Origin of the sequence: Klebsiella planticola ATCC 33531 (assembly GCF_000735435.1) — a bacterium.
In the GTDB taxonomy this organism is placed as follows: Bacteria; Pseudomonadota; Gammaproteobacteria; order Enterobacterales; family Enterobacteriaceae; genus Klebsiella; species Klebsiella planticola.
In genome coordinates this window covers 1-47,285 of record NZ_JMPP01000044.1, presented here as the reverse complement: position 1 = coordinate 47,285, position 47,285 = coordinate 1, and the positions used below count along the sequence as shown (strand labels likewise).

The 47,285-nt window shown below is 57.0% G+C and carries 47 protein-coding genes and 1 pseudogene; 32 read left to right on the top strand and 16 right to left on the bottom strand.

What is annotated here, in order from left to right:
• Positions 1 to 92 precede the first annotated feature (92 nt).
• Genes GRPL_RS07850 through GRPL_RS07860 form a run of 3 tightly spaced genes read right to left on the bottom strand, consistent with a single transcriptional unit; the run spans position 93 to position 4,783 of the window.
• A complete protein-coding gene (locus GRPL_RS07850; RefSeq protein WP_050500323.1) occupies positions 93 to 1,727 on the bottom strand; it encodes a glycerol-3-phosphate dehydrogenase/oxidase in 1,635 nt (544 codons plus the stop codon).
• A 54-nt stretch (positions 1,728 to 1,781) separates the two neighbouring features.
• Positions 1,782 to 3,311, bottom strand: coding sequence for an FGGY family carbohydrate kinase (locus GRPL_RS07855; protein ID WP_032696287.1), 1,530 nt, complete (start codon positions 3,309 to 3,311; stop codon positions 1,782 to 1,784).
• Positions 3,308 to 4,783 (bottom strand): MFS transporter, encoded by a 1,476-nt coding sequence (locus GRPL_RS07860; protein ID WP_032699981.1) that lies wholly within the window; start codon positions 4,781 to 4,783, stop codon positions 3,308 to 3,310. Before GRPL_RS07860 ends, GRPL_RS07855 begins: the two co-directional genes overlap by 4 nt.
• 330 nt (positions 4,784 to 5,113) lie before the next feature.
• Between GRPL_RS07860 and GRPL_RS07865 the strand changes: the two genes are divergently transcribed.
• The 6 genes from GRPL_RS07865 to patD all read left to right on the top strand — a co-directional run bounded on the left by GRPL_RS07865 (position 5,114) and on the right by patD (position 12,181).
• Positions 5,114 to 6,526 carry an aminotransferase-like domain-containing protein gene (locus GRPL_RS07865; protein ID WP_032687886.1) on the top strand — a complete coding sequence of 471 codons (1,413 nt, stop codon included), beginning with the start codon at positions 5,114 to 5,116 and terminating at the stop codon, positions 6,524 to 6,526.
• A 304-nt stretch (positions 6,527 to 6,830) separates the two neighbouring features.
• Positions 6,831 to 7,976, top strand: coding sequence for a putative ABC transporter substrate-binding protein YdcS (gene ydcS, locus GRPL_RS07870; protein WP_032699980.1), 1,146 nt, complete (start codon positions 6,831 to 6,833; stop codon positions 7,974 to 7,976).
• Positions 7,977 to 7,993: 17 nt separating this feature from the next.
• A complete protein-coding gene (locus GRPL_RS07875; RefSeq protein ID WP_032687884.1) occupies positions 7,994 to 9,007 on the top strand; it encodes an ABC transporter ATP-binding protein in 1,014 nt (337 codons plus the stop codon).
• 1 nt (position 9,008) lies between these two features.
• The gene (locus GRPL_RS07880) at positions 9,009 to 9,938 is read left to right on the top strand and encodes an ABC transporter permease (RefSeq protein ID WP_032699979.1); all 930 of its coding nucleotides are present in this window, start codon (positions 9,009 to 9,011) and stop codon (positions 9,936 to 9,938) included.
• A complete protein-coding gene (locus GRPL_RS07885; RefSeq protein WP_032687882.1) occupies positions 9,928 to 10,734 on the top strand; it encodes an ABC transporter permease in 807 nt (268 codons plus the stop codon). Before GRPL_RS07880 ends, GRPL_RS07885 begins: the two co-directional genes overlap by 11 nt.
• Positions 10,735 to 10,756: 22 nt before the next feature.
• Positions 10,757 to 12,181, top strand: coding sequence for an aminobutyraldehyde dehydrogenase (patD, locus tag GRPL_RS07890; RefSeq protein WP_032687881.1), 1,425 nt, complete (start codon positions 10,757 to 10,759; stop codon positions 12,179 to 12,181).
• 1,030 nt (positions 12,182 to 13,211) lie between these two features.
• Here patD and GRPL_RS07895 read toward each other — a convergent pair.
• The gene (locus GRPL_RS07895) at positions 13,212 to 13,607 is read right to left on the bottom strand and encodes a hypothetical protein (protein WP_032699977.1); all 396 of its coding nucleotides are present in this window, start codon (positions 13,605 to 13,607) and stop codon (positions 13,212 to 13,214) included.
• A gap of 266 nt (positions 13,608 to 13,873) precedes the next feature.
• On the opposite strand from GRPL_RS07895, the gene GRPL_RS0125825 reads away from it, so the two are divergent.
• Positions 13,874 to 14,065, top strand: coding sequence for a hypothetical protein (locus GRPL_RS0125825; protein WP_155274639.1), 192 nt, complete (start codon positions 13,874 to 13,876; stop codon positions 14,063 to 14,065).
• A gap of 118 nt (positions 14,066 to 14,183) precedes the next feature.
• Entirely contained in the window at positions 14,184 to 14,357 is a 174-nt protein-coding gene (locus GRPL_RS27030; protein WP_032687879.1) for a GnsA/GnsB family addiction module toxin, read from the top strand.
• A gap of 529 nt (positions 14,358 to 14,886) precedes the next feature.
• Here GRPL_RS27030 and GRPL_RS27835 read toward each other — a convergent pair.
• A complete protein-coding gene (locus tag GRPL_RS27835) occupies positions 14,887 to 15,009 on the bottom strand; it encodes a small membrane protein (protein ID WP_086816685.1) in 123 nt (40 codons plus the stop codon).
• A gap of 614 nt (positions 15,010 to 15,623) precedes the next feature.
• On the opposite strand from GRPL_RS27835, the gene GRPL_RS07905 reads away from it, so the two are divergent.
• A complete protein-coding gene (locus GRPL_RS07905) occupies positions 15,624 to 15,911 on the top strand; it encodes a hypothetical protein (protein ID WP_050460915.1) in 288 nt (95 codons plus the stop codon).
• 49 nt (positions 15,912 to 15,960) lie between these two features.
• Here the strand turns inward: GRPL_RS07905 and yncL are convergent, their stop codons facing one another.
• Positions 15,961 to 16,056 (bottom strand): stress response membrane protein YncL, encoded by a 96-nt coding sequence (gene yncL, locus GRPL_RS27020; protein WP_064610873.1) that lies wholly within the window; start codon positions 16,054 to 16,056, stop codon positions 15,961 to 15,963.
• Between the two features lie 190 nt (positions 16,057 to 16,246).
• Between yncL and GRPL_RS27015 the strand changes: the two genes are divergently transcribed.
• Together GRPL_RS27015 and GRPL_RS07910 are read left to right on the top strand one after the other, a co-directional pair.
• Entirely contained in the window at positions 16,247 to 16,420 is a 174-nt protein-coding gene (locus tag GRPL_RS27015; RefSeq protein WP_004861568.1) for a GhoT/OrtT family toxin, read from the top strand.
• Positions 16,421 to 16,491: 71 nt separating this feature from the next.
• A complete protein-coding gene (locus tag GRPL_RS07910) occupies positions 16,492 to 17,277 on the top strand; it encodes an alpha/beta fold hydrolase (protein WP_032696283.1) in 786 nt (261 codons plus the stop codon).
• A 247-nt stretch (positions 17,278 to 17,524) separates the two neighbouring features.
• Here GRPL_RS07910 and GRPL_RS07915 read toward each other — a convergent pair whose 3' ends face one another.
• Positions 17,525 to 18,958, bottom strand: coding sequence for an aldehyde dehydrogenase (locus tag GRPL_RS07915; RefSeq protein ID WP_032699975.1), 1,434 nt, complete (start codon positions 18,956 to 18,958; stop codon positions 17,525 to 17,527).
• A gap of 262 nt (positions 18,959 to 19,220) precedes the next feature.
• Here GRPL_RS07915 and GRPL_RS07920 point away from each other — a divergent pair, with 262 nt between their 5' ends.
• Complete coding sequence (locus tag GRPL_RS07920) at positions 19,221 to 20,819, top strand: ABC transporter substrate-binding protein (RefSeq protein WP_032699974.1); 1,599 nt, start codon at positions 19,221 to 19,223, stop codon at positions 20,817 to 20,819.
• Positions 20,820 to 20,835: 16 nt separating this feature from the next.
• Positions 20,836 to 21,069: a YdcY family protein gene (locus GRPL_RS07925; RefSeq protein WP_004861582.1), complete on the top strand. Its 234-nt coding sequence runs from the start codon at positions 20,836 to 20,838 to the stop codon at positions 21,067 to 21,069.
• Positions 21,070 to 21,078: 9 nt separating this feature from the next.
• Here GRPL_RS07925 and GRPL_RS07930 read toward each other — a convergent pair whose 3' ends face one another.
• A complete protein-coding gene (locus tag GRPL_RS07930; protein ID WP_032699971.1) occupies positions 21,079 to 21,528 on the bottom strand; it encodes a DMT family transporter in 450 nt (149 codons plus the stop codon).
• The gene (locus tag GRPL_RS07935; protein ID WP_032687873.1) at positions 21,525 to 22,043 is read right to left on the bottom strand and encodes a GNAT family N-acetyltransferase; all 519 of its coding nucleotides are present in this window, start codon (positions 22,041 to 22,043) and stop codon (positions 21,525 to 21,527) included. The genes GRPL_RS07930 and GRPL_RS07935 overlap by 4 nt, the downstream gene beginning before the upstream one ends.
• A gap of 210 nt (positions 22,044 to 22,253) precedes the next feature.
• On the opposite strand from GRPL_RS07935, the gene GRPL_RS07940 reads away from it, so the two are divergent.
• From GRPL_RS07940 to GRPL_RS07950, 5 genes are all read left to right on the top strand, one after another.
• On the top strand, positions 22,254 to 22,829 hold the full coding sequence (locus GRPL_RS07940; protein WP_015584412.1) for a helix-turn-helix domain-containing protein: 576 nt from the start codon (positions 22,254 to 22,256) through the stop codon (positions 22,827 to 22,829).
• Between the two features lie 65 nt (positions 22,830 to 22,894).
• A complete protein-coding gene (gene curA, locus GRPL_RS07945; protein ID WP_032687871.1) occupies positions 22,895 to 23,932 on the top strand; it encodes an NADPH-dependent curcumin/dihydrocurcumin reductase in 1,038 nt (345 codons plus the stop codon).
• A gap of 206 nt (positions 23,933 to 24,138) precedes the next feature.
• Positions 24,139 to 24,282, top strand: a complete 144-nt coding sequence (locus GRPL_RS28510) for a hypothetical protein (RefSeq protein WP_174977721.1) — start codon at positions 24,139 to 24,141, stop codon at positions 24,280 to 24,282.
• Positions 24,283 to 24,288: 6 nt separating this feature from the next.
• Positions 24,289 to 25,128 (top strand): hypothetical protein, encoded by an 840-nt coding sequence (locus tag GRPL_RS28275; RefSeq protein ID WP_335199072.1) that lies wholly within the window; start codon positions 24,289 to 24,291, stop codon positions 25,126 to 25,128.
• A gap of 176 nt (positions 25,129 to 25,304) precedes the next feature.
• Positions 25,305 to 25,670 (top strand): DUF596 domain-containing protein, encoded by a 366-nt coding sequence (locus tag GRPL_RS07950; RefSeq protein WP_032699969.1) that lies wholly within the window; start codon positions 25,305 to 25,307, stop codon positions 25,668 to 25,670.
• 269 nt (positions 25,671 to 25,939) lie between these two features.
• Here GRPL_RS07950 and rihA read toward each other — a convergent pair whose 3' ends face one another.
• Entirely contained in the window at positions 25,940 to 26,875 is a 936-nt protein-coding gene (rihA, locus tag GRPL_RS07955; RefSeq protein WP_032687870.1) for a pyrimidine-specific ribonucleoside hydrolase RihA, read from the bottom strand.
• A gap of 223 nt (positions 26,876 to 27,098) precedes the next feature.
• Entirely contained in the window at positions 27,099 to 29,210 is a 2,112-nt protein-coding gene (pqqU, locus tag GRPL_RS07960; protein WP_032699983.1) for a TonB-dependent receptor PqqU, read from the bottom strand.
• Positions 29,211 to 29,469: 259 nt separating this feature from the next.
• Here pqqU and yncE point away from each other — a divergent pair, with 259 nt between their 5' ends.
• Together yncE and GRPL_RS07970 are read left to right on the top strand one after the other, a co-directional pair.
• Positions 29,470 to 30,531 (top strand): 7-bladed beta-propeller protein YncE, encoded by a 1,062-nt coding sequence (gene yncE / locus GRPL_RS07965; RefSeq protein ID WP_032687869.1) that lies wholly within the window; start codon positions 29,470 to 29,472, stop codon positions 30,529 to 30,531.
• Between the two features lie 144 nt (positions 30,532 to 30,675).
• The gene (locus tag GRPL_RS07970) at positions 30,676 to 30,897 is read left to right on the top strand and encodes a YgdI/YgdR family lipoprotein (RefSeq protein WP_032687868.1); all 222 of its coding nucleotides are present in this window, start codon (positions 30,676 to 30,678) and stop codon (positions 30,895 to 30,897) included.
• A 45-nt stretch (positions 30,898 to 30,942) separates the two neighbouring features.
• Here the strand turns inward: GRPL_RS07970 and ansP are convergent, their stop codons facing one another.
• Both ansP and GRPL_RS07980 read right to left on the bottom strand, forming a co-directional pair.
• Positions 30,943 to 32,406 (bottom strand): L-asparagine permease, encoded by a 1,464-nt coding sequence (gene ansP, locus GRPL_RS07975; protein WP_032687867.1) that lies wholly within the window; start codon positions 32,404 to 32,406, stop codon positions 30,943 to 30,945.
• 189 nt (positions 32,407 to 32,595) lie between these two features.
• Positions 32,596 to 33,483 carry a LysR family transcriptional regulator gene (locus tag GRPL_RS07980; protein WP_032687866.1) on the bottom strand — a complete coding sequence of 296 codons (888 nt, stop codon included), beginning with the start codon at positions 33,481 to 33,483 and terminating at the stop codon, positions 32,596 to 32,598.
• A gap of 113 nt (positions 33,484 to 33,596) precedes the next feature.
• Here GRPL_RS07980 and GRPL_RS07985 point away from each other — a divergent pair, with 113 nt between their 5' ends.
• The 9 genes and pseudogenes from GRPL_RS07985 (at position 33,597) to GRPL_RS08030 (ending at position 42,313) form a co-directional block, all read left to right on the top strand.
• Positions 33,597 to 33,995: a (R)-mandelonitrile lyase gene (locus GRPL_RS07985; protein ID WP_032696274.1), complete on the top strand. Its 399-nt coding sequence runs from the start codon at positions 33,597 to 33,599 to the stop codon at positions 33,993 to 33,995.
• Positions 33,996 to 34,112: 117 nt separating this feature from the next.
• A complete protein-coding gene (locus GRPL_RS07990) occupies positions 34,113 to 34,658 on the top strand; it encodes an AAA family ATPase (protein ID WP_032699967.1) in 546 nt (181 codons plus the stop codon).
• A 105-nt stretch (positions 34,659 to 34,763) separates the two neighbouring features.
• Positions 34,764 to 35,765 (top strand): LLM class flavin-dependent oxidoreductase, encoded by a 1,002-nt coding sequence (locus GRPL_RS07995; protein WP_032696272.1) that lies wholly within the window; start codon positions 34,764 to 34,766, stop codon positions 35,763 to 35,765.
• Positions 35,762 to 36,883 (top strand): M20 peptidase aminoacylase family protein, encoded by a 1,122-nt coding sequence (locus tag GRPL_RS08000; protein ID WP_032699965.1) that lies wholly within the window; start codon positions 35,762 to 35,764, stop codon positions 36,881 to 36,883. The genes GRPL_RS07995 and GRPL_RS08000 overlap by 4 nt, the downstream gene beginning before the upstream one ends.
• Before the next feature lie 52 nt (positions 36,884 to 36,935).
• Positions 36,936 to 39,203, top strand: a pseudogene (locus GRPL_RS28030) (NtaA/DmoA family FMN-dependent monooxygenase).
• A gap of 11 nt (positions 39,204 to 39,214) precedes the next feature.
• Complete coding sequence (locus GRPL_RS08015; protein WP_032687859.1) at positions 39,215 to 39,724, top strand: GNAT family N-acetyltransferase; 510 nt, start codon at positions 39,215 to 39,217, stop codon at positions 39,722 to 39,724.
• Positions 39,725 to 39,733: 9 nt separating this feature from the next.
• Positions 39,734 to 40,663, top strand: a complete 930-nt coding sequence (locus GRPL_RS08020) for an amino acid ABC transporter permease (protein WP_032699961.1) — start codon at positions 39,734 to 39,736, stop codon at positions 40,661 to 40,663.
• Positions 40,647 to 41,423, top strand: coding sequence for an amino acid ABC transporter ATP-binding protein (locus GRPL_RS08025; protein WP_032687857.1), 777 nt, complete (start codon positions 40,647 to 40,649; stop codon positions 41,421 to 41,423). Before GRPL_RS08020 ends, GRPL_RS08025 begins: the two co-directional genes overlap by 17 nt.
• A complete protein-coding gene (locus GRPL_RS08030) occupies positions 41,420 to 42,313 on the top strand; it encodes a transporter substrate-binding domain-containing protein (RefSeq protein ID WP_032699959.1) in 894 nt (297 codons plus the stop codon). Before GRPL_RS08025 ends, GRPL_RS08030 begins: the two co-directional genes overlap by 4 nt.
• Before the next feature lie 66 nt (positions 42,314 to 42,379).
• Here the strand turns inward: GRPL_RS08030 and GRPL_RS08035 are convergent, their stop codons facing one another.
• Genes GRPL_RS08035 through GRPL_RS08040 form a run of 3 tightly spaced genes read right to left on the bottom strand, consistent with a single transcriptional unit; the run spans position 42,380 to position 45,066 of the window.
• Positions 42,380 to 43,690: an MFS transporter gene (locus tag GRPL_RS08035; RefSeq protein WP_032699957.1), complete on the bottom strand. Its 1,311-nt coding sequence runs from the start codon at positions 43,688 to 43,690 to the stop codon at positions 42,380 to 42,382.
• A gap of 42 nt (positions 43,691 to 43,732) precedes the next feature.
• Positions 43,733 to 43,855, bottom strand: coding sequence for a hypothetical protein (locus tag GRPL_RS28460; RefSeq protein ID WP_264673275.1), 123 nt, complete (start codon positions 43,853 to 43,855; stop codon positions 43,733 to 43,735).
• A gap of 14 nt (positions 43,856 to 43,869) precedes the next feature.
• Positions 43,870 to 45,066 carry an L-talarate/galactarate dehydratase gene (locus tag GRPL_RS08040; RefSeq protein ID WP_032699956.1) on the bottom strand — a complete coding sequence of 399 codons (1,197 nt, stop codon included), beginning with the start codon at positions 45,064 to 45,066 and terminating at the stop codon, positions 43,870 to 43,872.
• A 303-nt stretch (positions 45,067 to 45,369) separates the two neighbouring features.
• On the opposite strand from GRPL_RS08040, the gene GRPL_RS08045 reads away from it, so the two are divergent.
• The 3 genes from GRPL_RS08045 to GRPL_RS08055 all read left to right on the top strand — a co-directional run.
• Positions 45,370 to 46,374, top strand: a complete 1,005-nt coding sequence (locus GRPL_RS08045) for a LacI family DNA-binding transcriptional regulator (protein ID WP_032699954.1) — start codon at positions 45,370 to 45,372, stop codon at positions 46,372 to 46,374.
• Positions 46,375 to 46,471: 97 nt separating this feature from the next.
• Positions 46,472 to 47,089 carry a glutathione S-transferase family protein gene (locus tag GRPL_RS08050; RefSeq protein WP_032699982.1) on the top strand — a complete coding sequence of 206 codons (618 nt, stop codon included), beginning with the start codon at positions 46,472 to 46,474 and terminating at the stop codon, positions 47,087 to 47,089.
• 67 nt (positions 47,090 to 47,156) lie between these two features.
• A partial coding sequence (locus GRPL_RS08055; RefSeq protein ID WP_032699953.1) for a tautomerase family protein occupies positions 47,157 to 47,285 on the top strand: 129 nt, incomplete at its 3' end.

Here is a 47,285-nt window from a genome sequence, read left to right as displayed (position 1 = left end):
GACCTGACTTTGTGCGGCCCAGCCCGGTGGCGTGTGGACGCCGGCAAGATAATTGCCGCGGTTATAACCACGCTTAATCGCTTCTTTACTGATCATTCTGCGCTCCCCATAAGGATGGATTTTTCATGTTTAACGGCGGCCCGGTAGGCGGCAATTTGCTGCGCAACGACTGCCGGGGCCAGGTTGAGTTCCTGCTGTAAGAGTTCGCCGACGCGGTCGGCGGCGGCGGCCGAGGCATCCCGCGCCATCAGCCGGGCGCGTAAGCGACGTGACAAAATGTCGTCGACGCTGCCGGCCAGCTCATGGCGAATGGCGTAAACCACTTCGGCTTCGGTGTAAGGCAGACCGGCAATAATCGGCGTGTCTAACCCCGGGTTGGCGTGGATGAGGTCGCTGACAAAATGGGCTTCGGCGCCATAACGCTCACCGAGATGGGCAGAGAGCCCGCCGGAAGCGAGAATTGCCTGCGGATCGTAGCCAGCGGCCCCAAGTAAAAAGGCGTTTTTGGTGGAGCAGGCGCGTTTGCGTCCCAGCAGTTTCGCGGCCGTATCGACGGTCTGCTCCGCCATATGCCGGGATGTTGTCAGTTTGCCGCCGACAATCGTAATCAGGCCGTCCGGCGCGACGTTAATTTCGTGATTGCGCTTCAGTTCCACGGTTTTTCCGCCGGGGCTGCCTATCAGCGGGCGGCAACCGGCAATACTGCCCACCACATCCTGCGCGGTGAGCTGGGTTTTGAGCGCGGAATTGGCACCATCCAGCAGAAAATCCAGCTCTTCCCGGGTGCAGCACACATCGTCCAGGTCACCGTCATAATCTTCATCGGTGGTACCCAGATAGGAGACATTGCCCCAGCGGGTAATGGTAGCGCGGCGTTTGCGCCCGGCGACGGGGATGGTGACCGTGCAGTCATTGCGAATTTTAAGCCACGGAATCGCGACATGGACGCCTTTTGCCGGACGGATTTGTAGTGCCGACGAGGCGCCTTTTTTCTGCCCGTCCCAGTCGCGCAGCCACACGCCGGTGGCCATAATCACCACCCGGGCTTTGACCGCGAGCTCATGCTCGTCGGCCAGGATCCGCACGCCGTTCACTTTGCCATGACCATCGCGGGTCGTGGCGATCACCTGAGCATGGTTCACCACCGTCGCCCCGTGAAATGCGGCGGTGCGTACCAGGGCCAGCGTCAGCCTGGCGTCATCGACTCTGGCGTCAAAGTACATAAATCCGCCGGAAAGCTGTTCTTCATTAAGCGTCGGGCAGTGGGAGAGCACCTCCGCCGGCGTGAGTTTCTGGTGCAGAATGCCTTCTCGCCAGCCGCCGGCCAGATCGTAAGTCCACAGCAGGCTCTCAAAGGCGGAGGCCATGCGTTTGTCGAAAATGCCGTTTTTATCCAGCACCGGAAACATAAACGGCAGGCGCTGAACCAGATGGCGGGCATTGCGGCGCAGACGCTGACGCTCAAGCAGCGAGTGGCGCACCAGCCCTAAATTCCCCTGTTCGATATAGCGCAGGCCGCCGTGGACCATTTTTGATGATTTGGACGAGGTGCCGGAGGCAAAGTCGTTCTTTTCCACCAGCGCCACGCGATAGCCACGCAGGCTGGCGTCCAGCGCGATGTAGGCGCCGGTGACGCCGCCGCCGACGATCAAAATATCAAAGGTATCGCTGGCCAGCCGGTCCAGCTGTTCTTCGCGCTGCAGGCGCAGCGGAGCGGTGTCGAACATCTCGCTGCGCGCTTTGTTGGCTTTACGGGACGGAAAAAAACTTCATCAACGCCTTTACTCCTGATTATGAGATGGGGTGGCGGCCGTGGCCAGCTCCTGGGCGATACGGCTCTCCCAGAGGGTTCGCTGCTGCCGGCGGCATTCACCATCTATGGATGGCATAAATCGACGGGCGACCTGCACGGTCTGACAGGCCGCGTGTAATGAGTCCCAGAGCAGACCGCCGGAACCGGCGAGAAACGCGGCTCCTCGCAGGCTGGCGCGCGCCGTTTCGGCCATTCTGAGAACCGGAATGCCGCTCAGATCGGCCTGAATTTGCATCAGGGTGTCGCTGTTGGACATTCCACCACCCACCACCAGTTCACTGACGCTGAGGCCGGTGGCCTGTTCGTTGGCGCGAATGCAGGCGGCCACCGAATGGGCGATGCCTTCGAGAATCGCCCGGGCTATCTGCGCGCGGGTGCTGGAGATGGAAATACCGTTGAGCGAGGCGCGGGCCTGCGGTTGCAGCACCGGAACCCGAAGCCCGGTTAGCGCCGGAATAAAGCTTACGCCGCCAGCGCTGGCGGTTTGCGCTGCCAGATCGCTGATCTGCTCCGGGGTGTCGAACCAGCCCAGATTTTCACATACCCAGTTAAGGGCGGATCCGCTGGTGGGGACGAAGGTTTCGACGGAATAGTGGGATTTCCCATGCTGGCGTCTGGCGGTCATCACCAGCGTGCTTTCACCGGCCTCGTGCAGTGCCGGGAGCTGGTCGCCAACCAGCAGATCGACAAAACTGCCGGTGCCGTGCATACACAAGGATTGACCGCGCGCGATGCAGCCCAGACCGACGGCGCCGGCAAACTGATCGCCCATGCAGGCCAGTACCGGCACGGCGATGCCGAGCAACGATTTTTGCGTGGTGCCGAGTATCTCCCCATCATCGACCAGAGTGGGTAACAGTCCGCTCGGGAAGGCCAGCTCTGCCAGCCACGGGGCGTAGTAACGGTGATCCCGTAGCTGATAGGCGCCGGCCGAGGTGGCATTGGTCGGCGTGGACAGACAGCGCCGCTCCTCGGTGAGATGCCAGAGCAGCCAGCTATCGATGGTCCCAAACATCAGGCGTCCGGCCCGGTGCGCCGCTGCGATCGCCGGGGTGTCGGCAATATGGCGGGCGGCCCACAGGTACGGCGAGCGAATCCCCACCGGACGGCCGGTGTGATTCAGCAACGGTTGGTCCCATTCGCCGGCTTTGTCCGCCAGTGTCCGGGCATAGCGAGCATCTTGCCAGACCATCGCCGGCACCAGCGCCTGGCCGCTCTCGCGATCCCAGAGTACGGCGGTGGAGCGCTGGGTGGCGATAGCAAGTGCCTGAATGCGCATGTTGCGGCTTTGCGCCTTGGCGATGGTCTTGCGACATACCGCCAGCGTCATAGTCAGGATCTCGTTGGCATCTTGTTCCACCACGCCGTGACGTGGGCTGATGACTCGAAGCGGGTGATATTCCAGACAGTGAACCTGTCCGTCCTGGCCGACGACCGCCGCGCGGGTGCCGGAAGTACCTTCATCAATCGACAGAATAACGTTTTGCGGTGCATTCATTTTGTGCCTCGGCCTGTTTCCTGCGCGACAGGCTGCAGGGGGGGATGGGATGGGGGTAAAAATTGCGGCGCGCCAGGTTCGTTATCCGGTTGGATCGTGGTGCGCGTCGGATCCCAGGAGATAACGAAGCAGACGATGCTGGCGCAAAGCGGGACGGCCGACATGATCAAAAAGGTCGACTGTAGCCCGTACATTTCACGAAAGATGGGGAAAACAAACAGACCGATGGCAGCGCCAATCGCCCCTAACGCGCCGACGATGCCGTTGGCTCCGGCGCGTAATTCGCTGCGAAAGGAGAGAGAAGACAGACTCTTACCGTTGGCGCCCGGACCGCCGGAATGAAACAGAATAAACAGAGCCGGTACCATCAGCGATACCCACAGCGGCATGCCGTCGCTGAACAAACCGAGAGTGAGCAGGACCAGAAAAGCGATGGCGAAGCCGATAGCGGAGGAGCGGCGCAGACCGAGACGACGACCGATCTCCGGTGACAGAAAACCGCCGACAATACCGAATATGTTAAAAAATAGTGAACCAAGCGTTGCGTAGACAAAGTTTTTACCGAACAGACTGGCGCTGATGACCGGGAGATACCAGCCCACGCCGAAATATTGAATCGACTGACAGATCTGTACCGTCGATGCCAGAATTGTACGAGGTAAATAGACACCGCGAAAAATAAGCAAAACGTTTTTAATTCCTTTTTGCGCCTGGCCAATTATCGGTTTTTGTTCGCTGGTGGGGGCGAGAATAAAACGATCGCCATATATTTTTTGCATCGCTGTGACCGCATCAGGCAAGCGCGATTTACGCGCTAACCACACCGGACTTTCAACCAGATAACGTATTTGCAGCAGCAAAATGATTATTCCGCAAAGCGCGGTTGCGGCCACCGAATAGCGCCAGATAGTATCGCCGACCTGCCATGAATAAAATAACAACGCCAGTACCAGATTTAAGCAGACGGCGACATACCAGACTCCTTGCCAGGTATTGAGCCGGCTTTTAAAGCGCGCCGGGGTAAACTCCGCGAGCAGCGCCATCGCCACCGCGAAATCCATGCCGTAGGCTATGCCCACAAAGAATCGGCCAGTAAGTATCAAATTGAAATCATGGGAGAAAGTGACGAGAATGGCACCGAGAACGGCACATATTTTTGCCGCAATCAGCGGCGTGACCCGCCCCCAGCGGTCGGCGATCCAGCCGCCGACGGGATTAAAAATAATGGCAATCCATGAAGAAAAAGAGGTCAGCATCGCCACGTCCGTAGCGCTTAGCTGTAAATCCCGGGTCATCGGATTGAGCCCGGCGCTTAATGCTGAATTAGAGAAGGCGTCTAAAAATAACCCGCCGAGTGCCAGCCACCAGATAATGCCGGCTTTACCTGTAATATTCGGCTGTGCATCGATAAACTGAATTATATCGTCAATGCCGCGAATATTTTTTTTGCTTGTATTTTTATGAACAGACATAGCGGTCCCCTTTGCAAATATTCGAAAGAAGGCCGCTACATACAGGAAAGGCAATGAGAGACCATCTTAATGAATGACAGATAGTCTCTAATCTAAAATCTGTAGGCTGAACTCTAGAGCGGTGAACGGCGGGTGTCAAAGCGCCGGGAAAGCTTTACGTGCAATTTGTGACATGTAACTCATTTGTTAAGCATAAGATCTAAAAAATAGCCAGTGTCGATAGCGTCGGGACCAGAAATCGGCGCGACCAGAGCTATAACAGTTTTTATAAACGGCTATTTTTTCATTGCTGATATACTATAGGCGCAAACCTGAACCGCGAGACTCCTCATGAAAAAGTATCAGCAGCTTGCGCAGCAGTTGACCGAACAGATTGCGCTCGGCGTCTGGCAACCCGGCGATCGGCTGCCTTCGCTACGCGAGCAGGTAGTTAGCAGCGGGATGAGTTTTATGACCGTCAGCCATGCCTACCAGCTGCTGGAAAGTCAGGGCCGGATTATTGCCCGTCCGCAGTCCGGCTACTACGTGGCGCCAAAACCAGTCAGACTCCGCCAGCCGCCACCGCCTGCGCAGGTGACCCGTGATGAAGCGGTGGATATCAACACCTACATTTTTGAGGTGCTGCAGGCCAGCCGCCGGGCTTCGATGCTGCCCTTCGCCTCGGCATTTCCCGACCCGCGACTGTTTCCGCTCCAGCAGCTTAATCGATCGCTGGCGCAGGTGAGCAAAACTGCGACCGCCATGAGCGTCATTGAGAATCTGCCGCCGGGCAATGATGAGCTGCGCCACGCGATTGCCCGGCGCTACGCGCTGCAGGGGATGAATATCTCGCCGGACGAAATCGTTATTACCGCGGGTGCCCTGGAAGCGCTGAATCTCAGCCTGCAGGCGGTGACGGAGCCAGGAGACTGGGTGGTGGTGGAAAACCCCTGTTTTTACGGCGCGCTGCAGGCGCTGGAAAGGCTGCGGTTGAAAGCGCTGTCGGTGGCGACGGATGTCAAAGAGGGGATTGATTTAGCCGCGCTGGAGCAGGCCTTGCAGAGTTACCCGGTTAAGGCCTGCTGGCTGATGACCAACGGACAGAATCCGCTCGGCTTTACGCTGAGTGCGGCGAAAAAGGCGCAGCTGGTGGATCTGCTGGCGCGCTATAACGTGGTGCTGATTGAAGATGATGTCTACAGCGAACTCTATTTTGGCCGCGAAAAACCGCTCCCCGCCAAATTCTGGGACCGGCAGGAGATGACGCTGCACTGCAGTTCGTTCTCAAAATGCCTGGTGCCCGGTTTTCGAATCGGCTGGGTGGCGGCCGGTAAACATGCCCGACGTATTCAGCAGCTGCAGTTAATGAGCACGCTCTCCACCAGTTCGCCGATGCAGATGGCGCTGGTCGATTACCTCTCTACCCGGCGCTATGACGCCCATCTCCGCCGCCTGCGTCGCCAGCTGGCTGAGCGTAAACAGCAGGCCTGGCAGGCGCTGCTGCGCCATCTGCCCGCCGAGGTGAAAATCCATCACAGCGACAGCGGCTACTTTTTGTGGCTCGAACTGCCGGAAGGGGCTGATGCCGGAGAGCTGAGCGCCAGGGCATTGCGCGATAACATCAGTATTGCCCCCGGGAAAATGTTTTCTACCACCGCCAGCTGGACCTCTTTTTTCCGCTTTAATACCGCGTGGGGCTGGGGAGAAAGAGAAGAACAAGGGGTTAAACGACTCGGCGAACTTATTCGTGAGCAGCTGAGCTGAAGATCTGAATTTTTATACGGCTAAACAGCCGCTGATGAAATAACTAAATATTATTATCAAGCCCGGCCGGTTAATATTTTACCGGCCGTGGTCATAGGAAATACGCATAGTCGTATCCTGCCTCTAACTCCTTGTCTATAATCCATATTGTTGCCAGGTATTCATCGATTTTTGTGGAATGCGCCCCTTGTCACAACCTGAATAAATTTCTCCGGGGGGCGTAAGTGCGCCGTCTATGGTTATTAAGGGAGATATTTTTACGGCACGGCTGCCGCTAATTTTATTGTGACAGGAGTAACACCCGATGAGCAAAAAAATTGCCCGTGGCAGCCTCTGTGCGCTGGGTATGGCGATCCTGACCGCGCAGGCCGCTGAACCGCCCGCTTCGCTGGATAAAGGAGAAGGCCGGCTCGATATTATCGCCTGGCCGGGCTATATCGAGCGTGGCCAGACGGATAAAAATTATGACTGGGTCACCCAGTTTGAAAAAGAGAGCGGATGTCAGGTGAATGTGAAAACGGCCGCCACTTCCGATGAGATGGTCAGCCTGATGGCGAAAGGAGGGTACGATCTGGTCACCGCCTCGGGTGACGCCTCCTTGCGCTTAATTATGGGCAAGCGGGTGCAGCCCATTAATACGGCCCTGATTAGCAACTGGTCTACCCTCGACCCCCGCGTTGAAAAAGGCGCCTGGTTTAACGTCGGCGGTAAAGTTTACGGCACCCCGTACCAGTGGGGACCAAACCTGCTGATGTACAACACCAAAATATTCCCGACGCCGCCAGATAGCTGGAACGTGGTCTTTGTCGAGCAAAAACTCTCCGATGGTAAAAGTAATCAAGGGCGCGTCCAGGCCTACGACGGGCCTATCTATATTGCCGATGCGGCGCTATTCGTGAAAGCCACCCAGCCGCAGCTGGGTATCACCGATCCCTACCAGTTGACCGAAGCACAGTATCAGGCGGTGCTGAAGGTGCTGCGCGCTCAGCATGGGTTAATCCACCGCTACTGGCATGACACCACCGTTCAGATGAGCGACTTCAAAAACGAAGGCGTGGTGGCCTCGAGCGCGTGGCCATACCAGGCCAACGGCTTAAAAGCCGACGGCCAGCCGGTTGCCACCGTCTTCCCGAAAGAGGGGGTGACCGGCTGGGCGGATACCACGATGTTACATAGCGACGCCAGACACCCGGTGTGCGCCTATAAATGGATGAACTGGTCGCTGACGCCGAAGGTACAGGGCGACGTGGCGGCGTGGTTCGGCTCGTTGCCGGTGGTACCGCAAGGCTGTAAGGCGAGCGCGCTACTGGGTGACAAAGGTTGCGAAACCAATGGCTACAACGAGTTCTCTAAAATTGCATTCTGGAAAACGCCGGTAGCCGAAGGGGGTAAATACGTACCTTACAGCCGCTGGACACAGGACTATATCGCGATTATGGGCGGCCGGTAATCGGCCGGAGGCAGAACATGACGTACGCGGTAGAGTTTCACAACGTCTCACGTTTCTATGGTGACGTTCGCGCAGTGGACGGCGTCAACATGGGGATCCGTGATGGCGAATTTTTCTCCATGCTGGGGCCGTCCGGCTCCGGCAAAACCACCTGCCTGCGGCTGATCGCCGGATTTGAGCAGCTCTCCGGCGGGGCGATTTCAATTTACGGGCACAAGGCCAGTGAGCTGCCGCCGTGGCAGCGCGACGTGAATACCGTCTTTCAGGACTATGCGCTGTTTCCGCATATGTCGATCCTCGATAACGTTGCCTATGGACTGATGGTCAAAGGCATCGGTAAAAAGGAGCGCCATTTTCGCGCGCAGGAGGCGCTGGAAAAGGTGGCCCTCGGCTTTGTGCACACCCGCAAACCGTCACAGCTCTCCGGCGGACAGCGGCAGCGGGTGGCGATTGCCCGTGCGCTGGTGAATGAACCGCGGGTGCTGCTGCTTGATGAGCCGCTCGGCGCGCTGGACCTAAAGCTGCGCGAGCAGATGCAGGTTGAACTAAAAAAGCTCCAGCAGACGCTGGGGATCACCTTTATCTTCGTCACCCACGACCAGGGCGAAGCGCTGTCGATGTCCGACCGGGTGGCGGTCTTTAATAACGGGCGTATCGAGCAGGTTGATGCCCCGCACGATCTCTATCTGCGTCCCAAAACCGCGTTTGTCGCCGGCTTCGTCGGCACCGCTAACGTATTTGATAGCGATCTTGCCGCCCGCCTGTGCGGGATGCGCGGGGTCTGGTCACTGCGACCGGAACATATTCGCCTGAACAGCGGCGGAGAAGTGCAGGTTCAGGGCGTGGTGCAGGCGGTTCAGTACCAGGGGGCCGCAACGCGTATCGAACTGAAGCTGGCGAATGGCGACAAGCTGCTGGTCAGCCAGGCGAACAGCGATGGCGGGATGGCATCCAGCGCGCCGCAGACCGGACAAACGGTGCTGGCTTCGTGGTCACGTTCGGCGATGGTGCCTTTGGAACAAGGGGGCTGAGATGACGATGGTCATTCCACGCGCGCCGTCCGGGCGTCTGTCCGGACTCTTCTGGCGCAGGCCATCGCTGGGCCTGTTCTTACTCCTGCTGGGTCCGTTAATGTGGTTCGGCATTGTCTATCTGGGATCGCTGCTGACTTTACTGTGGCAAAGCGTCTATACCTTTGATGATTTCACCATGTCGGTCACCACGGATCTGACGCTTGCCAACCTTAAAGCGCTGTTTAATCCGGCGAACTACGACATCATTGTCCGCACGCTGGTGATGGCGCTGTCGGTGACGATTGCCAGCGCGGTGCTGGCTTTGCCGATGTCGTGGTATATGGCTCGCTATACCCGCGGCAAAATGAAAGCATTCTTCTATATTGCCGTCATGCTGCCCATGTGGGCGAGCTATATCGTGAAGGCCTACGCCTGGACGTTACTGCTGGCGAAAGATGGCGTGGCGCAATGGTTTCTCGGGCATCTCGGGCTGGAGGGGGTGTTGAACCTGGTACTGACGATTCCGGCGGTCGGCGGAAATACGCTGTCGACCTCAGGCCTCGGCCGTTTTCTGGTGTTCGTCTATATCTGGCTGCCGTTTATGATCCTGCCGGTACAGGCGGCGCTGGAACGCTTGCCGCCTTCGCTGCTTCAGGCTTCCGCCGATCTTGGCGCCCGCCCGCGGCAGACGTTCCGCCACGTGGTTCTGCCGCTGGCGATCCCTGGCATTGCCGCCGGGTCGATTTTTACCTTCTCCCTGACGCTGGGGGACTTTATCGTTCCGCAGCTGGTGGGGCCGCCCGGCTTCTTTATTGGCAATATGGTCTATTCCCAGCAGGGGGCGATCGGCAACATGCCGATGGCAGCCGCATTTACCCTGGTACCGATTGTGCTGATTGCCCTCTATCTGGCGTTCGTGAAGCGCCTGGGAGCGTTCGATGCACTCTGAACGGGCACCGCTGTTCCTCAAAGTCGCCACCTGGGGCGGAGTGATTTTCCTCCATTTTCCGCTGCTGATTATCGCGCTGTATGCGTTCAATACCGAAGATGCCGCCTTTAGCTTTCCACCTCAGGGGCTGACGCTCCGCTGGTTCAGCGAGGCGGCAGGGCGCAGCGATATTATCGAGGCCGTGACGTTGTCACTTAAAATCGCCGCGATGTCGACGGCGATTGCGCTGGTACTTGGCACGTTGGCTGCAGGCGCATTATGGCGCAGTACGTTTTTTGGCAAAAATGCCGTGTCGTTACTGCTGCTGTTGCCGATCGCGCTGCCGGGGATTATTACCGGACTTGCGCTGTTGACGGCCTTTAAGGCGATTAATCTGGAACCTGGCCTGCTCACTATCGTCGTGGGGCATGCCACGTTTTGCGTGGTGGTGGTGTTCAATAATGTCATCGCCCGTTTTCGCCGGACGTCGTGGAGTCTGGTGGAGGCATCAATGGATTTAGGCGCAACGGGCTGGCAGACCTTTCGCTATGTGGTGCTGCCGAATCTGGGATCGGCGCTGCTGGCGGGAGGAATGCTGGCGTTCGCGTTATCGTTTGATGAAATTATCGTTACGACATTTACCGCCGGACATGAGCGGACCTTGCCGCTGTGGTTGTTGAATCAGCTGGGGCGCCCGCGCGATGTACCGGTGACCAACGTGGTCGCGTTGCTGGTGATGCTGGTGACGACGATACCCATTTTGGGTGCCTGGTGGCTTACCCGTGATAGCGACATGAGCGCTGAAAACAGTAAATAATTTATTTCTACAGGATAATGCTATGCAACATAACCTTTTGATTAACGGTGAGTTAGTGGCGGGTGAAGGCGAAATGGTGCCAGTATTCAATCCTGCTAATGGTGAGGTCATTCTGGAGATTGCGGAAGCCACGGAGGCCCAGGTCAACGCGGCGGTTGAGGCAGCGGATCGGGCTTTTGTCAGCTGGAGCCAGACGACGCCGAAAACCCGCGCGGACTCTCTGTTAAAGCTGGCGGAGGCGATTACCGACCACGCTGAAGCGCTGGCGAAGCTGGAATCCTTAAACTGCGGTAAACCGCTGCACTGCGTGATGAACGATGAGCTGCCCGCCGTCGCCGATGTGTTCCGCTTCTTTGCCGGCGCGGTACGCTGTCTGCCGGGCATGGCGGCGGGCGAATACCTGGAGGGGCACACCTCGATGATTCGCCGGGATCCGGTTGGCGTGGTGGCCTCTATCGCGCCGTGGAACTATCCGTTAATGATGGCTGCGTGGAAGCTGGCGCCGGCGCTGGCGGCCGGCAACTGCGTGGTCATCAAGCCGTCAGAGATTACGCCGCTGACGGCGCTGAAGCTGGCTGAGCTGGCCAGAGAGATTCTCCCTGCCGGCGTGCTGAACGTGCTGTTTGGCCGAGGTAAAACCGTGGGCGATCCGCTGACCGGCCATCCGAAAGTGCGCATGGTGTCGCTCACCGGGTCGATTGCCACCGGCGCCCATATTATCGGCCATACGGCTTCATCGATAAAACGCACGCATATGGAACTGGGCGGCAAAGCGCCGGTGATCGTGTTTGACGATGCGGATATCGATGCCGTGGTGGAAGGGGTGAGAACCTTCGGTTTTTATAATGCCGGGCAGGATTGTACCGCTGCCTGTCGCATTTATGCCCAGCAGGGGATCTACGATCGGCTGGTGGAGAAACTGGGCGCGGCCGTGGCTACGCTGAAAATTGGCCAGCCGGACGATCCCGCCACTGAACTGGGGCCGCTGAGTTCGCAGGCGCATCTGGAGCGGGTCAGCGCAGCGGTTGAAGCTGCACGCGCGTTACCGCATATCCAGGTGGTGACCGGAGGAAGTCAGGTGGCTGGCAAGGGATATTTCTATCAGCCGACGCTGCTGGCTGGCGCAAAGCAAGAGGATGATATTGTTCAGCGTGAGGTGTTTGGCCCGGTGGTCAGCGTGACGTCGTTCAGCGATGAAGATCAGGTGCTGGCATGGGCCAACGACTCGCAGTACGGCCTGGCTTCGTCGGTATGGACTCGCGATGTGGGCAGGGCTCATCGTCTGAGCGCGCGTCTGCAGTACGGCTGTACCTGGGTCAATACGCACTTTATGCTGGTCAGCGAGATGCCGCACGGTGGGCAGAAACTTTCCGGCTATGGTAAGGATATGTCGATGTACGGCCTGGAAGACTACACCGTCGTGCGTCATGTGATGATAAAGCATTGATGTGATGTTAAGTGGCTGTAATAAATTGTTTTTATATTCCAGCCACTTTTTTATGGGGCCTCTGTGGGACATTGAGGTCAGCATGACTGTTCAACAGGGCAATCTGATCGCCATTTTGGGCGCACATCCCTTTCCCGTAAACGCTGAAAACCATTTGTGCAGAGGTGTACTGGTAGGTGATAAAACGTGGGTTTGCCCCGGCGTTTATTGCCCGGAATGCAAATGCATGTCGAGACTCATGCGCTTTCCGGTGTTTGAACCCGGTGGCGCTGGTAATGGTAGGGGAGCGACGCTTCCATCTTCCGCCAGACAATGATCTGAGCTGGTGACGGGCTCATAATCCAGACCATCAGGGGCGTGGTTGTTAATCCAGTCCGGGGCCTGACTTTATCGAACCAGCGCTAATTACACAAACCGCTCGGTTTTTTTCGTGGTCCGCATTCCGAGAAATCCAGAAGTACATATCCTTTTGACTTCATACAGTCCTCGATTTTTTTAGTTCTGGCGTCGTGCTCTGCTATTGTTTCACCGGGCGGCACACCGTTACGAATGAATTTGTTATCCCATGAATTGAGCGAAAACTTTCTGTCCACGCCGCACTCGTACAAATCATTTCGGCGTTTTTGCACGTTAGTATGGCCCATCGTCTGTGGATTCTGGAACGTCTGAACATATGGAAAATAGTCATAGTTACTTGAATCCATATCGGCGACAACACAACCGGTTAAACTAATACACCAAATCAGACTGAACTTTCTTATCGCGTGCACCTGTCAACACTCTCCAGAGTTACGTTTTAGACTTTTCCGTGGCCCTGCTTTCCGGGGTACTTAGTTATAACACACCGCACCCGGCGATAAACGGAGGTGAGAGACCATGTTGATAAAACATTAAGTGCCGACAGAAGCCGAATGTCTGTTGCCGCCATGATGGGGAAGCCGCTGAACCGTGAACGGCGAAGGTGCCGTTCGGAGATCGTCGCCGCGCTATGGCTGCCTGAATTGTCCAAGGAGCGCAGCAACAGGAGAGATTAATGGTCACATCTGGCTTTAACATCGCCGATAAAAGATGCGACGGCATCCTGTAAGACGTTATTTTTGTTGGTTCGGTTAATCGTCATCATCGCTTTGGTCTCATCGGTGGAAATTTGCCATGTCTGGATAGTCAGCCCCAGCTCCGTGGCATAGGTTCCGGTCATGGCCGTTGGGCTTAACACGGTGTAGTTCATGATGCTGTCGGTCACGGAAGGGGATTTTTTATCAATATTTACCACCACTACTTTCTCGGCGAAACCATCGTTTTTAATGGCAAATTGGTTGTACTCATAGGCGCCAGAACCCCGCAAGTTTTCAATAACCCAGCATCCCGCACTGGCGGATGAGGAGGCCAGCAGCAGAACACAACCGAGATAATAAGTCCTCGCCATTATTCATTCTTCCTTATAGTGACAATCTGAAGGGGGCTGATGAAATACTCTCCGCCGATCTGCTGCTAAATATTGCGTATTTTCGCGTGCAGTTAAAGAAAATACAGTAGCAAAGCCGGGAAATGGCTCTCAGTATCCCTGTTTATCGCAATACATCGCCGTTCTGTAGGCGGTATCTGATGGCGTGGAATAGTATTCGGCAGGGAGTGCGTCAAATTGACACGACATGGCAGCAATTTGCATCAATAGCACTAGAGGGCTGGCACATGAGCGCCTATGCCGCAGGCAATTTTACCGATGCAGAAGAGACAATCTATACCAAAGACCTGGGCAAATCCGGGAGGCTCTTCAAGCGGAAAAACGGTCTGACCGCCATGTTCTTTCCTCTGCAGGGTGGGCGTACTATGCTTAAAAAATGGCGTTGTGATACGGGGCTCGATATCACTAACAACCGATGACAAAAAACAGCTTCAATGAAGATAACCTATTGTTTATAATGGATTAGGGTTGGCTTTCGGCTAACGCGGGACAACCCTTACGCTAAACGACATCGTGAAATTCAAGGAGAGTTGACCAATGAAAAGCGAAGAGCTGACTCGTAAAGCTGAAGAAGAGATCTCGGCGCTGATTAGCAAAAAGGTTGCAGAACTGCGCAAGAAAACGGGGCAAGAAGTCTCTGAAATTGAGTTTGTTGCTCACGAAACCATGTCGGGTCTTGACGGATACGACGTCAGGATCAAGCTGATGTGAAAGATAAAGGTCGCCGGGGCGGCCTTTTTTATGCCTGCTGCTGCGAATGGGGCAACCTTCAGGGGTCGGCTATGAGTATGAGGCGGTGCCTGGGCGATCGCGAGCTTGTTACGGCCGGGATAGTCACTCTCTGCGTGCATTAGCTTGCTAATAGTCACAATGGCAGTTATTGCTAAAACAGAAGCAGTGAAATATGAGAGGATTCTTATGCCCCTTCAAGAGCTAAGCCAATGAGTGCCGGAGATAAGCGCCGGGTGGGGCGTGTAATCTGCCTTTCAGCGCGGACAGACAGAAAACTCATCAGATAACATTTCCATCGCTGCGGCAATCCACAATAAAACCCCTGTATTCAATACAGGGGTTTTTTGTTGGTGGCTATAACGTCGGCACAATAGGTTAGAGAGGGACGCAGAGATGCCGGAATGTTCTATTTCCCGCATGAACTGTGGTGTTATTTGTCACCCATGAAGTCGCAGTGAGTAAAATGTTTTCTGGCGTATCCGCAGGATGTTGTCACGCGCGCGTCGAGCTATCGCTTTGATTTTTTTGTCGGTAAACCAGACTGACGACGATCGCGAATGTAAGAAACCAGATTATACGCTGCAATTACCAGCAATAGCAGTGCCACAATAAGCACAATAATTCCAGACATGTACCACCCCAAAATAAATGAGTAAAAGCAAAAAAGGTCAAAATATGCAATTAAGAATGTAATTTCTAAAAGATGAGAACGCAAATGATATTTACTGATAAGTGCATTGTCAGTCAGTGTTGAAAATAGAGGGTTGATTTGTTTATTTGTTATAAAACAGTGTGTTGTGGTGTTTTGTTTACTGGTTTTCTTGAACGGATTGTGTAAGTTCTTCCGCATTTTTAGTCAATTTCCGGAGGTTTTTTTATTATCCGTCATTAATTTACCGTATGATTTATGATGTTTTTTAGGTTTGTTCTTATACACTATTTTTATTATTCGTCGAACCTTTCGCGACGTCATGTAAGACATCAGACAGTTATTCCCTTTTAATTTCACCTGAGCAGATTACTTTCATGGAGGCAATGAGGAAAATTGTTCATATTGTCCAGTAAGCTGCAGAGATGGACGCTGGAGAATGAAAGGGGATCGACAGAGGCCTCTTTGGGTTCAACTACATTTTGTTCTACTACTTGTTCTGCTACATTGTGTAGATCAAATGTTAAAAAACACTGTCCGGCCGCGGCGGCCAGGGGGTAAAAGGATGTTTGAGGTTTGACTTTACAGGCAGGCTCATGCGAACATTTGTCATAATTTGTTACTTTGACGTTGATCTTGTTTTGAAAAAAATAGCTTTTTTTCTGTCAGTGGCCTGCGCCACGGCAATGGTGTATGGCAATTTACCTGCCCGGCATATTAGCCTTTGTGAACAGCAGGGGGTCAGCGAGTCCATCTGCGCAGCGGCTGAATGGGATAATGAAAAAATTAATCTGCTGCCTGACTATAACCCTGAATATATAAAGGCTAATGCCGAGCTTCAGGCTCAGACCCGCGCGGATAAAACCGTCGCGATTAAAGCGTAAAAAAGCAGCCCGCAGAGGCTGCTTTTTTAGGTTTCTTTGCTGAATAAAATCAGTAAAACCAACCAAAACGAACAGATAACAGGCTGATAAGCGCGAAAGCTACGCCGACATTAATCAGAATTACGGTTTTGCTGGAAACATCCATAACGCCACCTTTATGAGTAAGCCTCTACAGGTATAGTACGAGGCGAAAGGAAGTGCTATCAGACAAGGATGAATTGGCTGTTTTCCGCTGATTAAGCGCGCTATTCATTGTGTGATTTTGCGGACTGTGTCGCACTCCTGGTGCCGCTCATCTCCGTATCATAATGAGGCTTATCAGGGAAGGAAGAAGAATGACCTTATACCAGAAAATGCTGGTTTTTTATGCAGTTATGGGATGTATTTGTGCGATCATTAGCTGGTTTCTGACAAAAGAAAGCCGGTTGATTCGCCTGCTGGCCGCACTGTTGATTGGCGCCACCTGGCCGTTTAGCTTTCCGATGGCGCTGCTGGTCTCGTTATTCTGACAGCATAAAGCGATGGCAACCGTCATAATGTTACTGTATAAAAATACAGTAACTGTTGGCGGGGTAACCTTATGAAGAGCTATTTTTCCTCATTCGCTGGCGCGACCGTGCGCTGGTTTGATTTCCCAGGGCACGGCGACCCGGTGGTCTTTATTCACGGGTTGGGTTGTGCATCCTCTTATGATTATCCAGGCGTGGTGACCGATCCGGCTTTTTCCGGTCAGCGGGCCCTGCTGATCGACCTGCCAGGCTTTGGCTATAGCGACAAGCCTGGATCCTTTGGTTACGGCACCGCTGAACAGGCGCGGGTTGTTGTGGAGCTGCTTGACAGTCTGCAACTGACTCGCTGCTCACTGTTCGGGCACAGCATGGGCGGCAGTATTGCTATTGAAGCGGCTGAGCTTCTGGGCCGCCGGGTCCAGGCTCTGCTGGTCTCCGAACCCAATCTTTATGCCGGTGGTGGCATGTACAGTCGGGCTATCGCCGCCCAACCGGAAGCCGGGTTTGTGGCGCGCGGCTTTGCCGATCTGCTGGCAGCGGAAACCTCTCCCTGGGCCGGGTGTCTGCAAAACAGCGCACCCTGGGCGGTATGGCGAGGGGCCAGCAGCCTGGTTGATGGGGTGTCGCCGTCCTGGTTCGCGCGCTTTCAGCAATTATCCTGCCGCAAGGCGCTGATTTATGGTGAACTGTCGCTTCCTGCTCAGGAGGCTGACGATGTTGTCGCCGCCGGTATTCCGCTGCTGGTGGTGCCGGATGCGGGCCACTCTATGGCCTGGGAGAATCCCGTTGCCCTGGCCGATTGTATGGCGCAATTCTTCAGCCGTGCTCAGGCGGACGGCGAAATATCGCCGGGGTGATTAGTTTGCCCGACCGCGCGGAGGCCGGAACCGCCAGCCGTGGCGTGCGTAGACGCTGGCGTTCAGCGGGAACGACTTTTCTGCCCGGTTGGCAGGAGATGCGCTGGTTAGGGACCCGCAACCTTTCGCCGTGGCGTGCGGTCGCAATGGCATTGCGACCGTTCCGCGGTCAGCCTTCCGCACAACGGCTGCTCACTGGCGCGGTTTAAACCGGTTAGGAGAACGGGCTAACCGGCAGAACCGGGGGTTAAAACGGTAGTTCGCGCGGACTGGTCTGCAGCGTTATCCAGCGTAGTTCGGTAAACTCGGCAATAGCTGCGCGGCCGCCGAAGCGTCCGTAGCCGGAAGCTTTGCAGCCGCCAAACGGCATTTGCGCTTCATCGTGCACGGTGGGGCCATTAATGTGGCAAATGCCGGTTTGCAATCTCTGGGCTACATTCCACGCCCGGGCGGTGTCGCGACTGTATACCGCCGAGGAGAGCCCGTATTCGCTTTCGTTGGCTACCGTCAGCGCTTCCTGCTCACCCTGCACCCGGATAATGGCTTTTACCGGGCCAAAGGATTCCTCCTGCCATATCCGCATGCTGCGGGTCACTCCATCAAGCAGGGTGGCGCGCATCTGGGTGGTGTCGGCTTTACCACCGGTTAACAGCCGGGCCCCTTTGGCCAGCGCGTCGTCAATCAACTCATTGCAGCGTGTGACGGTCTTCATATCGACAACCGGCCCCATCAGCCCGGCGGGCAAGGTTGCCGCGCGGCGACTGAGCAGAGCGATAAAGGCGTCGGCTATTGATTGGTCGACGATAATGCGCTCGGTCGACATACAGATCTGCCCGGCGTTAGCGAATGCGCCAAAGAGGGCGCCGGCCGCCGCTTGTTCGAGATCGGCATCGTCGAGGACCAGCAGCGGCGCTTTGCCGCCCAGTTCAAGCACTGCCGGTTTCAGGTGCTCTCCGCAGGTGCGGGCGATAATGCGTCCGACCGGCGTGGAGCCGGTAAAGTTGACGCGGCGCACTGCCGGATGGGCGATAAGCGACTCCACCAGCGCGGGCGCATCCGCCGGCTCGCAGGTGAGATAGTTCACGACGCCGTCCGGTAATCCCGCCGCAGCCAGCGCATCAATAATCAGCGCCTGACTGGCGGGCGACATCTCCGCCCCTTTCAGGATCACCGTATTCCCGCAGGCTAACGGTGTCGCAATCGCGCGCGTGGCGAGGATCAGCGGCGCATTCCACGGCGCCATCCCCAGTACCACCCCAGCCCCCTGACGCACGGCCATGGCCAGATTGCCCGGTACATTCGACGGAATAATCTGCCCTTCGATCTGGGTGGTGAGGGCGGCGGCCTCACGCAAAATGTCGGCGGCAAGATGAACGTTAAAACCCGCCCAGTGCGCCGTCGCGCCCGTCTCAGCTGACATGGCGGCGATGAATTTTGCTTCACGATGCTGCATTTGCTCCGCCGCCTCCAGCAGCAGGCGACGACGTTCGGCGGGGGGCGTATCGCGCCATTGCGGGAAGGCGGCAGCGGCGGCTTCGACGCTGCGTCGGGCATCGGCCAGGCTCGCCGCCGATGCGATGGACGCGGGCTGTTCGCTGAGCGGATTGGCACGGGTAAAGGTAGCCTGGCCTTCAGCATCATGCCACTGGCCTTGGGTATATAAGTTGCAGGTTATTGTCATGGGAAAACCTCGTTGTGCGGCGTTCTGCGGTTTTCCGAGTGTATCGGGCGACGAGACCGCGTGGGGCAGGCAGGGCGGTTATCGCACGTTTTTTTTCGGGTTTTATAGGCAGTTCACAACTTCAGCAGGCTGGCCCGGACTGGACAATAAACCGGCGAAAACAGCGCTTTCAGCATAACCTGATACCGATTGATTATTTGCCGGTTGCATGCCGCTGTGCTGTTATTAGAGCACTTATAACAAATTGATAAGGTTTATAACCATGTCTACAGGGAAAACGTTGATTGCGCTGGCGTTAAGCGCATGGCTGCCGGCCGGCGCCGCATGGGCGGCCGGTAACGATACGCTGATCTATTGCTCCGAAGCCTCGCCGGAATCATTTAACCCGCAGATTGCCAGCTCCGGCCCCTCGTTTGTGGCCAGCTCACAGGTGCTCTACAACCGTCTGATCACCTTTGATCCGGTTAAAAACACGCCGATCCCTTCGCTGGCCACTGCGTGGACCGTGTCGCCAGATGGCAAAACCTGGACCTTTACCCTGCGTAAAGGAGTGAAGTTCAACAGCAATAAGTACTTTACTCCGACCCGCGATTTCAACGCCGATGACGTGCTGTTCTCCGTCCTGCGTCAACAGGATGCGAAACATCCGTACCATAACGTTTCGCAAGGCAACTATGAATATTTTCACGATGTCGGGCTGGATAAGCTGATTAAAGAGGTGAAAAAGGTCGATGATTATCATGTCCAGTTTGTACTGACGGAGCCGAATGCCGCCTTCCTCGCCGACTGGGGAATGGATTTTGCCTCAATACTCTCCGCGGAATACGCCGATGCCATGATGAAGAAAGGCACGCCGGAGTATGTTGATACCTGGCCTGTCGGGACCGGTCCGTATGTGCTTCAGCAGTATAAAGTCGATTCGCTTATCCGCTACATTGCCAATCCGCATTATTGGGAAGGCGAGGTGCCGACAAAGCATCTGATTTTCTCCATCACCCCGAATGTCGAGACTCGCCTGGCGAAGCTGCAAACCAACGAATGTCAGATTATCCCGGCGCCGTCGCCGGTGCAGTTTGCCGCGATCAAGGGCAATAAAGATCTGGCGCTGCATGCTGTTGAAGCGCTGAACGTCGGCTATCTGGCGTTTAATACCGAGAAAAAACCGTTTGATAACGTGCTGGTACGTCAGGCGCTGAACTACGCCACCGACAAACAGGCAATCGTCAAAGCGGTGTTTATGGATTCGGGCGTGGTGGCCAAATCTCCACTGCCGGCGAATATGCTCGGTTATAAGAAAGATCTGCCGGATTACGCCTACGATCCGCAAAAGGCTAAAGCGCTGCTGAAGCAGGCCGGGCTGGAAAACGGGGCGGAGGTGACCTTGTGGTCGATGCCGGTACAGCGCCCCTACAACCCCAATTCGCGTCGCATTGCTGAAATGATTCAGAACGACTGGAGCAAAGTGGGCATCAAGGCCAAAATCGTCACCTATGAGTGGGGGGAATATCTCTCCGGCATGCGTAAAGGCGAACACGACAGCGCCCTGTTTGGCTGGATGTCGGACAATGGCGACCCGGACAACTTTGCCGGGACGTTGCTGAGCTGTGATAATATCAAGAGCGGCTCCAACGTTGCCCGCTGGTGCGATAAGTCGTATGACGCGCTGGTCAAAAAAGCGATTCTGGTCAGCGATCCGCAACAACGCGCCGCGCTATATGGTCAGGCGCAAGAGATCTTTTATCAGCAGGCGCCATGGATTACCCTGGCGACCGGGAAAACCTTCTACGCCACGCGCAGCAACGTTAGCGGGTATAGCGTGAGCCTGATGGGGAGCGATTTTTCGAAGGTTAAATTGAACTAAGCCGAAAGGAGCACATATGGCACATCTGGATGACGTTATCGCCCGTGTCGATGCGGCGATCGCCGAAGGGGTGATTACTCACATGAATGAACTGCTGGTGGCGCTGAGTGACGATGCTGAGCTGAGCCGCGACGAACGCTATACCCAGCAGCAGCGTTTACGCACCACGATTGCCCACCACGGCCGTCAGCAGCATGAAGAGCAGGAAACGCGCCGCGAGCAGTTGAATAAAGGCGGCGCCATTCTCTGATATTGCGCGCTAAAACTGGCGTCTGGCCACCAGCCAGGCGCCTGCCACCAGCATCACCGCGCCGCACAGCGGCCCCAGCAACGCCCGCCACGGCACGCCGTGAGCGCGAATGATATCCATCGCTAATCCCCCCACCAGCTGGCTGGCAATCAGCACCGCGATGGTGGTGGCGGCGCCAACGTTCTGATAGCCACTGATGCTGGCGAAGACAAAAAACGATCCCAGTAATCCTGGAATGAGCGTCCACCATTTTATGCTGAGCGCCAGCTCCTGAAAGCCCGCCGCACCGTGGCGCAGCAGCAGAATGGTAACAAAAATCACAATCCCCACCAGCGAGTTCAGCAGCATCGCAATGAGTATTGTGGAGGCGGACTGCGTAATGCGCACCATCAGCGTATTTTGCACCACCAGTCCGACGCCTGCGGCAATCAGACAGGCGAGGGTCAGCGAAGCGTTCATGCGCTGGCGTCCGGATCGCGACGATCGTCGAGCTGGAGCTGCATAAAGGTCAGATCCAGCCAGCGGCCAAATTTTGTGCCGACCTGCGGCATCTGCCCGGTGGTGACAAACCCGAGCGTTTCATGCAGATGCAAAGAGGCCTGGTTTTGCGCTTCGATACCGGCCACCATGACATGTTTGTTCAGGCGACGGGCCTCCTTAATCAGCGCCACCAGCAGGCTGCGGCCTAATCCTTTACCCTGATGGTCGGGGTGGACGTAGACTGAATGTTCGACGGTATGGCGAAAGCCGTCAAATGCGCGCCAGTCGCCAAACGAAGAATAGCCGGTCACCACGCCGTTTTCTTCGCTCACCAGAACCGGGTAGCCTGCCAGCTGACGCGCTTCAAACCAGGCGATGCGGTTATCGGTATCGACGGTTTTGTCATTCCAGATGGCGGCGGTGTGCAGCACCGCGTGGTTGTAAATTTCGGCAATCGCCGCGCAATCTTCTTTGCAGGCATAACGAATGGTCATAGCAAACCTCAACTCAATCTCTGTACACTATAGTAGTACGATATTATTACAATAATGTACGCAATGCTGTCATCTGTTTTAGCAAGAAATTTATCAAGAGCTGTCGTCCGTGGGCAGGTATAGCAGGGGCAGCGTGGCCAGAGGGTATGGAGCTGGCTTTGCCCGCGCTCGCCTTGTCTGAGATTGATTCATACACTATAGTACTACGCTATGAATACTATTGAAGACAATATGAATCAGCGCATTAGCGCCCGTATCCGTATCGAACGCGAATCTCGCGGCTGGTCGCTCAGCGAACTGGCCGAACGCGCCGGCGCCTCACGCGCTATGATCCACAAGATCGAGCGCGGCGAGAGTAGCCCGACGGCATCGATGCTCGGGCGGCTGTCCGGTGCTTTCGGCATCAGTATGTCGACGCTGATTGCCCGAGCGGAGATGCAGGAAGGTAAACTGCTGCGCTTTGCCCAGCAGCCGGTCTGGCGCGATCCGCAAAGCCACTATTTACGGCGTCACGTGTCGCCGCGTAGCGATCTGCCCATCGACCTGGTGCAGGTGGAGCTGCCGGCGGGGAGCGATGTGCCGATGCCCGCCGCCTCCTACGCGCTGGCGCGTCAGCTGATCTGGCTGCAACAGGGGGAGCTGGTGTTTGTCGAGGGCGCGACCCGGCATGAGATGCGGGCCGGTGATTGCCTCGAGTTGGGGCCGCCTAACGACTGCCGTTTTATCAATGAGTCCAGCACCTCCTGCACCTATCTGGTGGTGCGATTAAATCAATCTGCCTCATAATGCCAATGTGCGCGGCGGCAATTGCGACTAGCCTCAGTACAGGTCCTAAACAAGAGGAGTTTGCTATGGCTTTTCATCCGCAACGTCACCGCCGCTGGGTACTGGCTTCTCGCCCGCACGGCGAGCCGACAGGGGATAATTTCCGTCTGGAAGAGAGCGATGCCCCGACGCCCGGTCCCGGGCAAGTGCTTCTGCGCACGGTTTATCTCTCGTTAGACCCCTACATGCGCGGGCGCATGAGCGATGCACCGTCCTACTCGCCGCCGGTTGCCATCGGCGCCGTGATGGTCGGTGGAACGGTGAGTCGCGTTGAAGCGTCTCACCACGCTGACTTTAAACCGGGAGAGTGGGTGCTGAGCTACGGCGGCTGGCAGGATTTTGAACTCTCCGATGGCAACGGGCTGGTGAAGCTGGGCGAACATCCGCAACACCCGTCGTGGGCGCTCGGCATCCTCGGGATGCCCGGTTTTACGGCCTATATGGGGCTGCTGGATATCGGTCAGCCGAAGGCGGGAGAAACGCTGGTGGTGGCCGCGGCCACCGGGCCGGTGGGCGGTACGGTCGGCCAGATCGCGAAGCTGAAGGGATGTCGGACGGTGGGGATTGCCGGCGGCAGCGAGAAATGCCGTTATGCCGTCGAGACGCTGGGCTTTGACGTCTGCCTCGATCACCGCGCGCCTGATTTTGCCGAACAGCTGGCGCAGGCTTGCCCGCAGGGCATTGACGTTTACTATGAAAACGTCGGCGGCAAGGTGTTTGATGCCGTGCTGCCGCTGCTCAATACCTCGGCGCGGGTACCGGTGTGCGGCCTGGTGAGCGGCTATAATGCGACCGAACTGCCGGAAGGGCCGGATCGTCTGCCGCTATTGATGGCGACGCTGCTGAAAAAACGGATCCGGATGCAGGGCTTTATTATCGGCCAGGACTACGGGCATCGTATTGCCGAATTCCAGCAGGAGATGGGGCGCTGGGTGCAGGAAGGAAAAATCAAATACCGCGAGCAGCTCGTTGAGGGCCTCGAAAATGCGCCACAGACGCTGATTGGCCTGCTGAAGGGCGAAAACTTCGGCAAAGTGGTCATCCGCGTTTCGCCTGACGAATAACAAACACTGCCCCCGGTCTTGCTGCGCTGACCGGGGCCTACGCCCCGATCGCTAGCCCGCATCACACGCAAGCGCGCTATCCGCGCTTTCCCTTATCGCATCCCCCTATCAACTGTCCCTGAATCAACTCAGATGGCACGGTAAAACCGATTACCGGCGAGGGAGCAAAGCCTCAGCTTGCCGTCGACACTAAGGCGCTGGGCGGGATGTCTGCCGGAAAAATCCGCCTTGTTGCCACCGAAGACGGGGTGGGAGTCAACCTGAACAGCGTTACCGCCACCCAACAGGATATTTCCCTGACGACGGCCGGAAAAATCACCCTCAGAATGTTAAAGCGCAGACAGACCTGAACGTCAGTGGCCGGGAAATCGGTCAGCCATGCTGTGCTGGTGGGCATCAGCGCGGAAATCGGGCGGGGAGACGGGAAAGGAGCGGCCGCTGGTGCCCTGGCGACGGAGTTGGCCGGCGTCATCATGCAAAGTTCGTTGTTCGAACCCGCTAATCTGAATGAGCAAGAGCGCCAGTTGCAGCGTCTGCAGGAAGCACTAAACGGTAACGAGGCAAAAGAGCAAACGGCCCGCGTGATTGGCGCGTTGACCGGTATGTTGACCACGCATACGCCCGAAGGCGCGTATAGCGGTGCAGACAGTGCGCAAAATGTTTACCGCTACAATATGACGGAGCATATGTTGCAACAGTATGCCCTGGATAATCAGCGGGATATTCTGGCGGCAGATAAAGGGGATAAGGAGGCAGCTAAACGCGTTCAGGCCCGGAGGGAAGCGGCGATTATCGTGGCTGCTGCCAGCGGCGGAGGTATGGCACTGACCGCAGGTGGAATGACTCTGGTTGGTACGGCCCCCGAGCTGGTTCTGGCGGATACTCAGTCTGTTGCCAGTTTTATCAAAGGAGAAACAGCCGCCGGGACGAATCTTTCTACGAAAACGGCAGATTATGTCCGCGATATTCAGAAAACCAATACTGACCAGTTAGTTAAAGTGTTTGATCCAAAACAGAGTAGCGATAAGCTCAATGTGTTCGGGAAGGAGTTTGCGCAGGTGTTGGGTGACGGGGGAAGTAATAAGTACGGAACGACCAAGGTCTTTGCGACAGAAAAACTTTCCGACCGAGATATCATTGATTATGCGCAATCTTTGACGGGGGAGAGCCATTTAAAGAAATCACGACTCCTTTAGGTACAGTTTATTTTTCAAAAAAAGATAGTGTAACAATAAGCCTGCGCGACTATTCCGCAATTGAAGAAAAAACAAATGCTCGCGGGACAATAGAAATTTTAAGTAATGAAGACTTGCAAGCCTTACAGGGCAAAGTTAAGAAAAAAGTTGAGATCAAGTTTCGGTGAGGTGTTTATATGTTATATAGCGATGATGAATATAAGCTGTTTGCTGAGGAACTGGAAGGATCATCCATGGGTACCGTATGGTCTGCCATGAGGGCGGATAATTTTGGGAAAGAAGAGTTATCATATAAAGAAAAATGCGACTATTTTTTTGAACTTATGGAACGCCTTCTTCTGGAAGGAAAAATAAAATTAGCAAGTCGAGGAAAATATCTGGAAGGAAGCATCGACGAACAAATTTCCTTGTATCGTGAAAACTTTCCCAAAAACCAGGAGGAAATGGAAGAGGATGCTTTTGATGGCTTCTGGTTTCTGACGGAAAAATGCCCTGGCGGCATAGTCTGGATCCATGATAATGGCTATGAAGACTGGACCTGATACACCACTAGTCATAACGGCTCTTCGGAGCCGTTATCCTTGAATATCTTTCCCATGTAAACGCTGTTTGTCGGTCACGATACTGACATTAACGGCGCTGCCAGCCTCTGATAGGTCCAACCCGGACAGACCAAAGGCAGGGTTATTGACGAACGAGCGGACAGGGCCTGCGCCTGACAAACTCGTCGCCTGATACTCTGCAAACTGCCGGCGATCGTCTTTATTCAGAAGGCAGTATCGCAGCCTTTAACGTCTCGCAGAATCTAAAGTCAGCCATAAAACGCCAGCCGCTCGGCTAACAGGTCGACAAACCCCTCCCGGTCGACATCCAGCAAGACCGTGGTATTTGGCTGATTGCCGGTGAGGAAGTAATAATCGACCACCGTCATGCCCTGGGTATATTTCCCCTGGGTTTCCACGCCGACCCAGCGCTCAACGCTGGTAAACAGCTCCGGCTTCAGCAGCCAGGCGATGGTGCAGGGGTCGTGCAGCGGGGCGCCGGTGAAGCCCCATTTAGCATCCTTGTGATACTCCATAAAGAAGTCGAGCAGTTCGGCAACAATGGTGGCTACCGGGTTGCCGAGCTGGCGGAAACGTTCGATATCCAGGCCATGAATCTGCGCCCGATGCGTGACATCCAGCCCGGCCATCACCACCGGAATACCCGACTGGAAGACGATCTCCGCCGCTTCCGGGTCGACGTAGATATTAAACTCGGCGGCGGGCTGCCAGTTGCCGAGTACCATCGCGCCGCCCATCATCACGATACGCGCGATCTTGTCATGCAGTTCCGGGTGGCTGTTGAGCAGCAGGGCGACGTTGGTTTGCGGGCCGGTGGCGACAATCGTCACCGGCTGCGGGCTTTCGCGCAGCGTTTTCGCCATCAGCTCCACGGCGGTAACGCTCTGCGGGGCAAAATCAGGCTCCGGCAGCGCCGGGCCGTCGAGCCCGCTTTCGCCGTGAACGTTATCAGCGATGATCAGCTCCCGCATCAGCGGCTTACGCGCGCCGCCGGCCACCGGAATATCCTGGCGTTGCAGCAGCGTCAGCATGCGCAGCACGTTACGCAGGGTTTTCTCCGGCGTCTGGTTACCGGCGGAGGAGGTGATGGCTTTGACGTCAAGTTCGGGTGAGGCGAGGGCGAGAACGATAGCGATGGCGTCATCATGACCCGGGTCGCAATCAAGGATGATTGGCAGTGCCATAGCGGCTCCTTTTTATGGGCGTTATTTGTGATAAGGGTAACGCTCTGGGGCACAACAGACGAGAAAGGATAAATCAAAGCGTGAAGTATGCCGCATTATGATGGTGGAGGGGATGATTCCCCGCTGGCGCTGCGCTTCGCGGGGCGACGAGGTTATGCGGGCCGTTTCCCCGGTGGCGCGGTACCTACCGGGGAGTCAGGTTTATACGGTCTGATGCCGGGGGTTACTCAAAACGCCAGGCGAGGTTCAGCCCGACGCCGTAGTTACGTCCCGGCGCCGGTTCATAGTAGCGACCGTTGGACTCGTTGACAATCACCGAGCCGACGTAGCGGCGATCGAAGAGATTATCGACGCGGCCAAACAGATCCATGTCCATCTTGCCATAGCTCCACTTATAGCCGGTGGTCAGGCCGACCACCGTCCAGGACGGCGCTTTGGCGGTGTTCTCGTCGTTAGCCATAATATCGCTCATATAGCGGATATCGCTGCCGGCGTACCAGCCGCGTTCCGGCTGATAGCCGAACGATGCGTAGCCCATATTACGGGCGATCCCCGGAATACGGTTGCCGTTGCAGCTGGCGTCGTCGCAGACGTTGGTCCGGTAGGTGGCATCCAGCCAGGTCCACGCGGCTTTCAGACGCCAGCTTTCGCCAAACTGTTGATCCAGTCCCAGCTCCATCCCCTGACGGCGGGTTTTACCGGCATTCTTGTAGCTGGTGCGTCCGCCGCTGCTGGCATCCACCACAATCTCGTTATCGGTATTGGTCTGGAACAGGGCGGCGGTAAACAGGCCATTGCCGACCCGCGTCTTACTGCCGATCTCGACCGTTTCATTGGTCGACGGCTGCAGGCCGAAATTGAGGCCGCTCTGGTCGCCTGAACGATAGGAGAGCTCGTTAATGGTCGGCGTTTCAAAACCGCGACCGGCGGAGAGATAGACGTTCCATGCTTCGGTGACCGCGTACTTCAACGACCCGGCCGGCAGCCATTTATGGTAGCTGGCGTCACCGCTGTCATCGCCGTTGCCTGGCGTAATGTAATAGTCGTTGGAGTCGAACCACACCGAGCTGTAGCGCACCCCGGCATCAAGGGAGAGTTTGTCCGTCAGCTGCCACTGGGTCTGCAGATAGGGGTCGATGTTCCACATCAGGTTGCGTTCGTTACGGCGCAGGTTCCCCTCTTCGCCGTACTGCGGCGCGCCGTTGACCATCACGAAGTTTTCAAAGCCTTTGCGCCGCTCGCTCATGTTTTCATAGTCGAGGCCGGTGGTGAAGGTGACCGGCACCAGCAGCTCGCCGCGGTGGGTCCAGCGGGTATCGATCCCCTGATAGTGGCGGGTCAGGTCAATCACGCCGCCGGCATGGCCAGGATTGAGCTGCGGCGCGCGGGGGATTGACTGATATTGCGTGGTTTCACGCTCGCCGGCGTACATCATCACGCTCAGGTCGTCCTGCTCGCTCAGCTGACGCTCATAGCGTAATCCCGCCTGGGTCTGCTTCGTCGATTTGCGGGTATTGTACTGATCGCCGCGCGGCGACTGGCGCGGGTTATTCTGCCATTCATCGTAGGTCAGGCCGCCGGCGTCATTGGCTTTGATATCCACGCTGTTAAACAGCAGGGTTAGCTTACTGACGTCATTGATGCGCACGCCGAGTTTGGCGTTGGCAAGATTTTTACGCGCGCCGCTGTGATCGCGATAGCCGTGGGTGGTAAAGCGGTTGGTCGACACGGTGTAATCGACGTCACCGGCGTGGGTGCCGTCGCCGACGGCGCCGGTGGCCTTCAGACCGTAGTGCCAGGTGCCGAAGCTACCGTAATAACTACTGGCCTCGATGGTCGGCGGCTGGCTGCCGGTCTGGCTGGTCACGTTAATCACGCCGCCTGAGGAGTTGCCGTACAGCGCGGAGAACGGCCCGCGCAGGACATCGATGCTCTCGACGCTGCCGATATCAATATTCGAGGTTTGTCCCTGGCCATCGGGCATGGTGGCCGGAATGCCGTCAACGTAAATGCGCAGCCCGCGCACGCCGTAGGTGGAACGGGAACCAAAGCCGCGAATCGATAGCTGCAGATCCTGAGCATAGTTCTGTCGGTTCTGAACCTGCAGCCCCGGTACGGCGCCCAGCGATTCAGAGAGATTGACTCGTGGCGCCGCCTGGCGCATCTCATCCCCGTTAACGACGCTGACCGCCGCGGGGGTATCGAGTTCGGAGACCGCGGTCGGAGCGGCGGTCACAACCATTGTTTGTTCATCGCTGGCGCTGGTCTGGGCCACTGCGATCAGCGGGAAAAGGAGGGCAGGTAGCGCAGCCGTGCGCACGGAATGGATTTTCATAAAGCTACTCGTAAAACGAACCAAACGGAACATATGTCCATATGTTAACCCTTTTGTAATTTTTTGAAAATTATTAACGTTATTTTCGTTAAATAATGGCACCGAATGATTATTTTCGCCGTCGGTTTTAATAAATAACGCTCCACTTCATGCCAAATAATGATTACTATTCGCATTTGAAAATGAACGCAAAGCCAGGACTTTGCGTCAGGGAAGCAATGTCGAGCAGGCACATAGTGTTTTATTCAAGGGAGTCGTCATGTCATTACGTCATCTGTCCGCGCCGCGTCTGCGTCGTTCACTGTTATTAACCTCTTTACTGCTGGCAGGGAGCTTCAGCGCTCACGCGGCAGAAGAAATGTTGCGCAAGGCGGTCGGTAAGGGCGCATACGAAATGGCTTACAGCCAGCAGGAAAATGCGCTGTGGGTCGCAACTTCTCAAAGCCGTTCACTGGACAAAGGCGGGATTGTTTATCGTCTCGACCCGACCACGCTGGAGGTGACGCAGGTTATTCATAACGATCTGAAACCGTTCGGTGCGACGATCAATAACGCTACGCAAACGCTGTGGTTTGGTAACACCACTGACAGCACCGTTACTGCCATTGACGCGAAAACCGGCGCGGTGAAAGGCCGTCTGGTGCTCGACAATCGTCAGCGCAGTGAAACCGTGCGTCCGCTGGCGCCGCGTGAGCTGGCGGTCAATGAAAAAACCAACACGGTCTATATCACCGGGCTGGGTAAAGAGAGCGTGATCTGGGTTGTGGATGGTGAAAAGCTGACGCTGAAAGACACGATCACCAATACCGGCGCCATGGCGACCGGCCTGGCGGTGGATGCTGACGCGAAGCGAATCTACACGACCAACGCCGATGGCGAACTGCTGACCATCGACAGCGAGAGCAACAAAATTCTGAGCCGTAAAAAGCTGCAGGATGACGGTAAAGAGCACTTCTATCTGAACCTGAGCCTCGATACCGCCGGTCACCGCGCCTTCATCACCGACAGCAAACAGCCGGAAGTGCTGGTTGTTGACCTGCGTGACGGGAAAGTGCTGGAGAAAATCGCCGCGCCGGAATCCCTGGCGGTGCTGTTCAACCCGACGCGCAATGAAGCCTACGTGACGCATCGTAAAGCCGGTGAAGTCAGCGTGATTGATGGTAAAACTTACAAAGTGGTTAAAACCTTCAAAACGCCAACCTTCCCGAACAGCCTGGCGCTCTCCGCCGACGGTAAAACGCTGTACGTCAGCGTGAAGCAGGAATCCACCCGTCAGAAAGAAGCGACCCAGCCGGATGACGTTATCCGTATCGCGCTGTAAGTCATGATTGAGGAGGGGGAAACCCCTCCCGCCCGCCGGAATCACCCTCTGTTACAAACACTTATTGGCCCGATAGCCGTTATGGTTTTACAATCATCGTTTTGCCGCCTGCTGCCTGGCGGAATTAATCATTCTGGAGGATGTATGAATAAGCCATTTATGGTTCTGTGCGCTGGCGCGATGCTGGCACTGCTTGCGGGTTGTACTTCAAACTATGTCATGACGACGAAAAGCGGGCAGACCATTGTGACTCAGGGTAAGCCGCGTCTGGATAAAGACACCGGTATGACCAGCTATGTGGATGAATCCGGCAACCGTCGCCAGATTAACAGCAGCGATGTGTCGCAGCTGGTGGAAGATAACTAAGCAGCAAGCGGCGGTTTGCCCGGTGACGGACAAACCGCGATAACGTTATTTTTGCGTAGGTTGTGCGCCAGGCGCCGTGCTATGCACCGCGTGAACGCGTTTACGTACGCCGAACCAGCCGGCCACCAGCAGTACCGCAATCAGCGGAATTGAACCGATGGTATAGGTACCGTTCGGGTAATCGAAGGCCATCAGCACCAGCACGCTGAGCAGGAACAACAGGGTCAGCCAGGAGGTGAACGGCGCGCCCGGCATTTTAAAGCTCACGTCCGCCGCTTTACCTTCCTTAATCGCTTTACGCAGGCGCATCTGGCAGACCACGATAAAGCCCCACGACGCGATAATCCCCAGCGAAGCCACGTTTAAGACGATTTCGAAGACCTGCGACGGCACCAGATAGTTCAGGAACACCCCGACGACATACACCGCCAGCGTGGCCAGAATCCCGGCATAGGGCACCTGATGACGGCTCATCTTCGACATAAACTTCGGCGCGGAGCCGCCCATCGACATCGAACGCAGAATACGTCCGGTGCAGTACAGGCCAGAGTTGAGGCTGGAGAGCGCGGCGGTGAGCACCACGATATTCATCACGCTACCGATGTACGGCACGCCCAGCTTCGAGAAGAAGGTCACAAACGGGCTTTGCCCGGCCTGATAGGCATTCCACGGCAGCAGCAGCACCAGCAGCAGCACCGAGCCGACGTAGAACAGGCCGATACGCCAGATCACGCTGTTGATCGCGCGCGGCACCATCGTCTGCGGCTCTTTGCACTCACCGGCGGCGGTCCCGACCAGTTCGATGGAGGCAAAGGCGAACACCACCCCCTGAACCAGCACCAGCGCAGGCATCAGCCCGTGCGGGAACAGACCGCCGTTATCGGTAATCAGGTGGAAGCCGGTGGCATTCCCGTCCAGCGGTTTACCGCTGCCGAGGAAAATGGTCCCTACCACCAGGAAGGCGACAATCGCCAGCACCTTGATCAGGGCGAACCAGAACTCCATTTCGGCGAACCACTTCACGCCTATCATGTTCATGGTACCGACGATCGCCAGCGCCCCGAGCGCGAAGACCCACTGCGGGACGTCGCCAAAGGCGCCCCAGTAGTGCATATACAGCGCCACGGCGGTGATATCGACTATCCCGGTCATCGCCCAGTTAACGAAGTACATCCAGCCGGCGACGTAGGCCGCTTTTTCACCCAAAAACTCGCGGGCGTAGGAGACGAAACTGCCGCTGGAAGGACGATGCAGCACCAGTTCGCCGAGGGCGCGTAAGATAAAGAACGAGAACAGGCCGCAGACCAGATAAACCAGCGCCAGCGCGGGGCCAGCCATCTGTAAACGCGCGCCTGCGCCGAGGAACAGACCGGTACCGATGGCGCCGCCGATGGCAATCATCTGCACCTGACGGTTGCCCATCGCTTTGTGATAGCCCGATTCCTGAGAGTTGAGCCAGTGACGTCTGGCGGCATGGTGTTCCGCCGTCGAGTGTTGCTTTGTATTCATTGATGTACCCATTTTCCTGTCAATGTCCATGAGTGGTTCATCGCACCGCTGAGTAGCAGCACGTTATGCTGGCTTTCCCATCATTCTGACGTAGGAGATAAGCAGAGCATGGCGCAGCATCCTACACGTATCGAGATAGTCACGCACGTAAAACATTTCTCGACCGCACTTGCTTAAATATCAATGAGTTCAACGACGGAGGGCGTCCACCAGCAGGCTGAAGGCCGTCGTATGCTGGCGGCGGCTGGGGTAATAGAGGTGATAGCCGGGGAAGGAGGGAGTCCAGGCCTCGAGGACCCGAATGAGTCGTCCTTCCGCCAGCGCCTGTTGCACGCTATCTTCCGGGACATAGGCCAGACCCAGCCCGGACTCCGCGGCATCAATCCGCTGCGGCAGGCTGTTTAAGGTAATTTGTCCTTCAACCCGCACGCGGACTTCGCGATTGTCCTGCGCAAACTCCCAGGCATAGATACCGCCGAGGGTCGGCAGGCGCAGATTAATACAGCGATGTTGTGCGAGATCGTAGGGCGTTTGCGGGATACCGTAGCGCTGAAAATAGGTCGCAGAGCCGATCACCGCCATGCGCATATCGGGGCCGATGCGCACGGCAATCATATCTCTGGCAACCTGTTCACCCAGACGAATGCCGGCGTCATAGCGGCCGTCGACAATATCGGTCAGGCCGTTGTCCACGGTGACTTCGATATTGATCTCCGGGTATTGCAACATGAAGTTTTTCAGCGCCGGCCAGAGCACGGCGCCGGTGGCATGCTCGCTGGCGGTCAGGCGAATGTTACCCGCCGGACGGTCGCGGGTATCGCGCAGAGCGTGAAGCTCCTGTTCTATCTCTTGCAGGTGCGGACTCAGGCGCTGGAACAGCTTTTCGCCCGCTTCGGTAGGCGCCACGCTGCGGGTGGTGCGGGTCAGCAGCCGCACGTCGAGCCGGGCCTCGAGGTTACGCATCGCGTGGCTGAGGGCGGACTGAGAGACGCCAAGCTGAGCGGCCGCGCGGGTGAAACTGCGCTCGCGGGCGACCACCATAAATGATAGCAGGTCGTTAACGTTATCTTTTAACATCACTTTTCCGGATTAATGAATTTTGCTCATGGTTCTTTTCTGATTTTGCAGTCTAATCCTCGTTGCCAGATTGCGCTACTTTGAACAGACACGTCATGTTGAGAGGAACAGAAATGAACATTATTCGTAGCGGCTCACAGCCTTCGAGAAAAGGTCCGGACAGCTGGTTTACCGGCGATGTTCGTATTGATGCGCCGTTCCAGGCCAGCGAACCGGCAAAAGTGGGCGGTGCGACGGTCACCTTTGAGCCCGGCGCGCGTACCGCCTGGCACACCCATCCGCTGGGTCAGACGCTGATCGTCACCCAGGGTCGCGGCTGGCTACAGGAGTGGGGCAAGGAGGCGCAGGCGCTGAATCAGGGCGATATTGCCTGGATTCCACCGGGGGTTAAGCACTGGCACGGTGCCAGCAGCGATACTGCAATGGTGCATATTGCGATTGCCGAAGCCGAAAACGGCAGCCCGGTCACCTGGCTGGAAAAAGTGACCGACGAGCAATATCCGGCAAACTAATCGTCGCCGTTTGCCGGCAGGCGGGAGACCCCGACGCCCGCCTTTGCGGCCTGCCGGTAGCGCCATCGGGCTTTTTCGGGCTATGATTCTCAGCGGCGCAACGGCTGAGAGACAGCGATGAATATCAACGTAGTGGGTACCAGCGGCGTCGGTAAATCGACGCTGGCGCGAAGGCTCGCGCAGATCCTGTCCGTTCCCTACATTGAGATGGACAGGCTTTACTGGCGCGCGGACTGGCAGGGCGAGCCGGATGAGGTATTCTTCGCCAGGGTGGCTGCGGCCACCGAGGCCTCCGGCTGGGTGCTGGACGGCAATTATAACCGCAGCCGCCCGGTTAAGTGGCGCAATGTCGATCTGGTGGTGTGGGTGGATTATGGTTTCGCCCGAACTCTGCGCCAGGCCGTCTGGCGGGCCATCTCCCGGGCAAGCCGCGGTCAGGAGCTGTGGCCGGGAACCGGCAACCGTGAAAGCTTCCGTCGCGCCTTCCTCAGCCGCGACTCCATTATCTGGTGGACCCTCAAAACCTGGAAGAAAAATCGCCAGCGTTATCAGTCTGATATGGCCGACCCGGCGTATCGACATATTCGCTTCGTACGCCTGGGTCACCCGCGGCAGACCGAGGATTTTATCCGCCAGCTACAGCGGCAGGCGGCGCCGGGTTGAGGGCGTATATCTATTTTCCGGCAGAGTACATGTAAATAAATTGTTTCTCAGTGGCCGCGGCAGATTCTAATAATGCAGGCATGTTAATTAATACGAGCCTGCGAAATGTCTTATCGAATCAGTATCCTGGATAAAAGTCCGCTGGCGGCGGGAGAAACGGCCGCTCAGGCGCTGACGCGTACATTAACGTTGGCGCAACAGGCGGAGGCCTGGGGCTATCACCGCTTCTGGATTGCCGAGCACCATAATACCGATCAATTAGCCAGCCCGTCGCCGGAAGTGGTGATCGCCTGGATCCTCGGCCAGACCCGGCAGATTCGCGTCGGTTCCGGCGGCGTCATGCTACAGCACTACAGCCCGTATAAAGTGGCGGAAAACTTCAACCTGCTGGCCTCGATAGCGCCTGGCCGCGTCGATCTGGGCGTCGGTAAAGCCCCGGGCGGCCTGCCGCTGTCCACCCGCGCTCTGCAACAGGGATTGCATCCTGAAGAAGGGGGAACCTTTGCCGACCGCCTCGCGCAGCTGGATAACTGGCTGTCGCTCACCGATGCCGCAGGGGAAGAGAGCCTGCGCGCCACGCCAATCCCCCCGCGCCGCGCCGACGGGTTCCTGCTCGGCGCCAGCCTCGAAAGCGCCCAGCTGGCCGCTCAACTGGACTGGAACTTTGTCTTTGCCGCCCATCTTAATGGCGATAAAACCCTGCTGCGTGATGTCCTGACCCGCTGGCGCGCCCTCAGCCGCCGGGACGCCATCGTCGCGGTGCAGGTCATCGTGGCGGAGGATAGCGCCACGGCGATTGAGCTGGCGAAACAGGTTGAAGTCTGGGGCGTCGAACTGGAAAACGGCCAGCGGGTAACGGTAGGTAGCGAAGCCCAGGCGGCCACCTTTGCCCGTCAGGCCGGAAGTCCGCCGGTTCGCATCGCCCGCCGCGACGCCTCGCTGTTGGCAGGAACCGCAGACGAGGTTAAAGCGCAGCTCGACGCCCTGCATAGCGCCTGGAATATTGACGAATTCATTATCGATACGCCGCTCAGCGAAGGGCAGACGCGTCTCGACTCATTGCGCCTGCTGGCCCAGGCCCATCTTGGTGCGGAGGCGCTGTCATGAGCTTTGAACAACAGCTGATTACCTGGCGGCGCGAGCTGCATCAGTACCCGGAACTCTCCTTGCAGGAGGTGGCGACCACCGCGCGCATCCGTGACTGGCTTGAGAGCGGCGGCCTGCGGGTGCTGCCCTATGAGCTGAAAACCGGCCTGGTGGTCGAAGTGGGCAGCGGCGATAAGATTATCGCCCTGCGTGCCGATATCGACGCGCTGCCGATTGCGGAGGCCACCGGTTTGCCGTATCGCTCGCAAAACGAGGGGGTGATGCACGCCTGCGGCCATGATATTCACACCAGCGTGATGCTGGGGGCGGCGCTGCTGCTGAAAGAACGCGAAGCGACGCTCCCGGGGCGGGTCCGGATTCTGTTCCAGCCGGCGGAAGAGAACTTTGGCGGGGCGAAAACCCTGATTCGCGCCGGGGCGCTGGAGGGGGTCGCGGCGATCTTCGGTATGCATAATGAACCCGGTCTGCCGCTGGGCGAGTTTGCTACCCGCGGCGGGGCGTTTTACGCCAACGTCGATCGCTTCGTCTTTAAAGTTACCGGCAAAGGGGCGCATGCCGCCCGCCCGCACGAAGGCAAAGATGCGATTTTACTGGCCAGCCAGCTGGTCACCGTCCTGCAGAGCGTGGCCAGCCGCGAGGTCAATACCCTCGATTCGGTGGTCCTGAGCGTGACGCGGATCCAGGGCGGCAATACCTGGAACGTGCTGCCGGAAAGCGTGGAGCTCGAAGGAACCCTGCGTACCCACAGCAGCGAGGTGCAGCAGCGGGTCAAGGCGCGGGTCAGCGACATTGCCGCCGGTTTCGCCAGCGCCTTTGGCGCGCAAATCGACGTCTTCTGGTACGCCGGTCCTACGGCGTTGGTCAATGACCCACGCTGGGCGGCATTTGCCAGCGAGGTTGCCGCGCAGTCCGGCTACCGCACCCGTCATGCGGATCTGCATATGGGCGGCGAAGATTTCGCCGTCTACCTGCAGCATATTCCCGGCGCGTTTGTCAGCATCGGCAGCGCCAGCGAATTCGGTCTTCACCACCCGGCCTACAACCCGGATGACAACTTAATTGCCCCGGCGGCCCGCTATTTTGCGGCGCTGGCGGAGCAGGCTTTACGCCAGATCTGACGCCTGAGCGTTCGGGCTTCTGTTTTCATTTTCGGCAAGGAAAGGGGTTGCTATGTCTGAAAAACGACAATTGCGTCTGGGCACAATATTACACGGCGCATCGGGAAATATGTCCGCCTGGCGTCATCCGGCCGCGCAGGCGGATGCCAGTATTAATTTTGAGTTCGTCAAGCAGACGGCCTTAAAAGCCGAAGAGGGCAAGCTGGACTTTTTATTTGTTGCCGATGGTTTATATATTAACGAGAAATCGATCCCGCATTTTTTAAACCGCTTTGAACCGCTGACCGTGCTCTCGACGCTGGCGGCGGTCACCCGCAATCTCGGGCTGGTGGGCACCTTATCCACCTCCTACAGCGAGCCTTTTACCACCGCGAGACAGTTTGCCAGCCTTGACCATCTGAGCCAGGGACGCGCGGGCTGGAACGTGGTGACCTCGCCGCTGGAAGGGTCGGCAAAGAACTTTTCCCGCGCCCAACATCCTGACCACGCGCTGCGCTACCGGATTGCCGATGAATATTTGCAGGTGGTGAAAGGATTATGGGATTCCTGGGAAGAGGACGCCTTCGTGCGTAATAAAGCGAGCGGCCAATTCTTCGATAAAAATAAACTGCACACTCTCGACCATCGCGGTGATTTTTTCCAGGTTGCCGGCCCGCTCAATATTTCCCGCACGCCGCAGGGGCGGCCGATTATTTTTCAGGCCGGGGCCTCCGATGACGGCAAAAAGCTGGCGGCGCGTCATGCCGATGCCATTTTTACCCATCAGGCGTCGCTGGCAGAAGCGCAGGCGTTTTATCGCGATGTGAAGAACCAACTGGCGGCCTACGGTCGTCAGGATAACCAATTACATATCTTCCAGGGCGTCAGCGTGATTGTCGGTGACGATGCCGACGATGTCGAACAGCAATACCAGACCACCGCCGCGCTGGTATCGATTGAGGACGCCCTCAACTACCTCGGACGCTATTTCGAACACCACGACTTTGCGCAGTATCCGCTGGATGAACCGTTCCCGGATATCGGCGATCTCGGCAAAAATAGCTTCCGCAGCACCACCGACGAAATTAAGCGCAACGCGCGCGAGCGCGGACTGACCCTGCGCCAGGTCGCGCTGGAAGCCGCCAGCCCGCGCCCGCTTTTCGCCGGGACGCCGCAGGAGGTCGCCGACGGTTTGCAGCACTGGTTTGAACAACGAGGGGCCGACGGTTTTATTATCCAGGGCGGCACGCCGGATACCTTCCCGCGCTTTGTCGATCGGGTGGTGCCGATTTTGCAGCAGCGCGGGCTGTTCCGTCGGGAGTATCCGGGAACGACGCTGCGCGAAAGCCTGGGGCTGACGCCGCCGGTTAATCAATTCCAACAACAATAACAACAGAGAACGCTCGCTATGCAGAAAAAGTCACTTTTACTGGCCCTTGCGCTGGGTTTCAGCGCGCCATTATGGGCCCAGGACGTCAACATTAACGGTACCGGCGTCAGCGTGGAGGCCAATAAAGCCCCGGTGCACACGGCGAAAAATCCGCAGGCCATTGCCCTGTTGCCAGCTAACTATCACTTCGCGGTACCGGGGAAATTCACCGTGGCGGTGGCGGCGCTGAATTCGCCGCCGCTGACCGTATTTTCCGATGACAACAAGACCCTGCTTGGCAGCGAAGTTGATATCGCCCGCCTGGTCGCCGATAGCCTCGGGCTGGAGCTGAACGTGGTGCCGACGTCATGGGAGGACTGGCCGCTGGGCGTCTCCTCCGGCAAATATGATGCCGCGATCAGCAATATTACCGTCACCAAAGAGCGCAAAGAGAAGTTCGACTTTGCCACCTATCGTAAGGACTCGCTGGGCTTTTACGTCAAGAGTAGCAGCCCGCTGAGCAAAATTGAGCAGGCGGAAGACATTGCCGGGCTGCGCATTATCGTCGGCTCAGGCACCAACCAGGAAGCCATTCTGCTGGCGTGGAATGCGGAAAACCTGAAGAAGGGGCTGAAGCCGTTTACCCCGGTCTACACCAAAGATGATGCCGCCCAGACGCTGGCGATCCAGTCCGGACGTGCCGACGCCTTCTTTGGCCCGAACGTGATTGGCGCCTGGAAGGCTGCGCTGACCGGGAAAACCAAACTGGTGGGCAGCGTGGATGGCGGCTGGCCGAAAGCGGCGCACATCGCCGTCACGCTGAAAAAAGGCAGCGGATTGGTTGAACCGGTGCAGACCGCGTTAAACGGGGCCATTCAGAACGGTGACTATGCCAAAGTGCTTACCCGCTGGGGCGAAGGCGTGGAGAGCATCCCGCAATCAGAAATTAACCCGGCCGGGCTGGGCGATTAACAGGAGGCAATATGAGTGCAGCATTCCGCGATATCTCACCCGAAGCGCCTGAACTCCAGCCGATTATCAACGGCCTGTTCGCCGAATACGCGTCGCGCTACGGCGACTATTTTTCCCGCGATGCGGAAGTCGAACTGACCGAATGGTATCTGGCGCCGCAGGGGCTGTTTATCGTGCTGGAGCGGGAGGGGGAAATTATCGCCACCGGCGCCTATAAGCCGAAGGACAGCCACACGGCGGAAATTAAACGTATCTGGACCCATCCGGCCCTGCGCCAGCAGGGACTGGCGGCGAAAGTGGTACAGGAGCTGGAGCGGCGGGCGGTTTTGGCAGGCTACAGCCATATCTACCTGACCACCGGCTTTCGCCAGCCGGAAGCGGTCAGGCTCTATCTGAGCCAGGGCTACGACGCGCAGTTTGACCTGGCTCGCAACCCGGAAGAGTACAGCCAGCCGCCATTTGACGGCCGGCTACGGTTCACCAAAGCGCTGGCGGTAAGCGCCCTAAGCCACAGCGCCTGAGGAGAGAACATGAACAGATCGGAAACGATTAAAGTGGTCCCGGCACGCTACCCGCTGCGCGCCGTCGGCGCAGTGGTGGCGCTGTTGGTGCTGGCGGCCGTCGTGCAGTCGGTGGCCTTTAACCCGCGCTGGGAGTGGGCGGTCTTCGCCCGCTGGTTCTTTGACCCGGTCATTCTTGAAGGGCTGGGACAAACGCTGCTGCTGACGCTGCTGGGTACGGTACTGAGCGTGATTTTTGGCGGCCTGCTGGCGCTGGCCAGACTCTCTTCCTCATGGCTGCTGAGCAGCCTGGCCTGGGGCTATATCTGGCTGTTTCGCTCGCTGCCGCTGATTGTGGTGTTGATAATCCTCTACAACTTCTCTTATCTCTATGACACGCTATCGCTCGGTATTCCGTTTACCGGGATCAGTTGGGGGAGTTATCAGACCATCAACGTGCTGGGGCAGTTTTCCACGGCGGTTGTGGGGCTGACGCTGGTGCAGAGCGCCTATACTGCGGAGATCATTCGCGGCGGCTTCCTCGGCGTTGACCACGGTCAGTATGAGGCGGCCGCGGCGCTGGGGCTGCCGGCGTGGCGGCGTACGCTGCGGATTATTCTGCCTCAGGCGCTGCGCACGATTTTGCCTTCTGGTTTTAATGAAATTATCAGCCTCGCCAAAGGGACGGCGATGGTTTATGTGCTGGCGATGCCCGAGCTGTTTTACACCATCCAGATGATTTACAACCGTACCCAGGAAGTGATTCCGCTGCTGATGGTGGGCGCCGTCTGGTATCTGGCGATCACCAGCGTCCTGTCGCTGATTCAATATCTGGTGGAACGCGCCCTCGCGCGCAGCGAACGCCGTTCGGCGGTCAACTCGCCGCGCCGCGCGCGCGCCGATGACTCCGCACGTCAGCCGCAGAAACCGCAGGAGGCCATTCATGCCCAACTCTCATAACGGTCATATCTCGATTACCGGCGTCAGTAAGTATTTCGGCCGCCATAAAGCGCTGGATGATGTCTCGCTGGAAATTCCGCCCGGCACGGTGACGGTGATCCTCGGGCCATCCGGTTCGGGGAAATCAACCCTGCTGCGCGCCATAAACCATCTTGAGCGAGTGGATGAAGGGTTTATTCAGATTGATGGCGACTACATTGGCTATCGGCGCCAGGGCGATAAGCTCTATGAGCTGAAGGAGAGAGAGATTCTGCGCCAGCGCGTTAACGTGGGCTACGTGTTTCAGAACTTCAACCTGTTCCCGCATCTGACGGTGCTGGAAAACCTGATTGAAGCACCGATCGCCCACAAGCAGGTCAGCCGTAAGGAAGCGGTCGAGCGCGCCTATGAGCTGCTGGATGTGGTGGGGCTGCGCCACAAGGCCGATGCCTGGTCGCGCCATCTCTCCGGCGGCCAGCAGCAGCGGATTGCCATCGCCAGGGCGCTGGCCCTCAAGCCGCGAGTGCTGCTGTTCGATGAACCGACGTCGGCGCTGGACCCGGAGCTGGTGGGCGAAGTGCTCGATGTGATTAAGAAGCTGGCCCGCTCCGGTACCACGCTGGTGGTGGTGACGCATGAGATGGGGTTTGCCCGCGAAGTGGCCGATCAGGTGGTGTTTATGGTCGAGGGGAAAATTATTGAGCAGGGCAGCAGCGACGCGGTGCTTAATCATCCGCAGCATCAGCGTACGCGGCAATTTTTATCAAAGGTGCTGGCATGAGAACAAGGATAGTTGCCCTGGCGCTGGGCGCGCTCTCGGCGGGGGCGCAGGCGAAAATTGATCTCCGGGCGAACGAACAGCCGCTGCCGGTAACGGTGGACAACGCCGCGATCGCCAGGATCCCGGCCAGCTATCGCTTTGTTGAACCCGGTACGCTGACGGTGGCGATTTCAGCGCTTAATTCACCGCCGCTGGCGCTGCTGGCCAGCGACAACCGGACGCGCATCGGCAGCGACCCGGATATTGCCCGTCTACTGGCCGGCAGTTTAGGCCTCAAGCTGAAACTGGTGCCGACGGCCTGGGAAGACTGGCCGCTGGGGATCACCTCCGGGCGTTACGACGTGGCGCTGGTCAATATCGCGGTCACCGAACAGCGTAAGGAGAAATTCGATTTCGCCACCTATCGCGTCGATTCGCTGGCATTTTCGGTTAAATCCACCAGCGCCATTGAGAAAATCAGCGGCGCGGCGGATCTCTCCGGGCGGAAGGTGATCGTCGGATCCGGCACCAATCAGGAGCGTATTTTGCTTGGCTGGAACGGGGAGAATGAAGCGGCGGGGCGCCAGCTGGCTTTGCCGATCTATTTAACCGACGACGCCTCCGGCAATCTGTACATCCAGTCCGGGCGCGCCGATGTTTTCTTTGGCCCCCAGTCGGTGGCGGCCTACAAAGCGGCGCTGACCGGGACCACCAAAGTTGTCGGGCTGGGGCCGAAAAAAGCCTGGGTCGCTACCACCACCAAAAAGGGCAATGGCCTGGTGTTTGCGTTGCAGGCGGCGCTCGATGGCGCCATTGCGCGCGGCGAATACCAGCAGGTGCTGGCACGCTGGGGAGAGCAGGGCGAGGCGGTAGCACAGTCTCAGGTGAATCCCCCGGGGATCACCTACTAAAAAACCGCTGTTTCGCCGGAGTGTAGGGCGAAACAGCGGGGGCGAATCTTCGCCAGCGGTATTAAATCAGGCGGCGCGCGGTGTGAGCGTAATGCGATCCAGCGGGCCGACGATAAACAGATACGAGAGCAGACCTATTATTCCCATCGAACCGACATACAAAATGGCGTAATCAAATGAGTGGGTGTTGGCAATGATGACGCCAATCACTAGCGGGGTGATAATACTTGCCAGGTTGCCGCACATATTGAAGACGCCGCCAGCAATGCCGAGCATTTCTTTCGGCGATGTGTCGCTGAGGATACACCAGCCAAGGTTGCCAAAGCCTTTCGCGAAAAAGGCCAGACTCATGGCGGCAATCACCACCACTTCCGAACCGGTATAATTGGCGACAACAATGACGCAGGAAAGCAGCATTCCGCAGATCACCGGCAGCTTGCGGGCGGTAGTCAGGCTATAGCCCTGCCTGAGTAACCAGTCGGAGAAGACGCCGCCGAGCAGGCCGCCGATAAACCCGGCAATCGCCGGGATACTGGCGACGAAGCCAACCTTCAGAATCGACATGCCTTTGGCCTGATAAAGATAGGTGGGAAACCAGGTGAGGAAGAACCAGGTGATCGAGGTTACGCAAAACTGGCCAATATAGACCCCGATCATCATCCGGTTCACGCAGACGCTTTTGACCTGCGCGAGCGTAAGCTTCGACTGCGTTTTTCGGCTGCCCAGTTCCGGTTCACCGCCGCCGTCGCGAATATAATCAAGTTCCTGTTGATTAATTGCCGGATGGTGCAGAGGATCTTTGACTTTGATCAGCCAGAATATCCCCAGCACGACCCCAATGGCGCCAATATAATAAAAGACATAGTGCCAGCTGAGGTTATGCAAAATAATCGTCATCAATGGCGTAACAATACCCAATGAAATATATTGCGCCGCCTGATAAACCGAGGTGACGAAGCCACGTTCTTTATTCGGGAACCACTGGACGCTGAGGCGACTGTTGGCCGGGAACGCCGGTGCTTCAATCGCTCCCATCATCAAGCGCAGGATAATCAGCACGATAAGCGGGCTGGCATACAGATAGATGGTGCCCTGCAGCATGGTCACCAGCGACCAGCCAATTAGCGCGCAGCCGTAGACCAGTCGTGAACCGTATTTATCCAGCAGCCAGCCGCCGGGTATTTGCATCACCACATACGAGATGCCGAAAACCGAAAAAGCCAACCCCATGGCTTCCGGATCAAAACCTAACTCTTTACTCATCATCGGGGCAACGACGGATAACGTTGCGCGATCGGCATAATTAAATACGGTAGCCAAAAAAAGGAATAATAAAATACCATAGCGCACATTGCTGCGCTTTGCGGTGGTGGTCATGAGTCAACTCCTTTGCAGGGTTGTTGATGTAAATACTGTCTGTCAGGAGCACGAGATAAAGACCAGGCGCTCCCGCTTGTCGTTATCAGCAAATCCGGTGGTATCGTCACCTTTTCCGCCGATGTGATGACGTGGCAGCCCGGATAAACCGATTGGTAGCGTCATCCGGGGCGCATTTATCAGGGGCGTTTGCCAAACTCGCAGCTCTGTTGGGTCCAGCGGCGGGCCTGCTCGCTCAGCGTAAAGCCCAGACCGTGGCGTTCAGATACCCACATCCGCCCGTCGCGCAATTCAAGCTGTTCATTAAACAGCGGATTTAACCATTCGAAGTGCTCCAGCCACGGCTCCAGAGGATAGGCGGCGGCCAGATGCAGATGCACCTCCATGGCAAAATGCGGCGCCAGTTTGCGACCATGCTTTGCGGCGAGGTCCATAATTTTGAGGAACGGCGAGATGCCGCCCACACGCGGGGCATCCGGCTGCACAAAGTCGCTGGCGTTACCGAGAATCAGCTGTTCATGCTCGCGAAAGCTGGTCAGCATTTCGCCGGTCGCGATGGGGGTATCCAGCGCAGCGGCAAGCTGGGCATGGCCTTCAACGTCGTAGGCATCGAGGGGCTCTTCAATCCAGACAAGATTAAACGATTCCATTTTCCGTCCCATGCGGATGGCCGTTTCGCGATCCCACTGCTGGTTGGCATCGACCATCAGCGGGAAATCGTCGCCCAACACCTCGCGCACTGCCGTCAGTCGGCGGATATCTTCAGCGGTATCAGGCTGACCGACCTTCAGTTTGATTCCGCCGATGCCGTTTTCCCGCGAAATAGCCACGTTCTTCAACACCTGATCCAGCGGTGTATGCAGGAAACCGCCCGAGGTGTTGTAGCACTGCACGGAATCCCGGTGCGAGCCGAGGAGTTTGGCCAGCGGCAGCGCGGCACGTTTGGCTTTCATATCCCACAGCGCGATATCGATAGGGGAGATGGCCTGCACCGCCATGCCGCTGCGGCCAACGGATGCGCCGGCCCACAGCAGTTTGGTATAGAGCTTATCGATATCGTTCGGGTCTTCGCCGAGCAGGTTATCGGCAATTTCTTTCGCGTGCGCGTAGATCCCCTGGCCGCCCGCGCGTTTCGAGTAGCTAAAACCGACGCCTTCGAAGCCATCGCGGGAGCGAATTTCGGCGATGATAATCGCCACTTCGGTCAGCGGCTTTTGCCGACCGGTCAGCACCTTGGCGTCGCTGACCGGCGTGGCCAGCGGTAAAAAGGCCAGCGACAGTTTGACGTGCTCAATGCGATCGCCGGTTTCGGCAGCGGTTTTGACGCCGAGGGTTTTCGCGTAGGTTACGGACTCAGAGTTAGCGCTGAAGGTCATGATTAGTTCCTTAAAGTTAAAAATGTTTGCGCTAACATTTTTAATCCTGATTTTAAATCGCCGCTACGGCGATGGCGTTAATTTGTACAAATGATCACAATTAGCGGTTATTAATGGTAAAATTGTGTATTAGATATCACAATCCAATCAGATTTGTGAAAAAGCACAAACAAAAATGATAGCGATAACATTTTGTCTTTCAGGTAATTGATTCCATTGGGGATATGTCGAAGGAGACTGGCAATTGCGTGGGTCATCATCAATAATGCCCGCAGGAAAACGATTCAATACAGGGGCTTCGTCGTGAAAAGCAGAAAACCGTCGCGCGCACCAACGCTGGATGATGTCGCCCGCAGCGCCGGGTTGTCATCGATGACGGTCAGCCGCGCGCTAAATACCCCGCAGCTGGTGCGGCCGAAAACGGTGGAGAAAGTCATGCAGGCGGTACAGGCTACCGGCTATATCCCCAATGCGCTGGCGGGCGGTCTGGCATCGCGGCGCAGCAAACTGGTGGCCGTCGTCGTACCGCAGATTAACAACAATATGTTCGTCGATACGATTCAGGCTCTCAGCGATACCCTCGCCGCGCGCGGCTATCACATGCTGCTCTGTGTGGCAGGCTATAGCCGTCAGACCGAAGCTGAGCTGGTCGCAACCTTGCTTTCACGGCGCCCGGATGGTGTGGTCCTGACCGGGATTCAGCATACTCCGGCGCTGAAAAAAACGATCCTTAACGCCGCCACGCCGGTAGTAGAAATCTGGGATCTGACCCCTACGCCGCTGGATATGCTGGTGGGCTTTTCTCACGAGAAGGTGGGTGAAACTATTGGTGAATTTCTGTGGCAAAAAGGCTACCGCCGCCCGGGATTACTGTGGGCAGGAGATTCCCGCGCAGCGCTGCGTAAGCAGGGGTTGTGCGCTGTATTGAGCAAAAACGGTCTGCCGGCGGTGCCTCAGGTTGAAGTGCCGCTGCCGGCATCTCTGGCGTTGGGGCGCAGTGGACTGGCGCAGTTACTGGATTCCGGCGAGTTTGATGTCATCGTTTGTAGCTCCGATACGCTTGCGCAAGGGGCGATTATGGAAGCTGAAAGCCGCGGTCTGCGCGTGCCTGAGGATTTGGCGGTGATTGGTTTCGGCGATCTTGATTTCGCCGGCAGCAATCGTCCGGCGTTAACGACCGTCAGCGTCGATCGCCACGCCATCGGCGAACAGGCGGCGACGCTGCTGGCCGATAGGATAGAAGGCTATGGTGAAGGCGGTGTGATTATTGATATCGGCTTTCACCTGGTGGCGCGCGAATCGGCGTAGCGACTGCACGCCGAAGGGAACAAGCGCAGCGCCCGGTACCGCCAGCATGTCAGTCCGATTTTGTGCCTAAACTTAAGCTTTATCGTGGAGGCCGATGATGATGACCGTCTATGGCGTACCCGGCTGGGGATCGGCGATTAGTGAGCTGATGCTGACCCTGGCCAACATTCCTTACCATTTCGTTAACGTGGCAGGCTTCGACCAGCCGGGCCCGCAGCGCGACAGCCTGATGCAGATAAATCCGTTGTGTCAGGTGCCGACCCTGCGGCTGGACGATGGCAGCGTGATGACCGAATCCGCCGCGATTGCCCTGATGATCCTCGATAGCCGTCCGGATCTGGCACCGGCGCCGGGCACACCGCAGCGCCAGCAGTTTCAGCGTCTGTTGATCTGGCTGGTGGCCAATGTCTACCCTACGTTCACCTATGCCGATTATCCGCAGCGCTGGACCGCCGATGCGCCTGAACAGCTGCGGGAGAACTGCATCCGCTATCGCCAATCGCTGTATCTGTGGCTGGAACAGCAGCTGACGGCGGCGCCTTATGCGTTGGGGGCCGACATGTCGCTGCTCGACTGTTATATCGCGGCGATGTGCAACTGGGGGCCGCGGCGGGCGTGGTTTATGGCGCACACGCCAAAGTTTGTCGCCGTGGCGGACAAAGTGTACCAGCGGCCGGAGCTACAGCAGGTTCTGCGTGACAACGAGTTGATTTAAAGCACAAAAGGCGAACCGACTGACCACCGCTATGCTAGTTTATCGATCTGACAATAAGGAGCCTGCTATGCCACATGTTGATATTAAATGTTTTCCCCGCGAACTGACCGATGAACAAAAAAGCGCCCTGGCCGCCGACATTACCGAGGTGCTGATCCGCCATCTGAACAGTAAAGACGGGGCGGTGAGCGTCGCC

Coding starts and splice junctions, on each gene's coding strand:
- GRPL_RS07980 (WP_032687866.1), bottom strand. CDS start 33,483: ATGTTAAAAGATAACGTTAACGACCTGCTATCATTTATGGTGGTCGCC.
- ydcS (WP_032699980.1), top strand. CDS start 6,831: ATGAGCAAAAAAATTGCCCGTGGCAGCCTCTGTGCGCTGGGTATGGCG.
- rihA (WP_032687870.1), bottom strand. CDS start 26,875: ATGGCACTGCCAATCATCCTTGATTGCGACCCGGGTCATGATGACGCC.
- GRPL_RS07990 (WP_032699967.1), top strand. CDS start 34,113: ATGAATATCAACGTAGTGGGTACCAGCGGCGTCGGTAAATCGACGCTG.
- GRPL_RS07930 (WP_032699971.1), bottom strand. CDS start 21,528: ATGAACGCTTCGCTGACCCTCGCCTGTCTGATTGCCGCAGGCGTCGGA.
- GRPL_RS08000 (WP_032699965.1), top strand. CDS start 35,762: ATGAGCTTTGAACAACAGCTGATTACCTGGCGGCGCGAGCTGCATCAG.
- GRPL_RS07895 (WP_032699977.1), bottom strand. CDS start 13,607: ATGGCGAGGACTTATTATCTCGGTTGTGTTCTGCTGCTGGCCTCCTCA.
- GRPL_RS07995 (WP_032696272.1), top strand. CDS start 34,764: ATGTCTTATCGAATCAGTATCCTGGATAAAAGTCCGCTGGCGGCGGGA.
- GRPL_RS07985 (WP_032696274.1), top strand. CDS start 33,597: ATGAACATTATTCGTAGCGGCTCACAGCCTTCGAGAAAAGGTCCGGAC.
- GRPL_RS08035 (WP_032699957.1), bottom strand. CDS start 43,690: ATGACCACCACCGCAAAGCGCAGCAATGTGCGCTATGGTATTTTATTA.
- GRPL_RS08020 (WP_032699961.1), top strand. CDS start 39,734: ATGAACAGATCGGAAACGATTAAAGTGGTCCCGGCACGCTACCCGCTG.
- GRPL_RS28510 (WP_174977721.1), top strand. CDS start 24,139: ATGTCTGCCGGAAAAATCCGCCTTGTTGCCACCGAAGACGGGGTGGGA.
- GRPL_RS08050 (WP_032699982.1), top strand. CDS start 46,472: ATGATGACCGTCTATGGCGTACCCGGCTGGGGATCGGCGATTAGTGAG.
- GRPL_RS07850 (WP_050500323.1), bottom strand. CDS start 1,727: ATGTTCGACACCGCTCCGCTGCGCCTGCAGCGCGAAGAACAGCTGGAC.
- GRPL_RS07880 (WP_032699979.1), top strand. CDS start 9,009: ATGACGATGGTCATTCCACGCGCGCCGTCCGGGCGTCTGTCCGGACTC.
- patD (WP_032687881.1), top strand. CDS start 10,757: ATGCAACATAACCTTTTGATTAACGGTGAGTTAGTGGCGGGTGAAGGC.
- GRPL_RS27835 (WP_086816685.1), bottom strand. CDS start 15,009: ATGTCTGGAATTATTGTGCTTATTGTGGCACTGCTATTGCTGGTAATT.
- GRPL_RS07915 (WP_032699975.1), bottom strand. CDS start 18,958: ATGACAATAACCTGCAACTTATATACCCAAGGCCAGTGGCATGATGCT.
- GRPL_RS07970 (WP_032687868.1), top strand. CDS start 30,676: ATGAATAAGCCATTTATGGTTCTGTGCGCTGGCGCGATGCTGGCACTG.
- yncL (WP_064610873.1), bottom strand. CDS start 16,056: ATGGATGTTTCCAGCAAAACCGTAATTCTGATTAATGTCGGCGTAGCT.
- GRPL_RS08040 (WP_032699956.1), bottom strand. CDS start 45,066: ATGACCTTCAGCGCTAACTCTGAGTCCGTAACCTACGCGAAAACCCTC.
- ansP (WP_032687867.1), bottom strand. CDS start 32,406: ATGAATACAAAGCAACACTCGACGGCGGAACACCATGCCGCCAGACGT.
- GRPL_RS08025 (WP_032687857.1), top strand. CDS start 40,647: ATGCCCAACTCTCATAACGGTCATATCTCGATTACCGGCGTCAGTAAG.
- GRPL_RS07940 (WP_015584412.1), top strand. CDS start 22,254: ATGAATACTATTGAAGACAATATGAATCAGCGCATTAGCGCCCGTATC.
- GRPL_RS27030 (WP_032687879.1), top strand. CDS start 14,184: ATGAAAAGCGAAGAGCTGACTCGTAAAGCTGAAGAAGAGATCTCGGCG.
- GRPL_RS28460 (WP_264673275.1), bottom strand. CDS start 43,855: ATGACGCTACCAATCGGTTTATCCGGGCTGCCACGTCATCACATCGGC.
- GRPL_RS07905 (WP_050460915.1), top strand. CDS start 15,624: ATGCGAACATTTGTCATAATTTGTTACTTTGACGTTGATCTTGTTTTG.
- GRPL_RS07855 (WP_032696287.1), bottom strand. CDS start 3,311: ATGAATGCACCGCAAAACGTTATTCTGTCGATTGATGAAGGTACTTCC.
- GRPL_RS08015 (WP_032687859.1), top strand. CDS start 39,215: ATGAGTGCAGCATTCCGCGATATCTCACCCGAAGCGCCTGAACTCCAG.
- GRPL_RS07935 (WP_032687873.1), bottom strand. CDS start 22,043: ATGACCATTCGTTATGCCTGCAAAGAAGATTGCGCGGCGATTGCCGAA.
- pqqU (WP_032699983.1), bottom strand. CDS start 29,210: ATGAAAATCCATTCCGTGCGCACGGCTGCGCTACCTGCCCTCCTTTTC.
- GRPL_RS08030 (WP_032699959.1), top strand. CDS start 41,420: ATGAGAACAAGGATAGTTGCCCTGGCGCTGGGCGCGCTCTCGGCGGGG.
- GRPL_RS07875 (WP_032687884.1), top strand. CDS start 7,994: ATGACGTACGCGGTAGAGTTTCACAACGTCTCACGTTTCTATGGTGAC.
- GRPL_RS07865 (WP_032687886.1), top strand. CDS start 5,114: ATGAAAAAGTATCAGCAGCTTGCGCAGCAGTTGACCGAACAGATTGCG.
- GRPL_RS27015 (WP_004861568.1), top strand. CDS start 16,247: ATGACCTTATACCAGAAAATGCTGGTTTTTTATGCAGTTATGGGATGT.
- GRPL_RS07885 (WP_032687882.1), top strand. CDS start 9,928: ATGCACTCTGAACGGGCACCGCTGTTCCTCAAAGTCGCCACCTGGGGC.
- GRPL_RS07860 (WP_032699981.1), bottom strand. CDS start 4,783: ATGTCTGTTCATAAAAATACAAGCAAAAAAAATATTCGCGGCATTGAC.
- GRPL_RS07950 (WP_032699969.1), top strand. CDS start 25,305: ATGTTATATAGCGATGATGAATATAAGCTGTTTGCTGAGGAACTGGAA.
- GRPL_RS07925 (WP_004861582.1), top strand. CDS start 20,836: ATGGCACATCTGGATGACGTTATCGCCCGTGTCGATGCGGCGATCGCC.
- curA (WP_032687871.1), top strand. CDS start 22,895: ATGGCTTTTCATCCGCAACGTCACCGCCGCTGGGTACTGGCTTCTCGC.
- GRPL_RS0125825 (WP_155274639.1), top strand. CDS start 13,874: ATGAGCGCCTATGCCGCAGGCAATTTTACCGATGCAGAAGAGACAATC.
- GRPL_RS07910 (WP_032696283.1), top strand. CDS start 16,492: ATGAAGAGCTATTTTTCCTCATTCGCTGGCGCGACCGTGCGCTGGTTT.
- yncE (WP_032687869.1), top strand. CDS start 29,470: ATGTCATTACGTCATCTGTCCGCGCCGCGTCTGCGTCGTTCACTGTTA.
- GRPL_RS07920 (WP_032699974.1), top strand. CDS start 19,221: ATGTCTACAGGGAAAACGTTGATTGCGCTGGCGTTAAGCGCATGGCTG.